The 57,671-nt window shown below is 59.2% G+C and carries 51 protein-coding genes (1 of these 51 running past the window's edge); 34 read left to right on the top strand and 17 right to left on the bottom strand.

Translation table 11 applies throughout. The features are described from left to right. The 3 genes from VCA57_RS22740 to selO all read left to right on the top strand — a co-directional run. On the top strand, nt 1-777 hold the end of the coding sequence (locus VCA57_RS22740; RefSeq protein WP_411187911.1) for a potassium/proton antiporter. It extends 969 nt beyond the left edge of the window; the window shows 777 of its 1,746 coding nt (coding positions 970-1,746); its start codon lies off the left edge, out of view; its stop codon occupies nt 775-777. An 89-nt stretch (nt 778-866) separates the two neighbouring features. Beyond that, nucleotides 867-4,229 (top strand): mechanosensitive channel MscK, encoded by a 3,363-nt coding sequence (mscK, locus tag VCA57_RS22735; RefSeq protein ID WP_411188114.1) that lies wholly within the window; start codon nt 867-869, stop codon nt 4,227-4,229. A 76-nt stretch (nt 4,230-4,305) separates the two neighbouring features. Further along, nucleotides 4,306-5,766 (top strand): protein adenylyltransferase SelO, encoded by a 1,461-nt coding sequence (gene selO, locus VCA57_RS22730; RefSeq protein ID WP_411187909.1) that lies wholly within the window; start codon nt 4,306-4,308, stop codon nt 5,764-5,766. A gap of 68 nt (nt 5,767-5,834) precedes the next feature. On the opposite strand, the gene VCA57_RS22725 is transcribed toward selO, so the two are convergent. Then, the gene (locus VCA57_RS22725; RefSeq protein ID WP_411187907.1) at nt 5,835-6,533 is read right to left on the bottom strand and encodes an aspartate/glutamate racemase family protein; all 699 of its coding nucleotides are present in this window, start codon (nt 6,531-6,533) and stop codon (nt 5,835-5,837) included. 237 nt (nt 6,534-6,770) lie between these two features. On the opposite strand from VCA57_RS22725, the gene VCA57_RS22720 reads away from it, so the two are divergent. The 5 genes from VCA57_RS22720 to VCA57_RS22700 all read left to right on the top strand — a co-directional run bounded on the left by VCA57_RS22720 (nt 6,771) and on the right by VCA57_RS22700 (nt 12,070). Then, a complete protein-coding gene (locus tag VCA57_RS22720; protein WP_411187905.1) occupies nt 6,771-8,567 on the top strand; it encodes an SLC13 family permease in 1,797 nt (598 codons plus the stop codon). Nucleotides 8,568-8,854: 287 nt separating this feature from the next. After that, nucleotides 8,855-10,132, top strand: coding sequence for a bifunctional O-acetylhomoserine aminocarboxypropyltransferase/cysteine synthase (locus VCA57_RS22715; protein WP_411187903.1), 1,278 nt, complete (start codon nt 8,855-8,857; stop codon nt 10,130-10,132). Between the two features lie 60 nt (nt 10,133-10,192). Further along, nucleotides 10,193-10,627 (top strand): thioredoxin TrxC, encoded by a 435-nt coding sequence (trxC, locus tag VCA57_RS22710; RefSeq protein WP_411187901.1) that lies wholly within the window; start codon nt 10,193-10,195, stop codon nt 10,625-10,627. 110 nt (nt 10,628-10,737) lie between these two features. Continuing rightward, nucleotides 10,738-11,181: a PaaI family thioesterase gene (locus tag VCA57_RS22705; protein ID WP_411187899.1), complete on the top strand. Its 444-nt coding sequence runs from the start codon at nt 10,738-10,740 to the stop codon at nt 11,179-11,181. An 88-nt stretch (nt 11,182-11,269) separates the two neighbouring features. Then, nucleotides 11,270-12,070 (top strand): universal stress protein, encoded by an 801-nt coding sequence (locus VCA57_RS22700; RefSeq protein WP_411187897.1) that lies wholly within the window; start codon nt 11,270-11,272, stop codon nt 12,068-12,070. Between the two features lie 106 nt (nt 12,071-12,176). Here the strand turns inward: VCA57_RS22700 and VCA57_RS22695 are convergent, their stop codons facing one another. Next, nucleotides 12,177-12,950 carry a ParA family protein gene (locus tag VCA57_RS22695; RefSeq protein WP_411187895.1) on the bottom strand — a complete coding sequence of 258 codons (774 nt, stop codon included), beginning with the start codon at nt 12,948-12,950 and terminating at the stop codon, nt 12,177-12,179. A 203-nt stretch (nt 12,951-13,153) separates the two neighbouring features. On the opposite strand from VCA57_RS22695, the gene VCA57_RS22690 reads away from it, so the two are divergent. The 22 genes from VCA57_RS22690 (at nt 13,154) to VCA57_RS22585 (ending at nt 31,758) form a co-directional block, all read left to right on the top strand. Next, nucleotides 13,154-13,885, top strand: coding sequence for a beta-ketoacyl synthase chain length factor (locus VCA57_RS22690; RefSeq protein WP_411187893.1), 732 nt, complete (start codon nt 13,154-13,156; stop codon nt 13,883-13,885). Beyond that, entirely contained in the window at nt 13,858-14,673 is an 816-nt protein-coding gene (locus VCA57_RS22685) for a lysophospholipid acyltransferase family protein (RefSeq protein WP_411187891.1), read from the top strand. The genes VCA57_RS22690 and VCA57_RS22685 overlap by 28 nt, the downstream gene beginning before the upstream one ends. Further along, nucleotides 14,648-14,908 carry a phosphopantetheine-binding protein gene (locus tag VCA57_RS22680; protein WP_411187889.1) on the top strand — a complete coding sequence of 87 codons (261 nt, stop codon included), beginning with the start codon at nt 14,648-14,650 and terminating at the stop codon, nt 14,906-14,908. The genes VCA57_RS22685 and VCA57_RS22680 overlap by 26 nt, the downstream gene beginning before the upstream one ends. Nucleotides 14,909-14,919: 11 nt before the next feature. Beyond that, complete coding sequence (locus tag VCA57_RS22675; RefSeq protein ID WP_411187887.1) at nt 14,920-15,180, top strand: acyl carrier protein; 261 nt, start codon at nt 14,920-14,922, stop codon at nt 15,178-15,180. After that, nucleotides 15,180-15,725: a hypothetical protein gene (locus VCA57_RS22670; protein WP_411187885.1), complete on the top strand. Its 546-nt coding sequence runs from the start codon at nt 15,180-15,182 to the stop codon at nt 15,723-15,725. The genes VCA57_RS22675 and VCA57_RS22670 overlap by 1 nt, the downstream gene beginning before the upstream one ends. After that, nucleotides 15,722-17,389: an AMP-binding protein gene (locus VCA57_RS22665; protein ID WP_411187883.1), complete on the top strand. Its 1,668-nt coding sequence runs from the start codon at nt 15,722-15,724 to the stop codon at nt 17,387-17,389. Before VCA57_RS22670 ends, VCA57_RS22665 begins: the two co-directional genes overlap by 4 nt. Then, nucleotides 17,382-18,116 (top strand): glycosyltransferase family 2 protein, encoded by a 735-nt coding sequence (locus VCA57_RS22660; RefSeq protein ID WP_411187881.1) that lies wholly within the window; start codon nt 17,382-17,384, stop codon nt 18,114-18,116. Before VCA57_RS22665 ends, VCA57_RS22660 begins: the two co-directional genes overlap by 8 nt. After that, a complete protein-coding gene (locus tag VCA57_RS22655) occupies nt 18,113-19,048 on the top strand; it encodes a glycosyl transferase (protein ID WP_411187879.1) in 936 nt (311 codons plus the stop codon). Before VCA57_RS22660 ends, VCA57_RS22655 begins: the two co-directional genes overlap by 4 nt. Then, complete coding sequence (hutH, locus tag VCA57_RS22650; RefSeq protein ID WP_411187877.1) at nt 19,029-20,570, top strand: HAL/PAL/TAL family ammonia-lyase; 1,542 nt, start codon at nt 19,029-19,031, stop codon at nt 20,568-20,570. The genes VCA57_RS22655 and hutH overlap by 20 nt, the downstream gene beginning before the upstream one ends. Continuing rightward, nucleotides 20,563-20,988 carry an acyl-CoA thioesterase gene (locus tag VCA57_RS22645; protein ID WP_411187875.1) on the top strand — a complete coding sequence of 142 codons (426 nt, stop codon included), beginning with the start codon at nt 20,563-20,565 and terminating at the stop codon, nt 20,986-20,988. The genes hutH and VCA57_RS22645 overlap by 8 nt, the downstream gene beginning before the upstream one ends. 392 nt (nt 20,989-21,380) lie before the next feature. Beyond that, nucleotides 21,381-22,016, top strand: a complete 636-nt coding sequence (locus VCA57_RS22640; RefSeq protein WP_411187872.1) for an outer membrane lipoprotein carrier protein LolA — start codon at nt 21,381-21,383, stop codon at nt 22,014-22,016. Beyond that, on the top strand, nt 22,006-24,345 hold the full coding sequence (locus tag VCA57_RS22635) for an MMPL family transporter (RefSeq protein WP_411187870.1): 2,340 nt from the start codon (nt 22,006-22,008) through the stop codon (nt 24,343-24,345). Before VCA57_RS22640 ends, VCA57_RS22635 begins: the two co-directional genes overlap by 11 nt. A 47-nt stretch (nt 24,346-24,392) precedes the next feature. Continuing rightward, the gene (locus tag VCA57_RS22630; protein ID WP_411187868.1) at nt 24,393-25,637 is read left to right on the top strand and encodes an NAD(P)/FAD-dependent oxidoreductase; all 1,245 of its coding nucleotides are present in this window, start codon (nt 24,393-24,395) and stop codon (nt 25,635-25,637) included. Nucleotides 25,638-25,648: 11 nt separating this feature from the next. Next, entirely contained in the window at nt 25,649-26,374 is a 726-nt protein-coding gene (locus tag VCA57_RS22625; protein WP_411187866.1) for a class I SAM-dependent methyltransferase, read from the top strand. Then, nucleotides 26,374-26,874 carry a hypothetical protein gene (locus tag VCA57_RS22620; protein WP_411187864.1) on the top strand — a complete coding sequence of 167 codons (501 nt, stop codon included), beginning with the start codon at nt 26,374-26,376 and terminating at the stop codon, nt 26,872-26,874. Before VCA57_RS22625 ends, VCA57_RS22620 begins: the two co-directional genes overlap by 1 nt. After that, complete coding sequence (locus VCA57_RS22615) at nt 26,874-28,124, top strand: beta-ketoacyl-[acyl-carrier-protein] synthase family protein (RefSeq protein ID WP_411187862.1); 1,251 nt, start codon at nt 26,874-26,876, stop codon at nt 28,122-28,124. Before VCA57_RS22620 ends, VCA57_RS22615 begins: the two co-directional genes overlap by 1 nt. Continuing rightward, nucleotides 28,121-28,585, top strand: coding sequence for a hotdog family protein (locus tag VCA57_RS22610; protein ID WP_411187860.1), 465 nt, complete (start codon nt 28,121-28,123; stop codon nt 28,583-28,585). Before VCA57_RS22615 ends, VCA57_RS22610 begins: the two co-directional genes overlap by 4 nt. Beyond that, nucleotides 28,582-29,310 (top strand): 3-oxoacyl-ACP reductase FabG, encoded by a 729-nt coding sequence (gene fabG, locus VCA57_RS22605; protein ID WP_411187858.1) that lies wholly within the window; start codon nt 28,582-28,584, stop codon nt 29,308-29,310. Before VCA57_RS22610 ends, fabG begins: the two co-directional genes overlap by 4 nt. Further along, nucleotides 29,310-30,545: a beta-ketoacyl-ACP synthase gene (locus VCA57_RS22600; protein WP_411187856.1), complete on the top strand. Its 1,236-nt coding sequence runs from the start codon at nt 29,310-29,312 to the stop codon at nt 30,543-30,545. The genes fabG and VCA57_RS22600 overlap by 1 nt, the downstream gene beginning before the upstream one ends. Nucleotides 30,546-30,567: 22 nt before the next feature. Continuing rightward, the gene (locus VCA57_RS22595; protein ID WP_411187854.1) at nt 30,568-30,972 is read left to right on the top strand and encodes a hypothetical protein; all 405 of its coding nucleotides are present in this window, start codon (nt 30,568-30,570) and stop codon (nt 30,970-30,972) included. 23 nt (nt 30,973-30,995) lie between these two features. Further along, the gene (locus VCA57_RS22590) at nt 30,996-31,439 is read left to right on the top strand and encodes an excinuclease (protein ID WP_411187852.1); all 444 of its coding nucleotides are present in this window, start codon (nt 30,996-30,998) and stop codon (nt 31,437-31,439) included. After that, the gene (locus VCA57_RS22585) at nt 31,429-31,758 is read left to right on the top strand and encodes a c-type cytochrome (protein WP_411187850.1); all 330 of its coding nucleotides are present in this window, start codon (nt 31,429-31,431) and stop codon (nt 31,756-31,758) included. Before VCA57_RS22590 ends, VCA57_RS22585 begins: the two co-directional genes overlap by 11 nt. A 216-nt stretch (nt 31,759-31,974) precedes the next feature. Here VCA57_RS22585 and hemE read toward each other — a convergent pair whose 3' ends face one another. Further along, nucleotides 31,975-33,042: a uroporphyrinogen decarboxylase gene (gene hemE / locus VCA57_RS22580; RefSeq protein WP_411187848.1), complete on the bottom strand. Its 1,068-nt coding sequence runs from the start codon at nt 33,040-33,042 to the stop codon at nt 31,975-31,977. A 314-nt stretch (nt 33,043-33,356) separates the two neighbouring features. Between hemE and VCA57_RS22575 the strand changes: the two genes are divergently transcribed. Continuing rightward, entirely contained in the window at nt 33,357-34,118 is a 762-nt protein-coding gene (locus tag VCA57_RS22575) for a hypothetical protein (protein WP_411187846.1), read from the top strand. 69 nt (nt 34,119-34,187) lie between these two features. Here VCA57_RS22575 and VCA57_RS22570 read toward each other — a convergent pair whose 3' ends face one another. From VCA57_RS22570 to VCA57_RS22525, 10 genes are all read right to left on the bottom strand, one after another. Next, on the bottom strand, nt 34,188-35,606 hold the full coding sequence (locus tag VCA57_RS22570) for an FAD-dependent oxidoreductase (protein ID WP_411187844.1): 1,419 nt from the start codon (nt 35,604-35,606) through the stop codon (nt 34,188-34,190). Between the two features lie 34 nt (nt 35,607-35,640). Beyond that, entirely contained in the window at nt 35,641-40,089 is a 4,449-nt protein-coding gene (gltB, locus tag VCA57_RS22565) for a glutamate synthase large subunit (protein WP_411187842.1), read from the bottom strand. A gap of 241 nt (nt 40,090-40,330) precedes the next feature. Continuing rightward, entirely contained in the window at nt 40,331-41,878 is a 1,548-nt protein-coding gene (locus tag VCA57_RS22560) for an SPOR domain-containing protein (RefSeq protein WP_411187840.1), read from the bottom strand. A 10-nt stretch (nt 41,879-41,888) separates the two neighbouring features. Beyond that, nucleotides 41,889-42,992: a 3-dehydroquinate synthase gene (gene aroB / locus VCA57_RS22555; RefSeq protein WP_411187838.1), complete on the bottom strand. Its 1,104-nt coding sequence runs from the start codon at nt 42,990-42,992 to the stop codon at nt 41,889-41,891. Between the two features lie 51 nt (nt 42,993-43,043). Beyond that, nucleotides 43,044-43,562: a shikimate kinase AroK gene (gene aroK, locus VCA57_RS22550; protein ID WP_411187836.1), complete on the bottom strand. Its 519-nt coding sequence runs from the start codon at nt 43,560-43,562 to the stop codon at nt 43,044-43,046. Between the two features lie 4 nt (nt 43,563-43,566). Then, nucleotides 43,567-45,633 (bottom strand): type IV pilus secretin PilQ, encoded by a 2,067-nt coding sequence (gene pilQ, locus VCA57_RS22545; RefSeq protein ID WP_411188112.1) that lies wholly within the window; start codon nt 45,631-45,633, stop codon nt 43,567-43,569. Between the two features lie 54 nt (nt 45,634-45,687). After that, nucleotides 45,688-46,212, bottom strand: a complete 525-nt coding sequence (pilP, locus tag VCA57_RS22540) for a type 4a pilus biogenesis lipoprotein PilP (RefSeq protein ID WP_411187834.1) — start codon at nt 46,210-46,212, stop codon at nt 45,688-45,690. Continuing rightward, nucleotides 46,209-46,832, bottom strand: coding sequence for a type 4a pilus biogenesis protein PilO (gene pilO / locus VCA57_RS22535; RefSeq protein ID WP_411187832.1), 624 nt, complete (start codon nt 46,830-46,832; stop codon nt 46,209-46,211). The genes pilP and pilO overlap by 4 nt, the downstream gene beginning before the upstream one ends. Continuing rightward, nucleotides 46,829-47,401, bottom strand: a complete 573-nt coding sequence (gene pilN / locus VCA57_RS22530; RefSeq protein WP_411187829.1) for a type 4a pilus biogenesis protein PilN — start codon at nt 47,399-47,401, stop codon at nt 46,829-46,831. The genes pilO and pilN overlap by 4 nt, the downstream gene beginning before the upstream one ends. Next, nucleotides 47,401-48,465 (bottom strand): pilus assembly protein PilM, encoded by a 1,065-nt coding sequence (locus VCA57_RS22525; RefSeq protein WP_411187827.1) that lies wholly within the window; start codon nt 48,463-48,465, stop codon nt 47,401-47,403. The genes pilN and VCA57_RS22525 overlap by 1 nt, the downstream gene beginning before the upstream one ends. A 184-nt stretch (nt 48,466-48,649) precedes the next feature. Here VCA57_RS22525 and VCA57_RS22520 point away from each other — a divergent pair, with 184 nt between their 5' ends. Continuing rightward, entirely contained in the window at nt 48,650-51,064 is a 2,415-nt protein-coding gene (locus VCA57_RS22520) for a penicillin-binding protein 1A (protein WP_411188110.1), read from the top strand. Nucleotides 51,065-51,154: 90 nt separating this feature from the next. Here the strand turns inward: VCA57_RS22520 and VCA57_RS22515 are convergent, their stop codons facing one another. From VCA57_RS22515 to rpmE, 4 genes are all read right to left on the bottom strand, one after another. Beyond that, complete coding sequence (locus VCA57_RS22515) at nt 51,155-52,423, bottom strand: malic enzyme-like NAD(P)-binding protein (RefSeq protein ID WP_411187825.1); 1,269 nt, start codon at nt 52,421-52,423, stop codon at nt 51,155-51,157. Nucleotides 52,424-52,524: 101 nt separating this feature from the next. Further along, nucleotides 52,525-53,949, bottom strand: a complete 1,425-nt coding sequence (locus VCA57_RS22510) for a M48 family metalloprotease (RefSeq protein ID WP_411188108.1) — start codon at nt 53,947-53,949, stop codon at nt 52,525-52,527. Between the two features lie 11 nt (nt 53,950-53,960). Further along, entirely contained in the window at nt 53,961-54,761 is an 801-nt protein-coding gene (locus VCA57_RS22505) for a thermonuclease family protein (protein ID WP_411187823.1), read from the bottom strand. A gap of 26 nt (nt 54,762-54,787) precedes the next feature. Then, a complete protein-coding gene (gene rpmE / locus VCA57_RS22500) occupies nt 54,788-55,003 on the bottom strand; it encodes a 50S ribosomal protein L31 (protein WP_411187821.1) in 216 nt (71 codons plus the stop codon). 167 nt (nt 55,004-55,170) lie between these two features. Between rpmE and VCA57_RS22495 the strand changes: the two genes are divergently transcribed. Together VCA57_RS22495 and VCA57_RS22490 are read left to right on the top strand one after the other, a co-directional pair. Next, a complete protein-coding gene (locus VCA57_RS22495) occupies nt 55,171-57,390 on the top strand; it encodes a primosomal protein N' (protein WP_411187819.1) in 2,220 nt (739 codons plus the stop codon). A gap of 86 nt (nt 57,391-57,476) precedes the next feature. Continuing rightward, the coding region (locus VCA57_RS22490; protein WP_411187817.1) for a DEAD/DEAH box helicase at nt 57,477-57,671 on the top strand (195 nt) is incomplete at its 3' end.

Genomic DNA, 57,671 nt, shown 5'->3' with positions numbered 1-57,671 from the left:
CCATTCCGCGCCTTCCATGATCGCGAGCGGGCCTTTATCGCCTGGGTCGGCCTGCGTGGCGCGGTGCCGATTATCCTCGCGGTATTCCCGTTGATGGCTGGCCTGCCAAATGCCCAGCTGTTCTTCAATGTGGCGTTCTTTATTGTGCTGGTTTCCCTGCTGTTGCAGGGCACCAGCCTGCCGTGGGCGGCCAAGCTGCTGCGCGTTACCGTTCCGCCGGAACCATCACCGGTATCGCGCGCCGGCCTAGAGGTGCATCCGACCAGCCAGTGGGAGCTGTTTATCTATCGCCTCGGCGCAGAAAAATGGTGCATCGGCGCAGCCCTGCGTGAACTAAACATGCCCGAAGGCACCCGTATCGCCGCGCTGTTCCGTGGCCGCGAACTGCTGCACCCGTCCGGTAGTACCACTCTGGAGGCGGGCGACTTGCTCTGTGTGGTCGGCCATGAGCACGACCTGACCGCCCTTGGCCGCCTATTCAGCCAGGCACCGAAGCGCGGCCAGGATCTGCGTTTCTTCGGTGATTTCGTCCTCGAAGGTGATGCTGAGCTGGCGGCTGTAGCAGCGCTATACGGCTTACAGCTGGAAGGCGCCGAAGGCCAACTGCACCTAGCTCGCTTTATCGCTCACAAGATTGGCGGTGAGCCGGTGATCGGCGACCAAGTGGAATGGCAAGGCCTGACCTGGACTGTAGCTGCAATGGAAGGGAACAAGATCCGCAAAGTCGGCGTCAGATTTCCCGAAGGTAGCCGGCCGGGCCCAACACTGATGTTCTAGGGAGCATGCTGAAAGACCGGTCAGCGTTTACCTCGCCGCCTGTTAAACTCAGCATCCTCTAGGGCTTTACGATCATCACTATGCCTTCCTTGCCTGCCTTACGCGCCTACCTCGTTGCCGTGCTACTCGGTCTGTGCCTGAACATCCCCACATTGCAGGCCGGTGAGCCGCCGAGCCGTGCCGACGTACAGAGCAGCCTCGATAGCTTGGCTGATCGCAAATTGCCGGAGGCCGAACAACAGGCAGTCAAACAGACGCTGGAAAAGACGCTCTCCCTGCTTAGCGAACAGGCCGACAACCAGCAACACCTGGCCGACCTGGAGAAGCAGTTACAGCAGGCCCCACGCCTGATCACTGAAGCCAAGCGTGACTTCGAGCGACTCAAGGCAAGCCAACCGACCCAAGTCCGCCAGCGTTACGCCAAAAGCACACTGCCTCAACTCGAACAATTGCTGACAGAGCGCAATAACCAACTGGGGGCATGGCAGAAGCAGATCATCGACGCCAACAGCCTGATCATCACTGCGCAAACCCGCCCCGAGCGCTCCCAAGCGGAGATCAGCAGCAACCAAAGCCGCAGCCAGGAAATCAATAGCATCCTGAAAAGCGCTCGCGATGCCGGCAAACCACTGAACAATGACCGCCGCGACCAACTGAACGCCGAACTGGCCATGCTGGATGCGCAAACCCAGCTGCGGCGTAAGGAGCTGGCCGGCAACAGCCTGCTGCAAGACCTCGGCAACAGCCAACGTAACCTGCTGGAAGAGCGCATCAAACGCGTCGAGCAAGAGCTGCTCGACCTGCAAAACCTGATCAACGAGAAGCGCCGCGACCTCTCCGAACAAACCGTCGCCGAGCAATCTCGTGAGGCGGAGAAAGCCGGCACCGACAACCTCCTCGCCCAGGAAAGCGCCCTCAACCTCAAGCTCTCCGACTACCTGCTGCGCGCCACTGACCGCCTCAATGAACTGACGCGTCTGAACCTACAAACCAAGCAGCAGCTCGACAGCCTGAGCCAGAGCGACCAAGCCCTGGAAGAACAGATCAACGTCTTGCAAGGCAGCCTGCTGCTCTCGCGCATCCTCTACAAACAGCAACAAGCATTGCCGAAGCTGAAGATTGACAGCGATTTGCCTGACCACATTGCCGACCTGCGCCTGTACCAGTTCGAGCTCAACCAACAGCGCGAAGACATCAGCAACCCCAGCGCCTATGTGGATAAATTGCTGGCGACTCCCAACAGCAATCGCAATACCGATATCGACACTCTGCGCAGCAGCCTGCTCGACACCATCAGCACGCGCAGCGACCTGATCGACCGCCTGAACCGTGAGCTCAACGCCCTACTCAACGAATCGATCACCCTGCAGCTCAATCAGAAGCAGTTAAAAACTACCGCTGAGACCCTGCGCGCCACTCTCGACGAGCAGATGTTCTGGATTCCCAGCAACAAGCCACTGGACCTGGATTGGTTCAAGTCCGTGCCACAGCTGCTGGAGCGGCAAATTGCCGAGCTGCCTTGGAGCGCCAACCTGCAACAACTGGCGGCAGGCCTGGTAGAGCGGCCACTGCTATTCCTACCCTTGCTGCTGTTGATTGCCATACTGCTGTGGCGACGCGGTTACCTGTACCGCAAGCTCATTGAGTTGCACCAAGACATCGGCCACTTCAAGCGCGACAGCCAACTGCACACGCCTATGGCCATCATGCTCAACGTGCTGCTGGCCTTACCCGGCACGCTGTTCCTGGCGCTATGCGGCTTTGCCCTGCAGATGGACGCCCGTGGGCAAAATGCCAACCTGGGCCAGGCTTTTTTCCATATGGCACAAGCCTGGCTGGTGTTCTACACCGCCTACCGCATCCTGGCCTCTGGCGGCGTGGCTGAGTTGCACTTTCACGGTGAGCAAAAACAGGTGGCTTTCCTGCACCGACAAATTCGCCGCTTAGGTCTAGTTGTCATGGCGCTGGTGGCCGTGGTGACGGTGGCAGAGCACCAGCCGGCCAGTCTCGGCGATGATGTTATTGGCCTCAGCGTAGTGCTCACCTGCTATGCCCTAATGGCCTGGCTGCTGCACAAATTGCTGCTCAGCGGCCCAGCGCGGGAGCATGCGACAGCCTTACGTATGCTGATCAGTATTGCCCTCAGCCTGCTGCCGTTGGCGCTAATCGTGGCGGTGGGGTTCGGCTACTACTACACCGCACTGAAACTAAGTGACCGCCTGATCAATACCCTCTACCTGCTGATGATCTGGCTGATCGTCGAGGCCACCTTCGTCCGTGGCCTGTCGGTAGCAGCTCGTCGCCTGGCTTACCAGCGCGCCATCAGCAAACGCCAAGCGCAAAGCAAAGAGGGTAGCGATGGCGCAGAAACGGTTATTGAAGAGCCGACACTGGACATTGAGCAGGTCAACCAGCAATCACTGCGTCTGATTCGCCTGGCCCTGCTCGGCACCTTTATCGCCGGCCTGTATTGGGTCTGGGTGGATTTGATCTCGGTGTTCTCCTACCTGGACAACATCACTCTCTACCAATACAGCAGCGGCACGGGCGATGCCGCGACCCTGGTACCGATCAGTCTTAGCGATGTACTTGGCGCGCTGATCATTGTCGGCATTACCGTGGCACTTGGCCGCAACCTACCCGGCCTGTTGGAAGTACTGGTGCTGTCACGCTTGAAGCTGGCGCAAGGCAGCGCCTATGCCACCACCACCCTGCTGTCCTACGCGATTGTCGGTATTGGCTTTGTCATCACCCTGTCGACGCTCGGCGTCAGCTGGGACAAGCTGCAATGGCTGGTTGCCGCGCTATCGGTTGGTCTGGGCTTTGGCCTGCAGGAAATCTTCGCCAACTTTATCTCTGGCCTGATCATCCTGTTCGAGCGCCCGGTGCGCATTGGCGACGTGGTGACCATCGGCAACCTGTCCGGCACCGTCAGCAAAATCCGTATTCGCGCCACCACCATTACTGATTTCGACCGCAAAGAAATCATCGTACCGAACAAAACCTTCGTCACCGACCAGCTCATCAACTGGTCGCTTAACGACACCGTCACCCGCGTCATCGTGAAAATCGGCCTAGCCTACGAGTCCAATCTGGAGCTGGCACGTAAGTTAATGATGCAGGCCGCGACCGAGAACCCGCGCGTGTTGCGCGACCCGGAACCTCAGCTGTTCTTCCTGACCATCAGCGCCAGCACCTTCGACTACGAGCTGCGCTTCCATGTCCGCGAACTGGGCGACCGTAACGCCGCCACCGATGAAATCCTTACACGCATCGCCCTGAGCTTCCGCGAGAACAACGTCGAGATGGCCTTCAATCAGGTTGATGTATTGATCAAAAACCAGCAGGGTCAGGAACTCAACCTGGGCAGCGGCGAACTGATTAACGCCGCTGCTGCGGCCACAACCAAGCAAGCACAACTGCCGCCGGGTACCGCCGCAGACCCGACATAACCTGACCATGCGGCCGGTACTTACCGGCCTGCCCTCTTACCGCTGCCGGGCTGCTCTGCCCGGCTGGAGCCTGACCGTGAAGTCGCTCATCGAGCTGCAGTTCGACAACCGCTTCGCCCGCCTTGGCGATGCCTTTTCCAGCAAAGTAATGCCCGAACCAATTGCCGAGCCGCGCCTGGTCGTGGCCAGCACGGCCGCCATGGCGTTGCTTGACCTCGACCCGAACGAGGCCGACAGCGAGGTATTTGCCCAGATATTTACCGGGCACACCCTGTGGAGCACGGCGGAGCCGCGCGCCATGGTCTATTCCGGGCATCAGTTCGGCGGCTACAACCCGCGCCTCGGCGACGGCCGCGGCCTGCTGCTGGGCGAAGTGCGCAACGACGCCGGCGAGTATTGGGACCTGCACCTCAAAGGTGCCGGACAAACACCCTACTCACGCAGCGGCGACGGCCGCGCCGTATTGCGCTCATCTATTCGCGAGTTTCTCGCCAGCGAACACCTGCACGCCCTCGGCATCCCGAGCTCGCGGGCACTCTGCGTAACCGGCTCCAGCACCCCGGTGTGGCGCGAGAAACAGGAGACAGCGGCCATGGTCCTGCGCCTGGCACCCAGCCATGTGCGTTTCGGCCACTTCGAATACTTCTACTACACCCGCCAGCATGAACAACTCAAACAACTGGCCGAGCACGTACTGCAGTGCCATTACCCCGAATGCGCACAGCAGGAGCAGCCGTACCTGGCGATGTTCCGCGAAATCATCGAGCGTAACGCCGCGATGATCGCCCACTGGCAGGCCTATGGCTTCTGCCATGGGGTGATGAACACCGACAACATGTCGATCCTCGGCATCACCTTCGACTACGGCCCTTATGCCTTCCTCGATGACTTCGACGCCAAACACATCTGCAACCATTCGGACGACAGCGGCCGCTACAGCTTCAGCAATCAGGTGCCCATTGCTCAATGGAACCTCGCCGCCCTCGGCCAGGCGCTGGTGCCGCTGATAGAGGTGGACGCCCTGCGCGAAACCCTCGGCCTGTTCCTGCCGCTGTATCAAGCGCACTACCTCGACCTGATGCGCAAACGCCTGGGCCTGTTGAGCGCCGATGAGGCTGACGAAGCCCTGGTACAACACCTGCTGCAACTGATGCAGAGCAGCGCGGTGGATTACACCCAGTTCTTCCGCGAACTCGGCGACAGCCCTGCCGCGCAAGCCGTGGCACGCCTGCGCGATGAGTTTACTGACCTGGCCGGCTTCGACGCCTGGGCCGCCGACTACCTGACGCGCAGCGCTCAGGACGACGCTGGGCAAGCACAGCGCCAGGCGCGCATGCATGCGGTTAACCCCAAGTACATCCTGCGCAACTACCTCGCCCAGCAAGCCATCGAGGCCGCCGAACAGGGCGACTACGCCCCGGTACGCGAACTGCACCAGGTACTGTCACAGCCCTTCGACGAACAACCGGGCTTCGAGCGCTACGCCCAGAGCCCACCGGAATGGGGCAAGCACCTGGAGATCAGCTGCTCGTCATAACGCATTACGCACGTGTGGGAGAGGCTTTAGCCGCGACAATCGCCGCTAAAGCCCCTCCCACAGGCGACCTAAACGCCACCCAACATCCACTCCAGCCCCATGGCTACATGCCGCTCGGTACTGTCGAGTAGCGGTAACGGCGCATCCAGACCATCAAGCAACAGGCCAATTTCGGTACAGCCGAGAATGGCCACTTCAGCGCCTTGCTGCTGCAAGGCACGCAAGCAATCTAAATAGAACTCCCGGGCCGGCGACAAAAACTGGCCTTGGCACAACTCGGCAAAAATCACCCGGTCGATTTCGGCCATCTGCTCAGCACCCGGGATCATCACCTCAATAGCAAAACGCTCAACCAGACGCTGGCGATAGAAGTCCTCCTGCATGGTAAAGCGCGTACCAAGCAATGCTGCACGCTTTACGCCCTGCCGTTGCAGGCTTTGACCGACGGCATCAGCGATATGCAACAACGGGATATCCACGGCAGACTCCAGCGCCGGCGCAACCTTGTGCATGGTGTTGGTAGCCAACAGCAAAGCCGTCGCCCCGGCCTGTTGCAACCCTTGCGCCGCCCTGGCCAATAGTTCGCCAGCGGCATGCCAGTCACCACATCGTTGCAGCTCGGCAACTTCGGCAAAGTCCAGCGACTGCAGCAGTAAGGGTGCCGAATGCAAGCCACCTAGATGCTCACGTACACCCTGATTGAGCAAGCGGTAATAGCTAGCTGTCGACTCCCAACTCATGCCGCCTAAAATCCCCAACTGACGCATAGATCCCCCAGCGTGATAAAGCCTTGAGCCTAATCCGCGAATGCCCGAGCGCACAGGCACAGCGCGCCACAGAGGCAGCGGTACAGGCTTATCTATTAAACCGAAAAGGCATATAAACCTTTCCAAACATTCTTAGACTCTCTAAGCAGCAACCCTTATCTTCTGCGCCTTGCGTGGCGGCTCCGCTTGGTTCCGGCGCGCCGATACCTCATACGAGATTCGCTGCTAAGGATGTTCATGTTCTGGGATTCGCTGCCCCTGCCCCTACTGTTTGTCGGTGCCTTACTGGTCTGGCTGCTGTACGCCTTTGTGCGCGAGAAGTGGAGCCCCGATATCGTCGCGGCCATCGCCGTGGCAGCGCTGCTGATTACCCAACTGCTAAGCCCGGCAGAAGTGCTCAGCGTACTGAGCAACTCAGCGCCCGTGACCATCGCCTGCATGTTTGTGCTCTCCGCGGCACTGGAGCGTACCGGCTGTATCGACGCACTCGGCAATTGGCTGGGTGACTTGGTCGGCACCAGCCCGATTCGTGTGCTCACCGGCCTGACGATTACCGCCCTGGTGATCTCGGCATTTTTGAACAACACCCCAGTGGTGGCCATCCTCACGCCGGTGGCAATCTCCCTGGCGCGCCGTGCCGGCACGCTGCCATCAAAGCTGCTGATTCCACTGTCTTACGCCACCATCCTCGGCGGCACGCTGACCATGATCGGCACCTCGACCAACATCCTGGTCGACGGCGTGGCGCGCAAGGCGGGCTTAGAACCCTTTGGCATGTTTGAAATCACCGCTGCCGGCCTGATCCTGGCGGCCGCCGGTATGACCTACCTGCTGACCATCGGCCGCCACTTGCTGCCCGAGCGCGAGACGCTGTCCAAGCAGCTGCGCCCGGACTTGGCGCGCACCTTTATGACCGAGCTGCTGGTGCCACACGACTCTCCGGTTATTGGCAAAACCCTGCACGAAGCCAATCTCAACGGCGGCAGCGGCCTGCAGGTGCTGAAGATTTTCCGCGACGAGCAAGAACTCACCGCGCCCACTCACGACACTGTGCTGATCGCCGGCGACCAGTTGGTGCTGCATGGTCAGGTCAAGGACGTGGTCGAACTGCGCGAAAGCGGCCACCTGATTTTCAACCGTAGCGATGCCTTTGAAACCATCAGCAGCCATGACGTGATCCTCGCCGAGGCCATCGTCGGGCGTAACTCGCGCTACAGCCACCGGCCCATGCGCGACCTCGACCTGACTGCGCGCTATGGCATCGCTGTGCTGGCCGTGCACCGCCAGGACGACAACATCCAGGGCAACCTCGACGACTTCGAGCTGCAGTTCGGTGACGTGATGCTGGTCGAAGGTACACCGACGCAGATCAAACGCTTTGCCGACAACGGCGAGCTGATCAGCCTCAACGCCGTACAAGAGCGCGCCTTCCGCCGCGACAAAGCGCCCATCGCCATCATCGCCACCCTGGCCGTGATGCTGCTGGCTGCCTTTGGCGTGATGCCCATCGAAGGGCTGGCGATCATCGGCGCGGTGACCGTGCTGGCCACCCGCTGCCTGGATGTGGAAGACGCCTACAAGGCCGTGGACTGGAAGATTCTCAGCCTGATCTTCGGCATGCTGGCCATCAGCATCGCCATGGACAAAGTCGGCCTGGTCAAACTACTGGTGGAGCACGTCATGGGCTGGCTGCCCTGGGCCGGGCCGCTGTTGATGCTGTCGCTGATCTATTTGCTGACCTCGATCCTCACCGAAATGCTCTCGAACAACGCCGTGGCGGTGCTGGTCACGCCCATCGCCATTGGTCTGGCTCAGCACCTGGGCGTCGACCCACGGCCCTTCGTCGTTGCCGTAATGTTTGCCGCCAGCGCCAGCTTCGCCACCCCAATCGGCTATCAAACCAATACCTTCGTGTATAACGCCGGCGGCTATCGCTTCACCGACTTTATGAAAGTCGGTATTCCGCTCAACCTGCTGCTGTGGGTGGTGGCCAGCTTCGTCATTCCCTGGTTCTTCCCGCTGACGCCGGTGTAACGGCATAAGCGGCAGACATATCGATCTAAACTAGGAGCCTGCCGGGCTTGACCGTTCGTAGCGAGGGAAAGCTCGGCTTGAGGCAGTTTTTCTGCTTTTCCGAGGCGAATAGCTGGCTATTTAACGAGGGAAAGCAGAAAAAATGGCCAAGTCCGGCTTTTCCGCAGTAGAACAGTGTTAAGTCCGACAGGCTCCAGGGGCCCGTTTCATTGCGCCAATGCATTGACCGGGCCTTGCTGCTTTCTCCATGCTGCGAACCTTGCAATCTGCCCTGAAGGAACGCACGCATGAAACTGGAAACCCTGGCCATCCACGCCGGCTACAGCCCTGACCCAACCACCAAGGCGGTGGCGGTGCCGATCTACCAGACCAGCTCCTTTGCCTTTGATGACACCCAGCACGGTGCCGACCTGTTCGACCTGAAGGTCGCCGGCAATATCTATTCGCGGATCATGAACCCGACCAACGCCGTGCTCGAAGAGCGCGTGGCAGCGCTGGAAGGCGGCGTCGGCGCACTGGCTGTGGCCTCTGGCATGGCCGCCATTACCTATGCGATTCAGACCGTGGCCGAAGCTGGCGACAATATCGTCTCGGTGGCCAAGCTCTATGGCGGCACCTACAACCTGCTGGCCCATACCTTGCCGCGCTTTGGCATCCAGACCCGCTTCGCTGCGCATGACGACATTGCTGCCCTGGAAGCGCTGATCGACGATAAAACCAAAGCAGTATTCTGCGAATCGATTGGCAACCCCGCCGGCAATATCGTTGACCTGCAGGCGCTGGCCGATGCCGCGCACCGCCATGGCGTCCCACTGATCGTCGACAACACCGTGGCCACCCCGATTCTCTGCCGGCCGTTCGAACACGGTGCCGACATCGTTGTGCACTCGTTGACCAAATACATCGGCGGCCACGGCACCAGCATCGGCGGCATCGTGGTGGACTCTGGCAAATTCCCTTGGGCCGACAACCAGGCGCGCTTCCCGCTGCTCAATACGCCGGACCCGTCATACCACGGCGTGACCTACACCGAAGCCTTTGGCCCCGCCGCCTTTATCGGCCGCTGCCGCGTAGTGCCGCTGCGCAACACCGGCGCGGCGCTGTCGCCGTTCAACGCCTTTTTGATCCTGCAAGGATTGGAAACCCTGGCGCTGCGCATGGAACGCCACTGCGAAAACGCACTGAAGGTCGCGCATTACCTGCAAGAGCATCCGCAGGTGGCCTGGGTCAAATACGCCGGCCTGACCGATCACCCCGAGCATGCCCTGGCGAAGCAGTATTGCGCAGGCAAACCGGCCTCGATTCTGTCGTTCGGCATTGTCGGCGGGCAAGAAGCCGGGGCGCGCTTTATCGATGCGCTGCAGTTAGTGGTTCGTTTGGTCAACATCGGCGACGCCAAATCGCTGGCCTGCCACCCGGCCTCGACCACCCATCGCCAACTGAATGATGAAGAGCTTGAGCGCGCCGGCGTGCCGCGCGACATGGTCCGCCTGTCCATCGGCATCGAGCACAGCGACGACATTCTGGCCGACCTGGCGCAAGCCTTGAACGCCGCCAAACACTGATCGACCTTGATATCTGCGCAAGCGACTCCAGATTAGGGGTAACCGCCTCTGGAGTCGCCCATGTCCAATCCCCTGCTAATCCCTTGCCCACATTGCAACGGGCTTAATCGTATCCCCGCCGAGCGCATGGGCGATGCGCCCCGCTGTGGTCGCTGCAAGTCAGAAGTACTGCCGAGCACACCCTTCGAGCTGACGCAGGCCAGCTTCGCGGCACAGAACAAGGGCGACCTACCGCTATTGATCGATGTATGGGCCAGTTGGTGTGGCCCGTGTCGCAGCTTTGCACCGACTTACGCCCAGGCCGCGAGCCAGTTGCAAGGCCGCTGCCGCCTGAGCAAGCTGGACAGTGAAGCCAACCCGCAACTGTCTGCCGAGATGGGCATCCGCTCGATCCCCAGCCTGATCCTGCTCAAGGGTGGCGTCGAGGTTGCCCGCCAGAGCGGCGCGCTGCCACTGCCGCAACTGCTCGGCTGGTTGCGTGAGCACGGCATCTGACACTGACCCGCGCTGAGCGAATCGGTCAATCCGGCGTCACCGCCCAAGTCATTACCTCGTGCAATAACAAGGTTTAGGCTGGCCTCTCGACCCTACCGCGAGAGCCAGCCATGCCCATGCCCCTTGAACTGGTACGCCAGCTCACAGAAGAACAGATCGCCTTTGTACAACGCAGCGGCCTCAAAGCCGAAGTGCTTGAGCCCGGCTGCGTGCGCCTGTGCATGCCGCTGACGGGCAATCAAAATCATATCGGCAGCATGTACGCTGGCGCGCTGTTCACCTTGGCGGAAATTCCCGGCGGCGCGCTGTTCCTCACCAGCTTCGATGCCCAACGCTTTTACCCCATCGTCAAGGAAATGAACCTGCGCTTTCGTCGCCCGGCAACCGGCGATATCCGCGTGCAAGCCTGCCTGGCGGAGGATGAAATTCAGCGCCTGCAAAAGCAGGCAACAGAAGAAGGCAAAGCCGAGTACGTTTTAGAGTTGCAGCTAACCGATGACAGTGGTGAAGTGGTCGCCCTGAGTCGCGGCTTGTACCAATTGCGCACGCGCTGACGCCTGACCTTGCCCTAGGTCAAAAGTCCAGCTATGACTCGAGGTCAGAATAAATGTGCCGACATGCATCGGCAGGAGAGCGCCGACCATGCCCAGTCATATCCTTATTGCCCACGACCTGCGCGACACCGCCGACATGGCCTTGTGCCGTGCGGCCCAGTTGGCCAAGCAGTTCAACGCCAAACTGACCATCCTGCATGTGCTCGACCCGAGCAAAAGCAGCCAGGAACATGAAGCGGCCAAGCAGGCCCTGGACCGCAGCCTGACCCAGCACGCCCCGCCCGGCAGCAAACTGCTGATCTGCAGCGGCATCAAACCCTCGGAAGTGGTCCTGCAGCAACTCAGCGCGCTGGGCTGCGACTTGCTAGTTCTCGGCGGCCATCATCAACGTCATGACTTTTTCTCCGGCACCAGCCTTGATCGCATTGCGCGTAACTGCCCCGTGCCATTACTGCTGGTAGCCCGCAACGATTTCCGCCCCTATGAGCGCGCCCTGGCCGCCATCGACTTCTCACTCTGCGCCTGCAGCGCCCTTGGCCAAGCCTATCGGCTGCTGCCAGAAACCGCAGACCTGCATGCCCTGCATGTGTTCGAGCCAAACAAAGGCACCGCCAAGCAGGTTGAGGCGCAGCTAGACACGCAAAAAGCCCTGATCAGCCAATTGCTAGAAGATGAGGCGCAAAACCTGCCAGAAAAAGGCCCGAGCCTCAGCCACTCAGTACAGCAGGGCGGCATCCTACGCTGCCTCCAGGCCCACCTGAAAGACCATGACAGCGAACTGCTGGTACTCGGCAGCCACGGCCGTAGCGCGCTGTCGCAAGCGTTACTCGGCAGCTTAGCGCAGCACTTTTTGCACAAGGCGCCCTGCGATATCTACGTCGTCCGCTAGAGCATGCTCACGATCTGCTGCGCGTCGGCCCTGCTGCGTTCAAAACAGGCTCTGAACTAGCCAACAAAAAAGCTGCCTAGGCAGCTTTTTTGTTTTCCCGCTTGGCTCAATCGGCGCTATTGAGCAGATCATGCAGCTCGACAAACTGCTGAGTCAGTTTGTGGTTACGATCCAGGTAGATCAGCGGCGTACAGGCTTGGTGCGACTCGCGCATTTTTACCGAACTCATCAAGTTGACCGGTAACACCGGCAAGCCCTCGGCAAGCAACTCATCAAGCAACTGCTGCGGTAGGCTGGCGCGCGGCTGGAACTGGTTGACCACAATACCTTCAACTTCCAACTTCTCGTTGTGATCCTCTTTGAGTTCTTCAATCTCCCGCAACAGGCCATACAGCGCTTGGCGCGAGAAACTGTCGCAATCGAAAGGGATCAGCACGCGGTCGGCAGCGATCAGTGCTGAAACCGTATAGAAATTCAATGCTGGCGGGGTGTCGAGGTAAATTCGCTCGTAGTCTTCGCTGAGCTCATCAAGCAATTTGCGCAGTTTATTGATCTTGTGCTTCTGCTCCAGCTTGGGCTGCAAGTCAGCCAACTCGGCCGTAGCGGTGACCACATGGAGGTTATCGAATGGCGTTTCGTAGATATCCACCTTGCCTTTTTTGCCGAACGGCGTGGATGACAGGGTGTTTTTGAAGAACTCGGCAATGCCCATCGGGATGTCCTCGCCGGTCAACCCGGTGAGGTAATGGGTTGAGTTAGCCTGGGCATCCAGGTCGATCAACAGCGTGCGATAGCCTTGCGACGCACTGACCGCTGCCAGGTTGCAGGCAATACTGGACTTCCCCACTCCGCCCTTCTGATTGAAGATCACACGCCGCATGAAACACCCCCTGTGCACCTAAATGTGCGTTGGATTCTATGCAAACTACGTGACAAGAGTGCGATTTTCGGTCATTGCCCCGGCAATAAGCGCAAGAACCTTGTGTTACAAGATTTGCCTAGGCCGCCCGCGGTCTGGATAATGCCATCACCACGCCATGCCTTCGCCATGCTTTCTGCTGGTGGTGCCTGGCTGTAGCAGACATGGACGCCCACCGCGTGACACATTTCAGGATCGAACAATGGCGTGCCTGGGCCCCTGGCCTGGACAGCACGGCTGACTGGTGCGCCTGGCATCAGGCACCCTCGCGCCTGGTAGATGCTGGCGAACAACCCGATGTCAGCGCCCTTCCCGCGATGCAACGGCGCCGCCTCAGTCGCTTGGCACGCATGGCCTTCCACGTGGCCTGGCCACTGGCCGAAGCGCACCCTCAGCTGCCTATGGTGTTTGCCAGCCGGCATGGGGAAACCCCGCGAACCCTGGCCATTCTGACCGACCTGGCACACAACGAGCCGCTATCACCAACCCAATTCAGCCTCTCGGTGCACAACGCGATTATCGGTTTGTGGTCGATCCAGCGCGGCGACCATAGCGAAATGACCGCCCTGGCAGGCGCTGGCGACGGCCTGGAAAACGCCGTACTGGAAGCCTGCGGCATGCTCAATGACGGCGCGCCTGAGGTGTTACTGGTAATCGCCGAAGAAACCCCACCGCAACTCTACGCGCCGTTTATCGACGACGTGCCCTTTGCTTATGCCGTCGCCCTGCTGCTAACCCCAGGTGACGACTGGCAACTAAGCCTGCGTCAGGCAGACGGCCCCGGCAGCGAATGGCCGCATGCGCTCAACTTGGTACGCACTCTGTGCAGCGGCCAGTCCACCCTACAGCACCACTGGAAGAGCCGAGAATGGACCTGGTCACGAAACAAGGCCTGAGCCGTTATAGCGCGCCTTACTGCTGGCGATTGATTGCCACTGCCCTGAGTTTCAGCCTATTCGGTATCGGCGGTGTGCTGCTGCGGGTGCTGATATTCCCGCTGCTCGCCCTACTTCCTGGCAACACGCTGACCCGGCGCACCCGTGCCCGCGCCGTGGTCAGCAAAACCTTTTACCTGTTCGTGCGTTTTATGTACCGCAGCGGCGTGCTCACCTATGAAGTCGAAGGCATCGAGCGCCTGGGGCAGCCAGGACAGATGGTCATCGCCAACCACCCCTCGCTGATCGACGTGGTGGTACTGATTGGCTTTATTCGCGACGCCAACTGCGTGGTCAAACAAAGCCTCTGGGACAATCCGAGCATGCGTGGGCCGATTCGCGCCGCCGGTTTTATCAGCAACAGCGGCAGCATGGACATGCTTGACGAGGCCGCCAGCGCCTTGCAAAGCGGCCAGACGCTAGTGATTTTCCCTGAAGGCACACGCACTACGCCGGGGCATAACCCGGAATTCCACCGTGGCGCGGCCGCCATTGCCCTGCGTGGCGCACGCATTGTCACGCCGGTGGTCATCAGCGTCAGTCCCACCACCCTAACCAAGGCCGAGCCCTGGTACAGCATTCCGTCGCGTCGTTTTCACTTTCGCCTGCGGGTAGGCGAGGATATCGACCCTCAACAGTTCAATGCCATGGGGCCACCGCCGGTAGCCTCACGCAAACTTAACGCGTTTCTACACCAACACTTTATTAAGGAGCTCGCCAAAGATGAGCACTCTACAGCTGGAAATTAAGAACCTGATTATCGATGCGCTGGGCCTTGAAGACATGGCTGCCGAAGACATTGCCGCCGACCTGACCCTATTTGGCGAAGGTCTGGGCCTGGACTCGGTGGATGCCTTGGAGCTCGGCCTGGCGATCCAGAAACGCTTTGGCATCAAGATTGATGCCGAAGCCAAAGACACCCGCAAGCACTTTGCCAACGTAGCCAGCCTGGCGGCATTCGTGTCATCGCAACAAACCGCCTGAGGAAGCTGCCGATGCAAACCCGTGAAGAGATTTTCGACACCCTGCGTGACGCCCTGGTTGAGCTGTTTGAGTTAGAAGCCGAACGCATTACGCCTGACGCCAACCTTTACCAGGATCTGGAAATTGACAGCATCGATGCGGTTGACCTGATCGACCACATCAAGCGCCAAACCGGCAAAAAGCTCGCGGCTGAAGAGTTCAAGGCCGTGCGTACCGTCAGTGACGTGGTCGAGGCGGTGCTACAACTGGTCAACGCTCCAGCCGCCAATTAATGAGTCGCGTATTAGGCCTGCTCCTGCTGCTGGCCGGACTGCTCTATCCATTTGCCGTGTACTACGGCATTGAGCACCTCTCGCCGCGCCTATTCGCCGCTGTGCTCGGTGGCCTCTGGTTATTGCGCGCCCTGAGCCAGTGGGGTAAGCCCGGCAACCGCTGGATGACGGCACTCGCGCTGAGCTTCTGCCTGCTACTCGGCCTAGCCGGCGAGCCCGCGCTGCTGCGCTGGTACCCAGTGTTGCTTAACGGCCTGCTGCTGGCGCTGTTTGGCCTCAGCTTGAAGTTCGGTCCGCCATTGATCGAGCGCCTCGCGCGTCTTCGCGAACCCTATCTGCCAGAGGTGGCGATACGCTACACGCGCCGGGTCACGGCGGTCTGGGCCGGTTTCTTCCTGTTCAACGCGTTGGTGGTGGTGGCGCTGAATTTCTGGGCACCGCTAAGCTGGTGGACCCTATATACCGGCGTGATCGCCTACGGCCTGATGGGCCTACTGTTTGCCGGTGAGTGGCTGGTACGCCAGCGTGTAAGGAGGCATGAATGAATTGGCTGCCCCTCGAGCACCTGCTCGAAGAAGCCCACAGCGGTCGTCCGGCAACCCCAGACATGGACCAGCCGACCCTGCGCCAGCAGGCCCTGCAATTGGCCGCTGAGCTACAAGCGCGTGGCGTAAAACGTCTGGCCCTGTACCTCGACGATGCTGGCGAGCTGGCCATTGCCCTGCTGGCAGCCTGGCGTGCCGGAGTAGCCGTACTGCTGCCTGCCGATGCCCAGCCGCAAACCCGCCAACGCCTGGAAGCCCAGTGCGATCTGTGGCTGGAGTCTCTCGACGGCCTGCTCAACCACAGCAACACGCTGGCCCCAGCAGCGCTCGATCTCGACCTGTGCCAACTGACCCTGTGCACCTCTGGCTCCAGCGGTGAAGCCAAGCTAATCAACAAAACTCTGCGCCAACTGGCCAATGAAGTCAGCGCACTGGAACAGCTCTGGGGCGCGCAACTGGGCAGCGCAACCATCCTCGGCAGCGTTGCCACCCAGCACATCTACGGCCTGCTGTTTCGCGTGCTCTGGCCACTGTGCGCTGGCCGCGTGTTTCTCCGTCGCGCCCAGCCCTTCCCCGAAGATTTGCAGCGCGAAAGCCTGGCCACCGGCACTGATTTCGCTTGGGTGGCCAGCCCAGCGTTGTTAAAACGCATGGGCGACAACCTCGACTGGAGTGCCCTGCGCCAGGTGCGTCAGGTGTTCTCCTCTGGCGGCGCACTGCCGGCAGACGCCGCCGCAGAACTGCATGACCTGCTCGGCCAGTGGCCAACAGAAATTTACGGCAGCTCGGAAACCGGCGGCATTGCCTGGCGTCAAGGCGGCGAGCTGTGGACGCCCTTCGCTGATGTAAAACTCGGGCAGAACAGCGAAGGCGCACTGCACCTGACCTCACCCTATCTGCCGCCCAATCACTGCGAACAGACGGCCGACGCCGTAGAGATACAGGCCGACGGGCGCTTTGCGCTGCGCGGCCGCCTGGACCGGATCGTCAAACTGGAAGAGAAACGTATTTCTCTGCCCATGCTTGAACAGGCGCTGAGCAGCCACGAATGGCTCAGCGATGCACGCTTAGGCGTAGTTCAAGAAGGTCGCGCCTACCTTGGCGCGCTAGTGGCGCTGAGCCCCGCCGGCCTGCATGCGCTGCGCAATCAAGGCCGCAAGACCCTTACCGAGACGCTGCGTCGCCACCTGGCCGGGCATTGTGAAGCGATTGCCCTGCCACGCCGCTGGCGCTTGCTGACACAGCTGCCCTACAACAATCAGGGCAAATTGGCCCAGGCCACAGTAGAGGCGCTGCTCGCCGGCCCACGCCCCACCCAGGTGGAGCCGTTGTCGACCGAGGAGCAGGACGGCGAATGGCTGCTGACGCTAAGCGTCCCAGTGGACCTGGCGCACTTCACCGGGCACTTCCCGCAAACCCCGGTGCTGCCCGGCGTTGTGCAAATTGACTGGGCGCAGCAGTTGGCCCGCCGCCTGATCAAGGACCTGCCGCCGCGTTTCATGGGTATGGAAGTGCTGAAGTTCCAGCAACTGGTGCGTCCTGGCGACCTGTTACAACTGACGCTGCGCTTCGATGCAACGCGCAGCAAACTGTATTTCACCTTCCACAATGGCGAAGCGCCCTGCTCATCCGGCCGCCTATTGCTGGGAGCAGCCAGTGCATAAGCCCTGCGCGGTTATCCCGGTGTACAACCACGAGCACGCGTTGCCGCTGGTGGTCGCCGCTCTACACCGTGAGGGCCTGCCCTGCGTGCTCGTGGATGATGCGTCCAGCGCGGCCTGTGCGGCGGTGATGGATCAGCTGGCCGAGCAACCCGACACGTACCTGGTACGCCTGACGGAGAACCAGGGCAAGGGTGGCGCAGTCATGGCCGGCCTGCGTGAGGCCGCGCGCCTGGGTTTTAGCCATGCGCTTCAAGTGGACGCCGACGGTCAACACGACCTGAACGACCTTGCCAGTTTTCTCGCTGAGTCACAAAAGCATCCGCGCGCACTGATCTGTGGTTACCCGGTGTATGACGACAGCGTGCCGAAAAGCCGCTTGTACGCCCGCTACCTGACTCACATATGGGTGTGGATCAACAGCTTGTCGCTGAGCATTCGCGACGGCATGTGCGGTTTTCGCGTCTACCCGCTGGACGCCAGCGTGGCGCTGATCAACAGCGCCAATCTGGGCAAACGCATGGACTTCGACCCGGAGTTTCTCGTGCGCATGGCCTGGCGCAACCAGCCGATGCGCTGGCTGCCAACCGAGGTGCACTACCCGCTGGACGGCCTCTCGCACTTTCGCTTGTGGCACGACAATGCGCTGATCTCGAAGATGCACGCCAAGCTGTTCTTCGGCATGTTGCTACGCCTGCCCGCGATTCTCTGGCGCAGGTGGCGTGGATGAGCCAGCCGCACTGGGCCGGGCAGCGCGAGCGCGGCAGTTTTATGCTGATGAAATTCACCGCTTGGTTGGCGCGCCGGCTCGGCCGCCGGCTGATCAGCCCGCTGCTGTACCTGATCGTGCTGTATTTCTATCTGTTCGCCAGCAAGGCGCGGCGCAGCATTCACCAGTACCAGCGCAACCTGGCCAACTGGAGTGGGCGTGCCGAACTGCAGCCCAGCCGCGGCTCGGTTTTCCGCCACTTTATGAGCTTCGCCGACACCCTGCTCGACAAGCTTGATGTATGGAACGGCAAGCTTGGCCTGGAACACGTCCGCCTGATTGACCCAAGCAACGCCTGCACCCAGCTGCGTCAGCAGGGCCGTGGGCAGATGCTGGTGGCCGCGCACCTGGGCAACCTGGAAGTCTGCCGAGCGCTGGCCGAACTCGGCGAACGGGTGACCATGAACGTGCTGGTGCACACCAAGCATGCGGAGCAATTCAATCGTTTGCTCGGCGAGGCCGGTGCCACCCACCTGCGGCTGATCCAAGTCAGCGAGCTGGACCCAGCGATCATGCTGCAATTGTCCGAACGCCTGGAGCGCGGCGAATGGCTAGCCATTGCTGGCGACCGCGTACCGCTCAAAGGCAGTCGCAAAGTTACGGTGAACTTCCTCGGCAAGCCGGCTGCCTTCCCGCAAGGCCCGTGGTTGTTAGCTGGTTTACTGCAATGCCCGGTCAATCTGATTCACTGCCTGAAAATCGATAACCGCTATCAGGTGATCGTCGACGCCTTCGCCGAGCGCCTGCAATGGAAGCGCAGCGAACGTGACGAGGTGATCCGCCATTGGGCTCAGCGTTATGCCGACCAGCTCGCGCAGCGCTGCCTGGACGCCCCCCTACAATGGTTCAATTTCTACCCGTTTTGGAATGAAGATGACGACACATCAGCCTGATCCCATCGTGTTTGGCGAACAGCCCCTCCGCATCGAGCAGGTTGTCGCGCTAGCGCAGCACAATGCGCCAGCACAGCTGCAAAGCGATGCCGCCTACCGCGAAAAAATCGCCAAAGGCGCGCGTTTTCTCGACAGCCTGCTGGACAAAGAGGGCGTGATCTACGGCGTCACCACCGGCTACGGCGACTCCTGCGTAGTCACCGTGCCGCTGCATCAGGTCGAAGCGCTGCCGCGCCATCTGTACACCTTCCACGGCTGCGGCCTGGGCAAACTGCTGGATGAGCAAGCCACCCGTGCGGTACTGGCCGCACGCTTGCAGTCGCTGTGCCAGGGCGTGTCAGGGGTGCGCGTAGAGCTGCTGGAGCGCCTGCAAGCCTTCCTCGAGTACGACGTACTGCCGTTGATTCCGGAAGAAGGCTCGGTGGGTGCCAGCGGCGATCTCACGCCACTGTCCTATGTCGCTGCCACCCTCAGCGGTGAGCGCGAGGTTATGTACAAGGGCGAGCGCCGCAGCGCCGCCGATGTGCATGCCGAGCTGGGCTGGACGCCGCTGACCTTGCGCCCCAAAGAAGCCTTGGCGCTGATGAACGGCACCGCTGTGATGACCGCCCTGGCCTGCCAGGCGTTCTCCCGCGCCGAATACCTGCTCAAGCTGGCCACGCGCATCACCGCGCTCAACGTAGTGGCGCTGGAAGGCAACCCGGAACACTTCGACGAGCGCCTGTTCGCCGCCAAGCCACACCCGGGGCAAATGCAAGTCGCTGCCTGGCTGCGCCAGGACCTGGCCATCGACGCGCCCACCGCGCCACTGCATCGCCTGCAAGACCGCTACTCGCTGCGCTGCGCGCCGCACGTACTCGGTGTGCTGGCCGACAGCCTGGGACTGCTGCGGCAGTTCATCGAGACCGAACTAAACAGCGCCAACGACAACCCGTTGATCGACGCCGAAGCTGAACGCGTGCTGCACGGCGGGCACTTCTACGGCGGGCATATCGCCTTTGCCATGGACAGCCTGAAAAACCTGGTGGGCAACGTAGCCGACCTGCTCGATCGCCAGCTCGCACTGCTGGTCGACACCCGCTACAACCACGGCCTGCCGAGCAATCTGTCCGGTGCACCGAGCGCCAGCGCGATGATCAATCACGGCTTCAAGGCTGTGCAGATCGGCACCAGCGCCTGGACCGCCGAAGCCCTGAAAAACACCATGCCGGCCAGCGTGTTCTCACGCTCCACCGAGTGCCACAACCAGGACAAAGTGAGCATGGGCACCATCGCCGCCCGCGATGCCCTGCGCAGCCTGGAGCTGACCGAGCAAGTGGCCGCCGCCACGCTGCTGGCCGCCAACCAAGGTGTATGGCTGCGCCAGCGCGCTGGCAAAAGTGACATCCCCGCGCCGGTCGCGGTAATGCGCGAACAGCTTAAAACGGATTTTGCGCCAGTGATTGAAGACCGCGCCTTAGAAGCAGAGCTACGCCTCTGCCTGACCCGCATCCGTGACCAGCACTGGAGCCTCTATGCGTAGCAAAGGTGTACTGCAGGCCGAGGTCGAGGTGTTGGTGCCATTCTTCGACGTCGACATGATGGAAGTGGTCTGGCACGGCCACTACGTCAAATACTTCGAAGAGGCGCGCTGCGCCCTGCTCGACAAACTCGGCCACAACTACATGCAGATGCGCGACGCGGGCTACGCCTGGCCGGTGATCGACCTGCAATTGCGCTATATCCGTGGCGCGCAGTTTGGCCAACGCATCACCGTGCGCGCCGATCTGGTCGAGTGGGAAAACCGCCTGAAGATCAACTACCTGATCGTCGACACCACCACCGGCGAACGCATGACCCGTGGCAGCAGCGTGCAAGTGGCGGTGGAAATCGCCACACGGGAGATGCAATTCGTATCACCCCGCGCACTGACTGATGCCGTCGAGAAGGTGTTGGCGTGAAGAGGCTTTGGACCGGCTTAAACCGCGCGCTCAACTCCGTAGGTTGGGTTGAGCTTTGCGATACCCAACGCGGTGCTGTGAGAACTGCGTTTACTAACCGGTTTCGCTCTGTCGAGCGAGTTACTTTCTCTTTGCGCGCGCAAAGAGAAAGTAACCAAAGAGAAAGCGCGCCCCACATCCGGGTCTCGCTGCGCTCGACTTCCCTCGCTCCATCCCTGTTCCTGGGGCACGCTGCGAAGGGCCATCCCTGGCCCATCGCAGCTCTCGCGGCATCCATGCCGCTCACCCCCTTACACAGGGATTCCACTCGGCCTCCTGAGGGGACCCCAAGTCCTGGCCCGATTGGTTTCGTTCGAGCATTAGTTACGCGCTGGCACAACTTCGTAGCCCGGATGAAATCCGGGAAGTATTCTCCGAACTTACACCGCTCCCGGATTGCATCCGGGCTACTGCTGGCGTTTCTGCTGCTTCTGGCATCCGATGCTTATGCCTTCGACCTAGACCAACTCAGCGCCCAGCTGGCTAAACCGGCGGTTGTGCGCGGCACGCTGATTCAGGAAAAGCACCTGCGTGCGCTGCCAAAACCGCTGACCAGTCGTGGCCAGTTTGTTCTCAGCCGCGACCTCGGCCTGCTCTGGCAACTGCACAGCCCACTGCAACAGGACTACCGCATCGACAGCCAAGGCATCGCCAAACGCACGCCCAGCGGCTGGCAACAGCAGCCGGGCCAGGATGTCGCCGCCCAGCAGAGTCGCCTATTCCTGGCCGTGCTCAAGGGTGACCACTCGGGCCTGGCGCGCGATTTTGCGCTAGAGCTGAGCGGCACAGCCGAGGCATGGCAACTGCGCCTGATACCGAACTCGCTGCTACTTAAACAGATTTTCAGCAGCATCCAGATCGACGGCGGCGCCCAGGTACAGCGCATCGAACTGCAGGAAACCCAGGGCGACCGCACCGTGCTGCGCCTGCCCGACAGCCAGGCTGGCGCGGCCTTGAGCGAACAGGAGCAACGCGACTTTGCGCAGTGAACGCTGGCTGCCGCGCGGTTTTCTGCTGCTATTCGCCGCGCTGCTGATCCTCGCCGCCTGGCAGTGGCGTAACGGCCCGCCCGTTGCCGCTGACATGCTCGCCCTGCTGCCTGCCGGTAGCGGCGATGCCCTGACGCAGCAAGCTGAACAGCGCATGCAGGAGCCGCTCAATCGCGATTTGCTGCTGTTGATTGGCCACCCCCAGCGCGACCGTGCAATCGCCCTGGTGCAGCAGGTTGGCGAACAATGGCGCAGCAGCGGTCACTTTGCGCAGGTGCAGTGGAATATCGACAGCGACCTCGGCGCACTGCGCGATTACCTGCAACGCAACCGCTTGGCTCTGCTGCCGGCGGCTGATCGCCAGTTGTTGCTTGAACAACCGCAGCAACTGATCGAGCAACGCGCGGCGCAATTGTTTGACCCCTTCGCCAGCTTCAGCCTGCTGCCTATCGAGCAGGACTGGCTGGGCCTCGGTGCCCGCGCGCAACAGGCGCTCAACCCCGGCAGCCGAGTGCAGGCCGACCTGAGCAGCGGCGCACTGCTCGTCGAGCAGGACGGCATGACCTGGGCGTTGCTGCGCGCCAGCGCTCAGGGCAACGCCTTCGATATGCAAGAGCCGCCACTGATTGCCGCGCAGGTTGCCGACACTCGCCAGCAGGTTGCAGCGGCCGGCGGCCAATTGCTCGCCGCTGGCGGTGTGCTGTATGCCGCCGCCGGGCAAGCCAAGGCCAGCCGCGAGATCAGCCTGATTGGCGGCGGCGCGACCCTGGGCACCCTGCTCTTGCTGTTGCTGGCCTTCCGCCGCGTTCGGGTGCTCCTCAGCCTGCTGCCGGTGGGCATGGCGCTGCTCGCTGGCTGCACGGCCTGCGTGCTGGTATTCGGCCAGATCAACGCGTTAACCCTGGTGCTCGGTGCCAGCCTGATTGGCGTCGCGGCCGATTACCCACAGCACTATTTGAGTAAGAGTTGGAGCAACAGCGCAGGCGCAAACGACTGGAGCAGTTGGGCCGCCCTGCGCTCCACCTTGCCGGGTCTCAGCCTGAGCCTGGGCACTAACCTGCTGGGCTACCTGGCGCTGGCCTTTACGCCGTTTCCGGCACTCACCCAGGTCGCCCTGTTCTCCGCTGCTGGCCTGATTGCCGCCTACCTGTGCTCGGTCTGCCTGCTGCCAGCCTGGCTGCGCGACCTGCGCTTGCGTCCTTTACCCGGCCTGCTCAGCCTCAGCAAACGCCTGCTCGCGGGCCGCACACGCCTGCTGAGCAAAGTGGGTAACGCACCACTGCTGGTGCTGTTGCTGTTGTTCTGCGCCGGCGGCCTGTGGCAACTGCATACCCAGAATGACTTGCGCCAATGGCTGGGCAAAGAGCCCGAGCTACTTCAGCAAGCCCAGCGCATTGCCGAACTGACCGGGCAACAGCCCACCAGCCAATTCTTCCTGGTGCGCGCAGCAAACCCGCAACAACTGCTGGAGCGCCAAGCAGCGCTGAGCCAGCATCTGGACCAGCTCATAGAGAGCGGCCAGTTACGCGGCTATCGCGCCCTCAGCCAATTGGTCGCACCGGACACTCAGCTGCAGACCCTGCGCACCGCGCTGGGCAAATTGCCGCAGCACTGGCAAGCCCTGGTCGACCTCGGCATTCCCCCGGCTGCACTAAATAGCGAGCTAGATGCACTCCAGCAAAACACCCCCGCCAGCCTGGAACAAGCGCTGGCCAGCCCCTTAGGTGAGGCGTGGCGCCCCCTTTGGCTAGGTAGCAATGAGCAGGGCGTGGCGGGCCTGGTCAGTCTGCAGGGCCTGAACAACAGCGCCGCGCTGACAACACTGGCAAGCGCAGTGCCGGGCGTACAACTGGTTGATCGGATCAGTGAACTCAACGCACTGTTCAACGCCACGCAAATCAGCGCCGCCGAACTCAAGTTACTGTCCTGCGCAGCAATCCTGTTGCTGCTGTGCCTGCCCTTTGGCCTAAAAGGCGCGCTGCAAGTGGTCTGCCTGCCATTACTGGCAGCTCTGACGGCACTTGCTTGCCTGGGCTGGTTGGGCCAGCCACTGACTCTGTTCAGCCTGTTCGGCCTGCTGCTGATCACCGCTATCGGCGTCGATTACGCCATCCTGATGCGGGAAAACATCGGTGGCCCGGCAGTGAGCTTGCTCGGCACCTTGCTATCCGCACTCACAAGCTGGCTGTCGTTCGGCCTGCTGCTGCTCAGTGACACCCCGGCAATTGCCAACTTCGGCCTGGCGATTAGCCTCGGCCTGCTGTTTTGCTTCCTCCTCGCGCCGTGGGCGGGCACTCGCTCAGCGCCAGGCGCAGGGCACGGCACATGAATCCACGCACGCAACATTCCCGTCCAACAATGAGGCAAGAAGCCGCCATGAAGTCTCTCGAAGTCGAACAACGCCAGGTCGTAGTCATCGGTGCAGGCCCGTCCGGGGCGATTGCCGGCGCGCTGCTCAAGCGTAATGGCCATGACGTACTGGTGTTGGAGCGTCAGCGCTTCCCACGCTTCTCGATTGGCGAAAGCCTGCTGTCGCACTGCCTGGACTTCGTTGAGGAAGCCGGCATGCTCGACGCCGTACGCGCGGCGGGGTTTCAGACCAAGCATGGCGCAGCCTTTGCCTGGGGCGAGCGTTACACCGAGTTCGACTTCCGCGACACCTTCACCGCCGGCCAAGGCTCGACCTACCAGGTACAGCGGGCCGACTTCGACAAACTGCTGGCCGATCAGGCTGAGCTGCAAGGCGTGGAAATTCGCTACGAAGAAGAAATCTTCGCCGTCGATTTCGCCGGCGACTGCCCGCGCCTGAGCGTGCGACGCCTGGCCGATGGCCATGAGTATCAGGTGGCATGCGCCTTCGTGCTCGACGGCAGCGGTTACGGCCGCGTGCTGCCACGCCTGCTGGATCTCGATACACCGTCAAGCTTTCCGGTACGTCAGGCGGTGTTCACCCACGTTGAAGACCGCAGCGAAGGCAGCGGTTTCGACCGCGAGAAAATCCTCATTACCACCCACCCAGAAATGCGCGACGTGTGGTTCTGGACCATTCCCTTCAGCAACGGCCGCTGCTCGGTCGGCGTGGTCGCTGATGCCACCCGCTTTCAGGGCCGCCCAGACGATCTGGATGCCTGCCTGAAGCAGCTCATCGAGGAAGCGCCAAGCCTGCACAAGGTGCTGAAGAACGCCGTATGGGACACCCCTGCACGCACCATCGGCGGCTACTCGGCCAACGTCAAAACCCTGCACGGCCCTGGCTTTGCCCTGCTCGGTAACGCGGCCGAATTCCTCGACCCGGTGTTCAGCTCCGGGGTGACCATCGCCATGCGTTCGGCGAGCATGGCTGCTGGCCTGCTACACCGCCAACTGAGCGGCGAAACCGTGAACTGGGAAGATGACTTTGCCGTTCCGCTCAAACGCGGCGTGGATACCTTCCGCATCTACGTCGAGGGCTGGTATGACGGCAGTTTCCAAGACGTCATCTATTTTGAGAAAGCCCAGCCGGAGATTCGCCGGATGATCAGCTCGATCCTCGCCGGCTACGCCTGGGACCAAAAGAACCCCTATGTCGCAGAGCCCAAAAGGCGCCTGCGGGTGCTCGCCGAACTCTGTTCCAGCAACTAGTCAGGATATCTATGAGCAACCCGGCCGCTAACTACGTCGAGGAAACCCGCTTCGGTTTTTGGTTCCTACAGAGCCATGTTTGGCAGCACCATGTGCTGCGCGTGGCCATCAATGACCTACTCGGCCTGTTCGACGGCCCGCTGCCGTCAGCCCCCGTACTGCTGGATGCCGGCTGCGGTCAGGGCAAGTCCTTCAGCCTGCTCGCCGAAGCGTTTAAACCGGCGCAACTGATCGGCCTCGACGCCGACCCGCACAGCCTCTACTGCTCACGAAATGAAGCCACGCGCCTGGGCCTTGATGTGCAACTGATCGCCAGCGACTGCGCCGCCATCGACCTCGCCGATGCCAGCGTCGACCTGCTGTTCTGCCACCAGACCTTCCATCATCTGGTCGAGCAGGAACGGGCCCTGGCCGAGTTCTACCGGGTACTCAAGCCAGGCGGTTACCTGCTGTTTGCTGAGTCGACGCGTTACTACATCGACACCTGGGTCATCCGCTGGCTGTTCCGCCACCCGATGCACGTACAAAAAAGCGCCGATGGTTACTTGGCTATGTTGCGCGAGCAGGGCTTGCAGTTCGGCGAGCAAAACATTTCCTACCCCTATCTGTGGTGGAGTCGCTCCAAGGACTTTGGCCTGCTCGAACGCTGGGGTATCTATAAGCCGAAACCGGCTGGCCAACGTAATGAAACCCTGGTCAACGTAGTGGCACGCAAACCACTGGAGCCTGCCTGCTGATGCGCGCCGCCTTGCTGCTGAGCCTGCTCCTGCTGCTTGTGGCCTGTGCCGCGCATACGCCGCTGCCCAGCCAACCAACGCCGCTGGCGGCACCGCTGCCGCTGGCCTTGCAGGTGCAACGTAGCCAAGCCGATAGCCAGCAAACCTGGTGGCTGGTGCTGCAAGATGAGCAAGGCGTATTGCGCGCGTCCCTGTTCGACCCGCTTGGCGTGCCCCTGGCGCGGCAACTGCTGCGCGCCGGCCAGTGGCAGAATGACGGCCTGTTGCCGCCAAACAGCGAGGCCCGCGAACTGTTCGCCGCCCTGCTGTTTGCCCTCACCCCCGCGACACAGTTGGCGCAGCACTACCGCGCTGACAGTTGGCGCATGACCGAGAACGGCGAACGCAGGCTTAACCCACAGTGGCGAATCAGTTACCGTGCGCCGCTGGATTTCACCCTGCAGCGCTCGCCTGGCCTGGTTTACCAAGTCAGCGAACTCCCTGACGATAAGGCTCCCTGATGGCCAGTTACCTGAATGCCCTGGGCCTGAATTGCGCCCTTGGCCAAGGCAAGCAAGCGGTCGCCAAAGCACTGTTTGCTGGCGATACCAGCGGTATGCGCGCGCAACACGGCTGGGTTGCCGAGCGCGCACTCACCGTAGGTGCCGTACCCGGCGAGCTGCCACCGCTGCCGGCACTGCCGGACCATCCACCAAGTCGCAATAACCAGCTACTGCTGGCAGCGGCGCTGGAGATCGAGACAGAACTACGCGCAGCCATTGCCCGCTTTGGCGCAGAGCGTATCGCTGTGGTGCTCGGCACCAGCACCTCGGGTATCGAAGAAGCCAGTCAAAGCATCGCCAGCTACCTCAAACAGGGCGAACTGCCCGCGCACTATGATTATGCCCAGCAGGAACTGGCTGCCCCGGCGAGCTTCCTCAGTGACTGGCTGGGGCTAAGCGGACCGTGCTTCAGCATTTCCACCGCCTGTACCTCGGGTGCTAGGGCGCTGCTGAGCGCTCAGCGCCTGCTTAAACTGGGCGTGTGTGATGCGGTGATCTGTGGCGGCGTGGACAGCCTGTGCCGCCTGACCCTGAACGGCTTTTCCGCCCTGGAAGCGGTCAGTGCCGAACGCTGCAAGCCGTTTTCCGTTAATCGCAGCGGCATCAATATCGGCGAAGGCGCGGCCCTGTTCTTAATGACTCGGGAAGCCCTGCCAGGCAGCACCGCCGTTGCCCTGCTCGGCGGCGGTGCCAGCTCTGACGCGCACCATATTTCCGCACCACAGCCCGACGGACTTGGCGCTCAGGCCGCCATGCGCAAGGCCTTGGCGGCGGCAGACATCAATGCCGAGCAGATCGACTACCTGAACCTGCACGGCACCGCGACGCAGCACAACGACGCCATGGAAAGCCGTGCGGTAGAGGCAATATTCCCGGCAGGCGTGCCCTGCTCTTCCAGCAAATCGATGATCGGCCACACCTTGGGCGCGGCCGGTGCGTTGGAAGCGGCCTTCTGCTGGCTGATCCTGAGCGAATACAACCCTGAGCAGTTGCTGCCCCCGCACCAGTGGGATGGCCAGGCGGACCCGACTTTGCCGGCGCTCAACCTGGTCGCACCAGAGACGCGCCTGGGCAACAAACGCCCTCGCCGACTGATGAGCAACTCCTTCGCCTTTGGCGGCAACAATATCAGCCTGATCTTGGCTGACCTGCTTTTGGCTGAAGAGATGGCTGAAAAACTCGCTGAAGAACCAGGAGAACACGCATGAGCCAATGGCCTATCGCGGAACTGATTCCCCACGCAGGCAACATGATCCTGATTGATCAGGTGCTGCGCTTTGGCGATGACGACATCGAAACCCAGCTCACCGTACGCAACACAGGGCTGTTTAACCTGGCCGACGGCAGCCTGCCCGCCTGGGTCGGCATCGAGCTGATGGCGCAAAGCGTCGCCGCCTACGCTGGCTGCCAGGCGCGCCTACTCGGAGAGCCTGTGGAACTCGGTTTTCTGCTGGGCACCCGCAACTTTCAGTGCAATGTCGAGCATTTCCCCGCCGGCAGCCTGCTGCACATTCACGCCAGCCGCTCGTTACAGGACGACAACGGCATGGGCGTGTTCGAGTGCCAGCTGCGCGGCCCCGGTATCGAGGCATTTGCCCGCCTCAATGTATTCCGCCCACCGCAGGTGGCCAGCTATCTTCAAGAAGACTTTCAGGAATCACAGCCATGAGCGAAACCATTCTGGTCACCGGTTCCAGCCGAGGCATCGGCCGCGCCATTGCCCTGCGCCTGGCGCGCGGCGGTTATGACATCGTGCTGCACTGCCGGGCCCGCCGCGACGAAGCCGAAGCCGTACAGGCACAGATCGTTGAGTTGGGTCAGCAGGCGCGCATCCTGCAGTTCGATGTATCCGACCGCGCCGCCTGTCGCACGGCGCTGGAAGCCGATGTCGAGCAACACGGTGCTTACTACGGCGTAGTCTGCAACGCCGGTTTGACCCGTGACGGCGCGTTTCCGGCGCTGTCCGAAGAGGACTGGGACATTGTCATGCGCACCAACCTCGACGGTTTCTACAATGTGCTGCACCCGCTGACCATGCCCATGGTGCGCCGCCGCAAAGCCGGGCGCATCGTCTGCATCACCTCGGTATCCGGGCTGATCGGCAACCGTGGCCAAGTCAACTACAGCGCCTCCAAGGCCGGCATTATCGGCGCAGCCAAGGCCTTGGCGATCGAACTGGGCAAGCGCAAAATCACCGTCAACTGCGTGGCTCCTGGGCTGATCGATACCGAGATCCTCGACGCCGATGTTCCGGTCGAGGAAATCCTCAAGATGGTCCCGGCACAACGCATGGGCACCCCGGAAGAAGTGGCCGGTGCAGTGAATTTTCTGATGTCTGAGGAGGCGGCGTACATTACCCGCCAGGTCCTCGCCGTAAACGGTGGATTGTGCTGATGAACGGTTGCAAACGGGTTGTAGTCACCGGCATGGCCGGCGTGACCTCGCTGGGCAGCGACTGGCCGACCATCGAGGCGGCGTTCAAGGCGGGCCGCAGCGGTATCCGCTATATGCACGAGTGGGACCGCTTCAGCGAGCTGAACACCCGCCTCGGTGGCCCGGTCGACGATTTCGAAGCGCCCAAACACTGGACGCGTAAACAAACGCGCAGCATGGGCCGAGTTTCCAAACTCGCCGTATACGCTGCCGAACGCGCGCTGGAACATGCCGGGTTACTCGGTGATCCGTGCATCCAGGACGGCCGCATGGGCGTGGCCTGCGGCTCGTCCACGGGCAGCACCGAAGAAGTCAAAGCCTTCGGCAATATGCTGCTCAACTCGGTTGCCGATGGCCTGAATGCCAACTCCTATATCCGCATGATGCCGCACACCACGGCGGCCAATATCAGCATTTTCTTCGGCCTCAAGGGCCGTCTGATCCCCACGTCCAGCGCGTGCACCAGCGGCAGCCAGGGCATCGGCTATGCCTATGAAGCGATCAAATTCGGTCGCCTGCAGATGATGGTTGCCGGCGGTGCAGAAGAACTCTGCCCGACCGAGGCGATGGTCTTTGACGCGCTGTACGCCACCAGTTTGAAAAACGATGCACCGCACACCTCACCGCGCCCCTACGACAGTGGCCGCGATGGCCTGGTTATTGGCGAAGGGGCCGGCATTCTGGTGCTCGAAGAGCTGGAACACGCCCTGGCACGCGGCGCGACGATTTATGCCGAGATCGTCGGCTTTGGCTGCAACGCCGACGGCCAGCACGCCACCAAACCGGTGCAGGCAACCATGCGCGGGGCCATGCAGTTAGCCCTGCAGGACGCCGGCTTAGAGCCATCGGCCATCGGCTACGTGAACGGCCATGGCACCGCCACAGAACAGGGCGACGTGGCAGAAACTCTGGCCACCGAGGAACTGTTTGGCAGCCAGATGCCTCTTAGCTCACAGAAAAGCTATTTCGGCCACACGCTAGGGGCCTGCGGCGCACTGGAGTCCTGGTTCAGCATCGAAATGATGAATTCGGACAGCTATGTACCAACGCTGAACCTAGACAATATTGACCCTGCCTGCGGCGAGCTGGATTACCTGCGCGGTGAATTCCGGCAGATGCACCACGAGTACGTGATGAATAACAACTTTGCCTTTGGCGGAGTCAATACCTCGCTGATATTCAAGCGCTGGACGTAAATCACTGGACAAGGAGTCCGCTATGTACCGTTTGAGTAAGCTGCTGTTAGTCAGCCTCGCCGTTGTTTCTTTGCTGGCCTGCAGTCGGGTTCAGCCAATCCGCGAAATTCATCAGCCCGTGCCCATCGCCAACTACAACGGCGACTTTCATCAAATCCTGCTAAAAGCGCTGGCGCACGGTAACTGGGTGGTAGAGCAGGATAAACCGCAGCAAATCCTGGCTCGCATCGACTTCCGCGGGCACAGCGCCTCCATTACCCTAAACTACAGCGCTACTCGCTATGACATTCTGTACCGCGACAGCGAAAAGCTACGCTATGCGGACGGCAAGATTCACAAACGCTATAACGCCTTGGTGAAACGCTTGCACGGTTTGACCCAGCACTATATGAACCTGTCGATAAATCCTGAGCCAAGCAGCTCATAACGATAATACCCAGGGAGATAACCATGAAACTGCGCCACCTACTTGTCGCTGTTACTTGCCTCGCGGCGCTGCCGAGCCTAAGCCAGGCCCGCGATACCACCCACTACCTGCCGTTCGATGCCGCCGTGCAAGAAGCGCTGAACGCCGGTCGCCTTGACGGCAGCGTGAAGTTCTATCTGGCGGGCAATAAGCCAGCCGGCAAGACCAGCGTGGTCAAGTCCGGGGTCACCACCAGCCAGAAGACCAACGCCTTTAACAAAAGTGACGAAGCAGCCTGCAGCTGGGCGATGCAATCCGCGCTGATCCGCTTCCAGAAAGCCGCCAAGGCGGCAGGTGCCAACGCGGTGGTCGACCTGGCCAGCAACTACAAAGGCGTGGAGTACAAAGACCGCGCGAAGTACGAATGTCACGCCGGCGCGGTGATGGCAGGCGTTGCGCTTAAAGGAAACCTGGCCAATGTCAAATAGGCTGGCGCTGCTCAGCCTATTTGGCGCGCTGATGCTACTTGGTAGTTTGCCTGCGATGGCCGATACCGATGGCCAGCAGCTATACCGCCAGCATTGTGTCAAATGCCATGCCGCAGACGGCCGCGCCAACACCATGCGCGGCTGGCTCTACTTCGCGCAGAACCTGAGCAAAGCAAAATGGCAGGACAACACCAGCGACAACGACATCCTTGAAGCCATTCAGGATGGCCCAGGTGCCATGCCCGGCTACGCCGATAAACTCAGCGAAGCCGAACAACTGGCGCTGGTAAGGGTCGTGCGCGATTTGCGTAAGCCCTGAGCAACACGCAGATAAAACAAAGGCCGCTAATGCGGCCTTTGTTTTGTGCAGGTTTTATCTGAGCACCTGTTTCGGATCTCGCGAGCTAGAGCGAGACAAGGCGCTACATTAGTAACAGCCTCCGGCTGGTCAAGCCGGCGAGGAAGCGGACTGGGCTCGCATCCGAGCCTGTTTTTAACGCAGTATCGCCGACGCGCAGCAGATCCGAGACCGGTTCTAGTTGTGGTACTGCGCGGACAATTCATGCACCGCCTCAAAGAACGCGCCAGCATGGGCTGGGTCAACTTCCGGGGTAATCCCGTGGCCGAGGTTGAATACCTGGCCGTTACCATGACCATAAGCAGCCAAGATACGCCCCACCTCGGCACGAATTGCCGCCGGGTTGGCGTAGAGCACGCTCGGGTCCATATTGCCCTGCAGCGCCACCTTGTCGCCAACACGGGCACGGGCGCTGCCGATATCGCAGGTCCAATCCAGACCCAGCGCCTCGGCACCGGTATCAGCCATCGACTCCAGCCACAGGCCGCCGCCTTTAGTAAACAGGATCACCGGTACGCGGCGACCGTCGTGCTCGCGAATCAGCCCGTCGATGATTTTCTGCATATAGGCCAGGGAGAACTCCTGGTACGCCGCCGCTGACAACGAGCCACCCCAGGAGTCGAAGATCTGCACGGCTTGCGCACCGGCTTTGATCTGCCCGTTAAGATAGGCAGTGACCGACTGTGCCAGTTTGTCGAGCAGGGCATGCATGGCCTGTGGGTTGTCGTAGAGCATGGCCTTGGACTTGCGGAAGTCCTTCGACGAGCCGCCCTCAACCATGTAAGTAGCCAGCGTCCAGGGGCTGCCGGTGAAGCCGATCAACGGCACGCGGCCATTCAACTCGCGGCGAATGGTACGCACGGCATCCATCACATAGCCCAGGTCCTGCTCGGGATCAGGAATAGGCAACGCCTCGATATCGGCCATTGAGCTGATGACCTTCTTGAAGCGCGGGCCTTCACCCGTCTCGAAATACAGACCTTGGCCCATGGCATCGGGGATGGTCAGGATGTCCGAGAAAAGAATCGCCGCATCCAATTGTGGGTAGCGGTCCAGCGGCTGGATGGTCACTTCACAAGCCAGTTCGGGGTTCTTCATCAAGTTGACGAAGTTACCGGCCTGGGCACGGGTGGCGCGGTATTCAGGCAGGTAACGACCGGCCTGGCGCATCATCCACACTGGGGTGACGTCGACAGGTTGCTTAAGCAAAGCACGGAGAAAGCGGTCGTTCTTCAAGGCGGTCATGGCAGTTCCCGGACAGAGTAATCGGCAAAAAATGCCTAGAGTAATTGTTCACGTCGCGCAGCAACGGCTCGAAGGGTAGCTGCCATAGATGGCAGGCCACAAAAAGTGCGGGCATTTTCGCAGAGCACCACACAAAAGGCACGGCGAGGCTCATGCCTTTTATCCATTGCGACGATTTGCCTCGCTTCGCGGCCCAGCTCACCCAGCAAAAAGAAGCGTCAAATCACGAATCGCTGATGAGTTTTTGACAGGTTTTTCACAGCCGCGCCCCTAATTTAGCAACCGTCTCCTCCTCCCCCTGACGGACATCCGCGATGAACAAACTGCCCGCCATCACCCTGACGTTCTGGGTGATGAAAATTTGCGCCACCACCCTTGGCGAAACCGCCGGGGATCTGCTGTCCATGACCCTAGATGTCGGCTACGCAGCCAGCTCGCTGATACTTATCAGCCTGTTCCTGCTCACCCTGATTGGTCAATTGCGCGCCAACCGCTACAACCCTGCGCTGTACTGGACGGTAATTCTGGCCACCAGCACCGCCGGCACCACCATCTCCGACTTTATGGACCGCACCCTGGGCCTGGGCTACGCCACCGGTTCAGCCTTATTGGTAGCCTTGCTGATCGCGATTTTTGCGGTTTGGTACATGAGCGAGAAATCCCTGTCGGTCGACCACATCGAAAGCCGTCGCGGTGAACTGTTCTACTGGATGGCGATTCTGTTCTCCAACACCCTCGGCACCGCACTGGGCGATTACCTGGCTGACGACTCCGGCCTGGGCTTTGCCGGTGGCGCACTGTTGATCGGCAGCCTGATTGCCATTGTGGCCGCTGCCAGATACTTCACCCGCATCTCGCCGGTCATCCTGTTCTGGCTAGCATTTGTGCTGACCCGCCCATTTGGTGCCACCCTCGGCGACTTCCTCAGCAAGCCGCTGGATCATGGCGGCATGGGCTTCGGTACCGTTGGCTCATCCGCAGCACTGGCAATCACCCTGGTGGTGCTGGTAGCCGGCGCGGTATGGAGCACCCGCCGCGAACGCGCTGTGGGTTTCGCTGCCTCGCCAAATAGCTAAGCTCGGCGCAGAAACAACAAAGCCAGCCCTAGGGCTGGCTTTGTGCATAACGGTCTCGCCGCTCGGTCGTTACACGCCGAGGTAGTCGAGGATACCTTCAGCTGCATTACGGCCTTCGAAGATCGCCGTCACCACCAAATCAGAACCACGAACCATGTCGCCACCGGCGAAGATTTTCGGGTTGCTGGTCTGATGCTTGAACTGGCTCTGCTCCGGCGCCACTACACGGCCCTGGCTGTCGGTGTCGATCTTGAAGTCCGTGAACCACGCTGCTGGGCTTGGACGGAAACCGAAGGCGATCAACACAGCTTCGGCCGGGATGATTTCCTCGGAACCCGGAATCGGCTCAGGGCTGCGACGACCACGGGCATCCGGCTCGCCTAGACGAGTCTCGACGACCTTGACGCCTTCAACCTTGTCTTCACCAACAATGGCGATAGGCTGGCGATTGAAGAGGAACTTCACACCCTCTTCCTTGGCGTTCTTCACTTCCTTGCGCGAACCCGGCATGTTTTCTTCGTCACGGCGATAGGCGCAGGTGACGCTCTTGGCGTTCTGCCGGATCGAGGTGCGGTTGCAATCCATCGCGGTGTCACCACCGCCGAGCACGACAATGCGCTTGCCCTTCATGTCGATAAAGTCTTCTGGCGACTTCTCGAAACCGAGGTTGCGGTTGACGTTGGCGATGAGGAAATCCAACGCGTCATGCACACCCGGCAAGTCTTCACCAGGAAAACCGCCCTTCATGTAGGTGTAAGTGCCCATGCCCATAAATACGGCATCGTACTCATCCAGCAACTGCTGCATGCTGATGTCTTTGCCGATCTCGGTGTTCAGGCGAAACTCGACGCCCATGCCGGTGAAGACTTCACGGCGATGGCTCAGCACGGTCTTTTCCAGCTTGAACTCGGGAATACCGAAGGTCAGCAGACCACCGATTTCCGGGTTCTTGTCGAACACCACTGGGGTTACACCGGCGCGCACCAGCACGTCAGCACAGCCCAAGCCCGCAGGGCCGGAACCGATTACCGCAACGCGCTTACCTGTCGGTACCACGCCGGACATGTCCGGACGCCAGCCCATGGCAAACGCCGTGTCGGTGATGTACTTCTCCACCGAGCCAATGGTCACCGCGCCGAAGCCGTCGTTAAGGGTGCAAGCACCTTCACACAGACGATCCTGCGGACACACCCGGCCGCAGACTTCCGGCAGGGTGTTGGTTTGGTGGCTCAGCTCCGCAGCGGCGAGGATGTTGCCCTCAGACACCAGCTTCAACCAGTTGGGAATGAAGTTGTGCACCGGGCACTTCCACTCGCAATACGGGTTGCCGCAACCCAGGCAACGATGCGCCTGGTCGGCCGCTTGCGCAGGTTTGAAGTTGTCGTAAATCTCGACAAACTCTTTCTTACGCTGACGCAACAGTTTCTTCTTCGGGTCTTTGCGCCCGACCTCGATGAACTGGAAGTCGTTATTCAGACGTTCAGTCATTGCAATACCTCATCAAACCACTTCAGGCGCATTCTTATTGCGGGTTGGCACGGGTGCTGGAGAGCAACGATTTCAGGCTTGCCGCCTTCGGTTTGACCAGCCAGAACTTGCGCAGGTAGTCGTCCAGGTTTTCCAGCAGGTACGCGCCCCACTCACTCGATGTTTCCTGGACGTACTCGACGAGTACGCGCTCCAGGTGGCTACGGTAGGCCTCCATCGACTCATTGTTGATCCGCTGAATTTCCACCAACTCATGGTTTACGCGGTCGTAGAAGCTGTTATCCAGATCCAGCACGTAGGCGAAACCGCCGGTCATGCCGGAACCGAAGTTGTAGCCGGTCTTGCCCAGCACACAGACAAAACCACCGGTCATGTACTCGCAGCAATGATCGCCAGTACCTTCCACTACGGTGTGAGCACCGGAGTTACGCACAGCAAAGCGCTCACCTGCAGTGCCGGCGGCGAACAACTTGCCGCCAGTTGCACCGTACAGACAGGTGTTACCAATAATGGCACTGTCCTGAGTCTTGAACGGACTGCCTTTGGGCGGGGTGATCACCAGCTTGCCGCCGGTCATACCCTTGCCGACGTAGTCGTTGGCGTCGCCTTGCAGGTACAGGTTCAGGCCACCAGCGTTCCACACGCCGAAGCTCTGACCCGCAGTGCCCTTGAAGCGGAAGGTAATCGGCGCCTTGGCCATGCCCTGGTTGCCATGCACACGGGCGATTTCGCCGGAGACACGGGCACCAATCGAGCGGTCACAGTTGCAGATATCCAGCTCGAACTCAGCACCGCTAGCGGCATCGATTGCCGGTTTGGCCAACTCAACCATCTTCTCGGCCAACAGGCCTTCGTCGAACGGCGGGTTGCGGTCAACCAGGCAGAACTGCGGCTTGTCGGCGGGGATGTGGTCGCTGCCGAGCAGCGGCGTCAGATCCAGATGGCCTTGCTTGTCGGTTTCACCCGGCAGCATGTCCAACAGATCGGTACGCCCAATCAGCTCTTCCAAGCTACGTACGCCCAGCTTGGCCAGCCACTCACGGGTTTCTTCGGCCACAAAAGTGAAGAAGTTCATCACCATTTCGACGGTGCCGATGAAGTGATCCTTGCGCAGCTTGTCGTTCTGCGTTGCCACGCCGGTGGCGCAGTTGTTCAGGTGACAGATACGCAGGTACTTACAACCCAAGGCAATCATCGGTGCAGTACCAAAGCCGAAGCTTTCGGCACCGAGGATGGCGGCTTTAATCACGTCGAGGCCGGTTTTCAGGCCGCCGTCGGTCTGCACGCGCACCTTGCCGCGCAGGTCATTGCCGCGCAGGGTCTGGTGGGTTTCGGCCAGGCCGAGTTCCCACGGCGCGCCGGCGTACTTGATCGAGGTCAGCGGTGATGCGCCGGTTCCGCCGTCGTAGCCGGAGATGGTGATCAGGTCGGCATAAGCCTTGGCCACACCGGCGGCAATGGTGCCGACACCGGCCTCTGCTACCAGCTTGACCGACACCAGAGCAGCCGGGTTGACCTGTTTGAGGTCATAGATCAGCTGCGCCAAGTCTTCGATGGAGTAGATGTCATGGTGCGGCGGCGGCGAAATCAGGGTCACACCCGGCACGGCATAACGCAGTTTGGCGATCAGACCGTTGACCTTACCGCCAGGCAGCTGCCCGCCTTCACCAGGCTTAGCGCCTTGGGCAACCTTGATCTGCAGTACTTCGGCGTTAACCAGGTACTCCGGCGTTACGCCGAAACGGCCAGTGGCCACCTGCTTGATTTTCGAGCTGCGCACAGTGCCGTAACGGGCAGGGTCTTCACCGCCCTCACCGGAGTTGGAGCGTGCGCCCAGGCGGTTCATCGCCTCGGCGATGGCCTCGTGGGCTTCCGGCGACAGTGCGCCCAGGGAGATACCGGCGGAGTCGAAGCGCTTGAGGATCGCCTCCATCGGTTCAACCTGATCCATCGCCAAGGGCTGATCGGCCAGTTTAAGTTGCAGCAAGTCGCGCAGCATCGACACCGGACGGGTATCCACCAGCGTGGTGTATTCCTTGAATTTCTCGTAGCTGCCTTGCTGTACAGCTGCCTGCAGGGTGTTGACCACATCCGGGTTGTAGGCGTGGTACTCGCCGCCGTGAACAAACTTAAGCAAGCCACCTTGCTGGATCGGCTTACGAACGTTCCAGGCTTCAGCAGCCAGCAACTTCTGCTCGGCTTCGATATCGACGAAGCGCGCACCTTTGATGCGGCTGGCCACACCACGGAAGCACATCTCGGTAACGTCATCAGCCAGGCCGACCGCTTCAAACAGCTGCGCACCACGGTAAGAGGCAACCGTGGAGATACCCATCTTCGAGAGGATCTTCAGCAGGCCCTTGGAGATGCCTTTGCGGTAATGCTTGAACACTTCATACAAATCGCCCAGCACTTCGCCGGTACGAATCAGATCACCCAGCACTTCATAGGCGAGGAACGGATAAACCGCCGACGCGCCAAAGCCGAGCAGCACCGCATAGTGATGCGGATCGCGGGCAGTAGCGGTCTCGACCAGGATGTTGCAGTCGCAACGCAGGCCTTTTTCGGTCAAACGGTGATGAATCGCACCGGTGACCAGTGAGGCATGAGCAGGCAGCTTGCCTGGGGCAATGTGACGGTCAGACAGGACCAACAGCACCTTGCCAGCACGCACGGCCTCTTCAGCCTGATCAGCCATATTACGCACAGCCGCTTCCAGTCCGAGCGACTCGTCGTAGTTCATGTCGATCATCTGACGCTCGAAGCCTGGGCGATCCAGGTTCATCAAGGCGCGCCACTTGGCCGGCGAAATCACCGGGCTGCTCAGGATTACTCGTGCGGCATGCTCTGGCGACTCTTCGAAGATATTGCGCTCGGCACCGAGGCAGATCTCCAGCGACATGACGATGGCTTCACGCAGCGGGTCGATCGGCGGGTTGGTGACCTGGGCAAACTGCTGACGGAAATAGTCGTAGGTTGAACGTACGCGCTGACTCAACACCGCCATTGGCGTGTCGTCGCCCATCGAACCCACAGCTTCCTGGCCCTGCTCGCCGAGCGGACGCAGCACCTGATCACGCTCCTCGAAGGTGACCTGGTACATCTTCATGTACTGCTTGAGCTGGCTCTGGTCGTAGAAGGCCGAACCATGGTCGTTGTCTTCCATGGTCGCCTGAATGCGCGTGGCACTCTTGCGCATCCACTGCTTGTAGGGATGACGCGACTTCAGGCGATTATCAATATCGTCGCTGCCGAGGATTTGTCCGGTTTCAGTATCGACCGCAAGAATCTGCCCAGGGCCAACACGACCCTTGGCAATAACGTCTTCAGGCTGATAGTTCCACACGCCAATTTCCGAGGCGAGGGTGATGTAGCCGTTAGTGGTAGTAACCCAGCGCGCCGGACGCAGACCGTTACGATCAAGCAGGCACACAGCATGGCGGCCATCGGTGAGTACCACACCGGCCGGACCATCCCAGGGCTCCATATGCATGGAGTTGTACTCATAGAACGCACGCAGATCGGCGTCCATGGTTTCGACGTTCTGCCAGGCTGGCGGAATGATCATGCGCACGCCACGGAACAGGTCAATGCCACCGGTGACCATCAGCTCAAGCATGTTGTCCATGCTCGAAGAGTCGGAACCCACGCGGTTGACCAGCGGGCCGAGGTCTTCCAGATCAAAGATCTGATCGTTGGCAAACTTCAGACGACGCGCCTGCGCCCAGTTGCGGTTACCGGTGATGGTGTTGATTTCACCGTTGTGCGCCAGGAAGCGGAACGGCTGAGCCAGCGGCCACTTCGGCAAGGTGTTGGTAGAGAAACGCTGGTGGAATACACAAATGGCAGTCTGCAAGCGCTCGTCACCCAGGTCCGGGTAGAACTGCTGCAGGTCGGCCGGCATCATCAGACCTTTGTAGATGATGGTCTTGTGCGAAAAGCTGCAAATGTAGTGATCGCTGTCAGCGGCATTCGCCACCGAGGAGCGACGACGGGCACTGAACAGCTTGATCGCGAACTCCTGATCGGACAGGCCTTCACCACCAATAAACACCTGCTCGATCTGCGGCAGACGCTCAAGCGCCAGACGACCAAGCACGCTGGTGTCGATTGGCACTTTACGCCAGCCGACCAGGCTCAGGCCGGCAGCAAGAATCTCGCGATTCATGTTTTCGCGAGCGGCCTCTGCTTTAACGGGATCCTGGTTGAGGAACACCATGCCCACGGCGTACTGCTTAGGCAGTTCGACAGCAAAGTGTTGCTGGGCCATGGCCCGCAGGAAAGCATCAGGCTTCTGGATCAGCAGACCGCAACCGTCACCGGTCTTACCGTCGGCGTTGATCCCGCCACGGTGGGTCATGCATGTCAGGGCTTCAATCGCGGTCTGCAGCAGGTGATGGCTAGCCTCACCCTGCATATGGGCAATAAGGCCGAAGCCGCAGTTATCCTTGAACTCATCAGGACGGTACAAACCTGCTTTCATAGGGACTCTCACCAGACGGCCTATCACAAGGCAATTACTTTCTAATTCAACCGCTTACCGTGCGCGCAGGGCAAAGCCCCAGCTTTGCGCAGGCGAAAGGGCAGTCATTGTACATATCCACCCAAGCCGTCACAAATCCAAGTGACGAAAATTCGAAAACTTATGTCGCGAAAACGAACGACAAGACTAACCGGTCGTGATCACGACTGGCTAGTCAGCGGAAAGCTCGGCAGTGTATCAGTTAGCGCGCCTGAACAATCTCTTGTTGAATGCCGGCGAAATTACGCGGCCATGGCTTGCCAGCCTGCACTTTGGCAGGCAAAGCACGCAAGGCCGCCTGCGCAGCATCACGCGTCGCAAAACTGCCATAGGTCACCACATACAGCGGCTTACCCTGATGCTGCTTCTTGAAGTAGCGATAATCAGCGCCATGGGCTTTGACGAAGGCTTGCGCACCACTTTCCAAGCGGACACCCAGTATTTGCAGGGTAAAGCGCGAGCCCGCTTGAGCAGCATACCAATCCGCAGCCACAGGCTTGGCAATCGCAACGGCAGATTGCGGCTTAGCCGGTGCCGCCGCAGGCGCCACTGCAGGCGCAGGCTTAACCTCTGGCACCACCGCAGGCGCTACCTTGACCGGCTCAGGGACAGGCGGGGCAACGGGAGCAATTACTGGCCGCACAGGCGTGATATCAGCAACCGGCTCAGGAGCAACAGAAGCACTCGCGGTTTCGGACTCCTCCGCACCACTCAAACCGGCAGCCTGAGCTAAAGGCTCGCGAATAACCGGCTGCGCCTCACCAACCAAAGGTAGCGGCAGTGGCTGATTTGCCCCCTCAAACTGAATGGCAGGGGCACTCGGATCAGCAACCACCGCTGGCGGAGCAGGCTCACCAAGCGGCAGCTGCGCAACTACAGGCGTATCAACAGTTTCAGCGACACGCCCCCGCATAAACCACGCAGCCAAAACAGCGATAGCCACAACGCCAAGAGCCAATAGGTGCTTGCGTGGCAGGCTAAATGAAAAGCCGCCACGACCCGCCGCACTACGGTGCACCAACATGGCCTCTATCAACACCTCACGCGCAACCTGGTTGATTGCACCAGGCCAGCCCGCAGATTGCTCATGAATATCCGCAACCTGGTCATCACTCAATACATCGATGCCCTGCCCCGCCCCCTCAAGACGCTGAGCCAAGTACTCCCGCGTCTCTTCCTCAGCATAAGGTTCTAGTTCTATGACATGAAAACACTCATCGCCTGCCGCCACTTGCTCAAGACGCGACAGCAGCTGCGATTCAGCAAAAAGAAACACATGCGGCCGCCCCTCCGCATCGCCGAGCGCCAGGCTTAACAAGCTGGTTAACGCCGCATCGCTAAGATCCTCAGCGTCATCAACCAGCACATAGACTTCCTGCCCAAGCAAGGCTAACTGTCCGACCTGCGCAAGAATGGCAGGCAACTCAGGCCGAGAGACCTGCAACCTCAACGCCACCTGACGCAAAATACTGGCAGGATCAGAAGCCCCCTTGGCCGACACAACCACACTCTGCACTGATTCTTTATTGGTGCTCGCAACCAAGGCCTGGCGCAGTAAAGTTTTACCACTACCATCCGGACCACTGACCACCAGCAGCAATTGGCTGTAGCGCGCTAGGTGATGCAGTTGACCAAGCACAGGCTTGCGCTGCGCCGGGAAAAACTTGAATCCCGGCACCCGCGAAGCAAAGGGGTCGTGAGTAAAGTGGTAATGATCGAGAAACGCCTCATCAGCATGCAGACTTGTCATGGGACACTCGTTAATTTTTAAGCTGAGCCAGCTGCGCCGCATAATCTGCGCTCAGCGTGGCATTCAAAATTTCTCGGGGGAAATCACCGGTCACAACTGCTTCACCCAAGCCGCGCAGCAAAACCAGGCGCAACTTCCCATCGATAACTTTCTTATCGACCGCCATATGCTCCACAAAATCCGCAGCGGTCATACTCTGAGGCGGCACAACCGGCAAGCCGGCAGCAACAAACAAGCGCACAGCACGCTCACGCTCAGCCGCAGTAATCCAGCCTAGGCGCTCAGACATATCAAGAGCCATGACCGTGCCCGTGGCCACCGCCTCACCATGCAGCCAATTACCGTAACCCTGATGAGTCTCAATCGCGTGGCCAAACGTATGACCAAGGTTCAGGGTAGCTCTCACCCCAGACTCACGCTCATCCGCTGCAACCACACGCGCCTTGGCGGCGCAGGAGCGGGAAATAGCGGCAGTCAAAGCTGACTGATCCAGCTCACGCAATGCTGGCATATGCTCTTCCAGCCAAGCTAAAAATGGCTCATCACAGATCAAACCGTACTTTATGACCTCCGCCAGCCCTGCCGAAAGCTCGCGAGCTGGCAACGTTCCCAGCGTGGCGGTATCAATCAAAACGGCCTGCGGCTGGTAGAAAGCGCCAACCATATTCTTACCTAGCGGATGATTGATGCCCGTCTTACCACCAACAGATGAATCTACCTGCGACAGCAAAGTGGTCGGCACCTGAATAAAGTTAACGCCGCGCTGATAACAAGACGCCGCAAAACCCGCCATATCACCAATCACCCCACCACCCAAGGCAATCACTGTTGTGCGGCGATCATGCCGCCCCCCCAATAACCCATCAAAAATCAGCTGTAGGGTTTCCCAGGTTTTATAACGCTCACCATCAGGCAGAACCACGGTCGTGACGGCATAACTGGAAAGCGCACGCTTAAGTACCTCGAGATATAGAGGAGCAACAGTCTCATTGGTAACGATTGCGACCTGCCGACCCACTATATGGGCCGATAAAAAGTCTCCGCGAGCTAACAACTCAGCGCCGATATAGATCGGGTAGCTACGGTCACCTAGGTCGACATGAAGAGTCTGCATAAAGCCCCCTATTTGCAAAGGAGCCTAGGATAGCGCAGTTCAGCCTGCGCTTTAACGGGGGGAGAGCGCTTCAATACGCTCAAGAATTTCTTGCACAACCAACCGTGGAGGGCGCTCATCGGTTTCCACGATAATATCGGCTATCTCACGATAAAGCGGATCTCGAACTGCCAACAGCTCAGCCAAAACCTGGCTAGGGTCTGCAGCGCGCAACAGCGGGCGATTTCGATCACGAGACGTGCGATCCACTTGCTGCTCAACAGAAGCATGCAAATAGACCACACGACCACCACGCCTCAAGGCCGCACGATTTTCAGCGCGCATAACAGCACCACCACCCGTAGCCATGACAATGCCATCAACACTGCAAAGATCTGCGATCACTACCTGCTCGCGCTCACGAAAACCCTGCTCACCCTCCACATCAAAAATCCAAGGAATATCTGCACCGGTACGCTGCTCAATCTCTTTATCGGAGTCCTTGAACGGTAAGTGCAACTCTTTAGCAAGCAAACGGCCGATGGTGCTTTTACCAGCCCCCATCGGCCCTACGAGAATAAAATTACGCACTTAGTCAACGACTCACCGCGATGGCCTGGTTGTTCATGATGCGCGGAGTGAGGAAAATTAGCAGCTCAGACTTACTATCTTTGACAAGTTCACGCCGGAACAAACTACCAATGTAAGGAATATCGCCAAGCAACGGCACTTTATCCACCGACTTGCTCTGGGTATTAGTAAATACGCCACCGATGACAATCGTATCACCATCGGCGACCAAAACTTTCGCATTCACTTCGTTTTTAGATATTGCCGGCACACCACCACTAGAAGCAGCATTTGTAAAGTCAGGCGCATCCTTAGTTACTTTTACCTCCATAATAATCCGGTTGTCAGGCGTGATCTGTGGCGTAACCTCCAAAGCAAGAGCCGCTTCTTTAAACGAAGTAGATGTTGCACCACTGGAGCTTGCTTCTTGGTAGGGAACCTCAGAGCCCTTGAGGATTTTTGCTGTTTCTTTGTCAGACGTTACCACCTTTGGCTGCGAAATAACCTCACCATTGCCTGTCTTCTCCATTGCCGACAACTCAAGATCTAGCAAGGCATTATTAGTAATAAACCCAAGATTCAACCCAACGTTTCCACCAGACGCACCCAAATCAACAAACGTACCTGCCTGAGTTTCAAGCGGATCACTATTTTTAACTAGGCTATTAGTACCACCAACTATAAATTTATCGTCACCCAAACTAACGCCTCGCCACTCAACACCAAGTGACTTGTCGAAATCGACACTTGCCTCGACTATTCGGGCTTCGACCATAACCTGACGCACCGGTATATCCAACTGCGAAACGATACGACGAAGCTCATCAAGCCGCTCTTGAGTCTGGTACGCAATAATACTATTAGTTCTATCATCCACCGTCACAGAGCCACGATCATCGCCTGCACCCTCGGCGCTAGTAACTGACTGAAAAAGCTTAGCCATATCAGAGGCTTTGGCATAGTTGACCTGAATCAGCTCTCTACGAAGCGGCGCTAGCTCGGCAATCTGCTTCTGCGACTCGAGCTCCTGACGCTCACGGGCGGCAATTTCGTCCGCCGGAGCAACCAACAGCACATTACCAACTTTACGCTTATCTAACCCCTTGGTTTTAAGAACCAAGTCCAGCGCCTGATCCCAAGGAACATTCTGTAAACGTAGCGTGATATTTCCATTGACAGTATCACTTGCGACCAAGTTTAGATCAGTGAAGTCAGCAATTAGCTGAAGTACCGAACGAACATCAATATCCTGAAAATTCAACGAAAGCTTTTCACCCGCGTAAGCAAAACTTTCACTTTTACGCTTATCAACTTGATCCTGAGTCAAAGTCTTGATGCTTATTGTTAATTTATTATCTGCCTGATATGCAAGATAATCATAACTACCTGCCGGCTCGATAATAATACTAGCTTGCCCACCAGAGCCAGACGCACTTACAAACTGTACGGGCGTTGCAAAATCTTTAACATCCAGACGAACTCGCAATGCCTCTGGTAGTTGTGTCTTAGCAAAATTCAACCGAATTTTACCACCTTGGTCCTGAATATCAGGACTGACAGAAGCATCAGAAAATGTAACAACAACATTCCCCTCACCTTGCTCACCACGCTGAAAATCTATATTACTAATGACTCTTTCTTGCGGCGCATAATTTTTTGAAGGTGCCTCGACAGGAGCAGCCGCTTGCACTGGCGCAGTTGCCGAGACCTTGGCACTATCACCCACAACTACAAAAAGCACATTACCCTCAGTTCGAGTGCTATAAGGCGAGAGATTTGTCAGATTAATAATTAACCGGGTGCGATCCTTTGCTTCAACCACAGTCACGCTTCGGGCATTGCCCACACCCAGCTCTTTATTCTTCAGACCTAGCTTGTTCGCCACACCAGGTAAATCAAGGGCAATTCGTGCAGGCTGCTCGATTGTATAACCCCGAGGAGCAAGCACTGGTTCGTCAAACGTCAGTTTCAGCTCCACTCTATCGCCAGGCAAAGCAGCTACATCAAGTGCCTGCAAATCAGCAGCTAAAAGAAAAGGAGAAAAAAGCACCGCAGAAAGAGAAAGGCCAAGACGCAAAAAAGAGCTATTCATTAGGAGGTTCCGTTGGGCAGACAGATTGTTTTTCTTCATAGCTAATTCACTCACTTAAGAGCGCTCCTTAAGAGAGAGGCTGCGCGGACGCTCCAACCAACCGCCCTCACCATCCGGGACAATCTCAACAACATCAATTTTTGCGTCGTCAATAGCCAAAATACGCCCGTGATTACGGCCTAGGTAGTCCCCGACACGTACTCGGTGAACACCACTCGAACCGCTAATCAAAGCAAAGGTCCCGCTATCATTAGCCAGCGTCCCAACCATCTGGAGCGTTTCTATATTAAAGTCTTCGAGAAACTGCTTGACCCTTGACTCATCCGGCTTGATATCAGCAGAGCCTTTCTGGCGACTAGCCAAGTCAATTTTTACTGGCGGCTGGAATGGACTACGCAGGGAAGCCGCGCCATAAGTAAAGCTTTCATATGGTTGGAATTTTGGTAACGGCTCAATTGACCCTTTAGGACGAGCACGCACCTCATCCAGAAACGACTGCAGATCCGAGAAATCTCGACTAACGCCACACCCGCTAAGCAGCAGAACAGAGCAGAACAGAAAAGGTAGATACACTTTCATTTCGCTACCCCTTTTTCGTTATAGCGATAAGTTTTCGCTAAGATGCTCATTCTTAGAGTTGCGACACCATCACTCTCAACAGGAACAAGATCAAAGTCGTGCAAGGTTACAATCCTAGGCAAACTTGCAACACCACTAACAAATGTCGCAAGGTCATGATATGTCCCTACTACCTTGATCTGAATCGGCAACTCTATGTAAAACTGCTGTGCAGCTTCGGGCAAAAGCTTTATTTCCTCAAACTCCAGACCACTCCCCAGCCCCGTACGAGTAATATCCTCCAACAATCCGGGAACCTCAGTATCACTCGGCAACTGCTTTAACAGAGCGCCGAACGACACTTCCATTTCCTGCATCTGCTCCTTGTATGCATCCAGATTAGCTGCCTTATAAGCCTTACTGGAAAATTGCTCTTTTAGGGAAAGTTCCTGAGCCTGCTGTACTTCCAACTGGCTCTGCAAATCCTTCAAGTGAAAGTTGTACCCTAGCCCCACAACAGCCACAAACAATATAATCCCGGCAATAAATTTTACCGCCGCAGGCCAAGAGCCGACATTGTTAAAGTCAAGTTCACTTAAATCAACTTTCCGCAACCCTTCCAGCGATTCACTAAGGCTCATTGCTTAGCCTCCTCTGTCGCCAGCCCAGGCAGAGTTTGCTGCACGCTAAGCTTAAATACATTTGCCTGATCAACTGCACCAGCAGTTACCGATTTAACCTCTGTCAAATTTGGAGCGGTTAGCCATTCAGAGGCATCTAGATTACGCATCAAGTTAGAGACGCGATTGTTGGATTCAGCTGCGCCCACGATTGCAATATTTTTTGCAGTCATTTTTACACCAGTAAAATACACACCATCTGGCAAGGTTCTAACCAACTGGTCAAAGACGCGCCCAATAATCGGTCGATTACCTTGCAAGTCCTGAATAATCTTCATGCGCTCAAGAAGCTGCTCGCGTCGCGTCTTCAACTCGCTGATTTCTTTAATTCGCGCATCGAGAACAGATATTTCCTTGCGCACAAAGTCATTACGTGCATTCTGCTGCTCGATCGCACCACTCAAGTATTGATCCCCAAGGAAGACAGCACCTGCAGCAACAACAAACACACCCGCGAGCGTTACCAAAAAGCGCTGCTTGCGCTCTTCGCGTAACTGCTCGCGCCAGGGTAGAAGGTTAATCCGCGCCATTAGTCGAAACTCCTCATCGCCAGACCACAGGCAATCATCAAGGCTGGCGCATCACTGGCGAGCACGCCGGCATTGACCCTGCCACTCAGAGCCATTTCAGCGAATGGGTTGGCGACCAATGCCTGGGTGCCTATTTTTTGCTGAATCAAACGATCAAGATCTGGAATCGACGCAGTACCGCCCGCCAACAGGATGTAGTCAACATCATTGAACTGACCGGCCGCGAAGAAGAACTGCAACGAACGTGCAACCTGCTGAACCACCGCCTCCTTAAACGGCTGCAGAACTTCGCTGTCATAGTCATCTGGTAAGCCACCTTGCTTCTTGGCAAGACCAGCTTCTTCAACGGACAAACCATAGCGACGCTGGATTTCTTCGGTGAGTTGTTTACCGCCAAACAGCTGCTCACGGGTATAAATAGTGCGACCGTTGTGCAGGACGCTGAGTGTGGTCATGGTTGCGCCAATATCGACAACAGCGACAGTAAGCTCATCCCGACCACCGCCAAGTTGCTCAATCAACAGCCCATAAGCACGTTCAAGCGCATAAGCTTCGACATCAACGACCTTGGCTGTCAGTCCCGCGAGGGCCAAGGCTGCTTCGCGCACTTCGACATTCTCTTTACGGCATGCAGCGAGCAGTACTTCGACACGATCGGCATTACGCGGCGACGCCCCCTGCACTTCGAAATCGATTGCGACTTCTTCGAGTGGATAAGGGATGTACTGGTCGGCCTCGATCTTTAGCTGACTCTCAAGTTCATCATCGGAAAGCCCGGCTTCCATTTCGATGGTTTTGGTAATCACCGCCGAGCCTGCCACCGCCACCGCCACTGTTTTCACACCGCTCTTAGCTTTGGCAAGCACGCGCGTAAGGGCCTGCCCCACCCCTTCTAGATCTGCGATGTTCTTTTCAACCACAGCATTGGGTGGGAGCGGCTCGACAGCGTAAGCCTCTACTTTGTAGCGGCTTCCGGAGCGACTCAATTCGAGGAGCTTGACGGAGGTCGAACTGATATCGATCCCGAGTAGCGTATTCGCTTTCTTATTGAAGAGCCCTAGCACGACCGATTTCCTATTGGCATCCGCGACTTACGGACTATTTATGTTTTTTCACATTAAATAACAGTCTTGACAGAAGCGCAAATGGCTACCCGGCAAAAAAAACGCTTATAATGTGATCAGTTTTTCTCTTTTAAGCTTGTACTTGACTTAACTCATTCTTTTATCTGGAAATCCAAAAATCTTGATGCGTCTTTTGCGTTTTTTCTGCTGGTCTTGCCTCGCCATTTTTTGTGGCTTGGTGCTCAGTTTTAGCGGGGCCTTCCTCTATCTTAGCCCTAGCCTTCCATCCGTCGAATCACTGCGCAGTATCCAGCTGCAGATTCCCTTACGCATCTACAGCAGCGACGCCAAACTGATTGCCGAGTTCGGCGAGATGCGCCGTTCACCAATCGCCTTCGCCGACATCCCCCAGGACTTCATCAACGCCCTCCTGGCCGCAGAAGACGATAATTTTGCTAACCATTATGGCGTCGACCTTAGCAGCCTGATGCGCGCTGCAACGCAAATTTTGAAGAGCGGCCAGATTCAGTCTGGTGGCAGCACCATCACCATGCAGGTAGCAAAGAACTTCTTCCTTACCAATGAAAGAAGTTTTTCGCGCAAGATCAACGAGATACTCCTAGCACTGCAAATTGAACGAGAGCTCAGTAAGAACGAAATTCTTGAACTTTATGTGAACAAGATTTATCTCGGTAACCGCGCTTACGGCATCGAGGCGGCAGCACAGGTTTATTACGGCAAGTCCATTCGCGACACCAGCCTGGCCCAGATGGCCATGATTGCCGGCCTGCCCAAAGCGCCATCACGCTACAACCCGCTAGCTAACCCAGCTCGCTCACTTGAACGACGTGACTGGATTCTCGGCCGCATGTACGGCCTTGGCCGTATTGATAAGCAGCGTTACGAAGAGGCACTGGCGGAGCCCATAAACGTCAGCTATCACGTTTCTACGCCAGAACTAGCCGCCCCCTACATTGCAGAAATGGCCAGAGCAGAGATGGTCGGACGCTATGGCAGCGAAGCCTATACCGAAGGCTTCAACGTTACGACCACCGTTCCTAGCGACCTGCAGACTTCTGCCAATAACGCAGTACGCGAAGGCTTAATCGCTTACGACCAACGACACGGCTATCGCGGCCCCGAAAGCCGCCTGCCGGGCATGACCAAAGAAAACTGGATCATCGAACTAAACAAGCAGACCACCCTGGGCGGCCTGGAGCCAGCCATTGTCACCAGCGTGGAGAAAAGCGGCATTCTGGTGCTGCTGCGTAACGGTGAAGAGCAGGCAGTGTCCTGGGACAGCATGAAATGGGCGCGCCCGTTCCTCAACACCAATAGCCTCGGGCCACGACCGCAACAACCGGCGGATGTTAGCCAGATTGGCGACCTGATACGCGTGCAGCAGCAGGAGGACGGCAGCCTGAGTTTTGTCCAACTGCCGGCAGCGCAGAGCGCACTGGTGTCGCTTGACCCAAACAATGGCGCTATTCGCGCTCTGGTCGGCGGTTTTTCCTTTGAGCAGAGCAACTACAACCGCGCGGCTCAGGCCAAACGCCAGCCGGGATCGAGCTTCAAACCGTTCATCTATAGCGCCGCCCTGGATAAAGGCTATACCGCCGCAACCCTAGTGAATGATGCACCGATAGTTTTTGCTGACGATGCGCTATCGCAGGTCTGGCGACCGAAGAATGATAACAACACCTTCCTCGGCCCAATTCGCCTACGCGAGGCTTTGTACCGATCACGCAACCTGGTTTCGATACGCCTGCTGCAAGACCTCGGCATCGACAGCACCCTCAGCTACATTGAGCGCTTCGGCTTTGAACGCAAGGATCTGCCGCCCAACCTCTCGCTAGCACTCGGTACTGCAAGTCTTACCCCGATGGAAATCGCCGAAGGCTGGAGCACGTTTGCCAATGGCGGCTACAAGATTGAACCCTACCTCATTGAGCACATTGCAGACCGCAATGGTAAGCAGCTGTTCAGCGCCAACCCCGCGCAGACCCCTGCAGGCATTGAACAACACGCGCAGCAGAGCAGCAGCCTGCCGCTTACTGAAGGTGATCAGCCACAGCCAGCCGAACCGGTACTCGCCGAACAGATCATCGACGGCCGTACGGCCTATATCATGACCAGCATGCTGCAGGATGTAATCAAACGCGGCACCGGACGTCGCGCCATGGCCATGGGTCGTGATGACTTGTCAGGCAAGACCGGCACTACCAACGAGTCGAAAGACAGCTGGTTCTCCGGCTACAACGCCGACTACATCACAACCGTCTGGAGCGGCTTCGACCAACCGGAAAGCCTTGGCCGCAATGAATATGGCGGCACCGTGGCACTGCCAATCTGGATGAGCTACATGAGCGCAGCGCTGAAGGACAAGCCCAGCCACACCCTACCTGAGCCAGAGGGAATACTAACGCTGCGAGTTGACCCACTGAGCGGCCGGGCTGCGACACCAGACACACCCAATGCCTATTTCGAGCTATTCAAAAGCGAAGACTCACCACCACCCATGGGTGAGTTTGAACCTGGCATGAATATTCCAGGCAGCCCGTTACCGGCAGATGAGTCCGCGCCAATCGATCTATTCTGAAGGCAGCAGACAAAGGTCTGACTGAGCAGGCAGCCGCCGGATCACAAGCAATAAAAAACCCGCCGTAGCGGGTTTTTTATTGCTTATCGCTTAGCCGTTAAACACGTCATTAACCGACTGTAGCGGGTAATGCGCCGGATACGGCAGAGTAGCCACGCCGCTCTCGATAGCAGCTTTGGCAACTGCATCGCACACCACAGTGATCAGACGTGGGTCCATCGGCTTCGGAATGATGTACTCGCGACCGAACGACAGGGCAATACCGCCATAGGCATCGCATACTTCTTGCGGTACCGGCAGCTTGGCCAGGTCACGCAGCGCCAGGGCTGCAGCGATCTTCATATCTTCGTTGATGCGTGTCGCGCGAACGTCCAGTGCACCACGGAAGATGAACGGGAAGCCCAGTACGTTATTGACCTGATTCGGGTAATCAGAGCGACCAGTAGCCATGATTACGTCATCACGCACGGCATGAGCCAGTTCCGGTTTGATTTCCGGGTCCGGGTTGGAGCAAGCAAATACGATCGGGCTTGGCGCCATGCGCTTGAGATCATCAGCAGCCAGCAGGTTGGCACCCGACAGGCCGACAAACACGTCAGCACCATCCAGCGCGTCAGACAGGGTGCGCTTACTGGTTTCGCTGGCAAATACTGCTTTGTATTGGTTGAGGTCATCACGGCCCGCATGGATCACGCCCTTGCGGTCGACCATGAAGATGTTCTCGACCTTAGCGCCCATGCTCACCAGCAACTTCATGCAGGAGATAGCGGCTGCGCCAGCGCCCAGGCAGACGATCTTGGCTTCCGGCAGGGTCTTGCCGGCGATTTCCAGGGCATTGAGCATGCCGGCCGCAGTCACGATTGCGGTGCCGTGCTGGTCATCGTGGAACACTGGAATGTCGCACTGTTCGATCAGCGTGCGTTCAATTTCAAAGCACTCTGGTGCTTTGATGTCTTCCAGGTTGATGCCACCGAAGGTGATCGCGATACGACGTACAGTATCGATAAAGGCTTGCGGGCTCTCGGACTCAACTTCGATGTCGAATACGTCGATCCCGGCAAAGCGCTTGAACAGCACGCCTTTACCTTCCATTACCGGCTTGGATGCCAACGGACCGAGGTCGCCGAGACCCAGAATAGCGGTACCGTCAGAGATGACTGCGACCAGGTTGCCTTTACCGGTGTAGCGGTATGCCAACTCCGGGTCACGCGCAATTTCGCGTACAGGTTCAGCGACACCCGGGCTGTAAGCCAGAGACAGGTCGCGTGCGGTTGCAGTGGGCTTGGTTAACTCGACACTCAGCTTACCCGGACGAGGATTAGCGTGATAATCGAGAGCGGCAGTTTTCAAATCAGACATGGTGGCATTTCCGCTTTGGGCTGTTGAACAGGCAGGCGGCGAGGATACGCAAGTTGTATACAGCTACACAAGACTGGTAAGTCTGGATGCGCACGCAACCCTTAGCGCACGACCTTAAGCCAGTCGCCAGGACGCGGCTGACCGCTGGGATAGAGACTGTTCAGCAAGCGCAGAGTCTTCAGAGCGTCACCCGGCAGCTTGCTGCCCTTGGCCAACGCCTCGATGGTTTGCCCCGCTTTGACCTTGACCATATGCAGGCGTAGCGGTTGCGCTTCTTGGTGCTCGGCCCGGGTCATCGGCCGGAAGCTTTTGATCACACTTAAAAACTGCTCGTCCTGGCTTTCCAGCGAGGCTCGCCCTCGCACGGCAGCGACAAACAAGTACACCTGCTGACCATGCTGAATAACCGCCACACGCTTGGCAGCGCTGCCTGGAATAATCGCGCTATAACCCGTTAGCCCGGCCTGCTTCAGCTCACTGCCCGCAACCAGTCGCTGCCCACCGACGCGTTCGCGCAGCAGTTCAAGCGGCGTCAGTTTCTGCGGGTTATCCTCCAGCGTCATGGCAATAAACGCCTGTTGATCGGCGGTATGGCCAATCAACGCATCTGGGCGATTAAGCAGCGTCCAACCTTGGGGAAATACCAGAGTGAAGTTCAAATCCGCATGATAAAAGCGCTGACCGCGTCGCACGCCGGTTTCAGCGGAGTCACCAAAAGGCAGTCCTTCCAGACGCTTGAAAAAGGCCTCGCGCTTGACCTCCTGCTGACCAGCTGCCAAGGCCCGTGCCGGCCCCAGCACCTGCTGCAAACGCCGGTCGTTATCCGGATGGGTATCGAACAACCCGTGGTAACCACCGGCAGGCGGCGCCTCACCGCGCTCGGCGGCCTGGTCGCGAGCAAAGTCTTCCTGATTCTTCAGTACCTTGACCACCTCAATCATCGCCTGCGGGTCATAGCCGCTACGGGCCAAATATTGCGCGCCCAGGCCATCGGCCTCTAGTTCCATGTCGCGGCCATAACCGCGAACAAAAGCATTGCCCACTACGCCGGTGACATCCGCGGCCGCACCCACGCCAGTGCCCATCGCCACAGCCTGACCAAGAAGCCCCCAGGCGGTCGACTGACTCTGCTGTTGCACGCTGTGGCGCGCAGTAACGTGGCCCACTTCGTGCCCCAGCACGGCTGCCAGCTCAGCCTCCGAGCTGAGATAAGCCAATAGCCCACGGTGGATATAAATGTAACCACCAGGCAAGGCAAAAGCGTTGATATCCGGGCTATCGACCACGGTGAATTGGTAGGCCAGCTGACTGCGGTGACTGCTCTTTGCCACTCGCTCGCCAACCTGCTGCACGTAGGCCTGTAACTTCTCGTCAGCGTAACGCGGGTTTTCCTTGAGTATCTGCTGGTTGTAACGGCGACCGAGATCAAGCTCCTGCTGCTCGCTCATCATCACGAAGTTGGTGCGTCCAGTAGCAGGATTGACTGCGCAACCTGCCAGCTGCAGTAACAGGGCGAGCAGCGTCATTACGCGCAGGATCACAGCAACGCCTCCAACATGGCTTTATCGGTCAACGGTAGCATCCAGCGCGCCTGTCCCGCGCGAGCGCCACCACGCGCCGAACGGTCGATCACCCAACCACGGGCTTCGACCTTGCGCCCCTCGAGCCTTTGCACCGCTCGCAGATCAAAATTGCCGAGCACTCGCGGAGCAATATGCAGCACCAGCGAATCGTCCATCTCCAGCCATAGCCCGCCAGCATTACGCTCGATGCGCCGGACGTGCCCCTGGAGCAAGGCAAAACCGCCGCGCTTCAACTGTTTCGGCGCTTGCACTGGGGCGCGTTGCCAAAGCCCACTACGCGCTTGCCGGGCACTGCGCTCGGCAGCTTGTTGGCATTGCACCAGCGCCAGATTAGGCGCGACCGCCACTAAATAGCCCAAGCCTTCGCTGAGCAATTGCGCCTCAAGGTTGCGCCCACGCTGGTCATAAGCATGCGCCAGGGTGCGCCCGTAATGATCCCTGGCCTGCTGGCCGAGCTGCAACGCAACGCGTCCATCACTGGCGGCGACCAAAGCCTGCAAGCGTTTACGAGCGGCCTCGGCGAAGGGTTCAGCGGAACGCCCTTTACGACCCAACTCCGGCGTATTCAGACCAATCAAACGCACACTGCGCCCGTCAGTCAGGCGCAAAGTATCGCCGTCCACGACGCGCTGCACCTTGACACTCGGCAGCTTGCCCGGCGCTGGGCAGAACGCCAGCGCGGCATCGAAGTAAAAGCCGAAAACGAAAAAGGCGCCCACAAGGGACGCCTTTTTCAGTAGCTCGGGGTAACCCATGCGGGTCTCCGTCGCTGCGCGCAAGCTTACTGCTTGGCGCCGAACATGCCGAAACGCTGCTTGAAGCGATCAACACGGCCGCCGGTATCCAGCATTTTTTGCTTGCCGGTGTAGAACGGGTGGCACTCGTTGCACACGTCCAGGCTCAGCGGCTTGGTCAGAGTGGAGCGAGTTTCGATCACGTTGCCACAGCTGCAAGTAGCGGTGAGGGCTTCGTAAGTAGGATGGATATCGGCTTTCATGGTCATTCCTCGGGCTATCGTGCCGCCACCAGACACTATTGTCAGGCACCGCACGGAATTAGGCCGGCGATAATACCAGAGCACCGCAGCGACGCAAGGCCGGCCGTCGATTGGCTGCATGCTAAGATCGCGCCTCGCCGACCGCTGCTGATCACAGGAGCCACTGTTTGTCCGACGTCATTTTGCGCCTTGCCCTGCCCTCACCGCTACGCCGCCTGTTCGACTACCGCGCCCCCGCCGGTGTGCCGCGTAGCGCGTTGCAGCCGGGTGCACGGTTGCGCGTGCCGTTTGGCCGACGGGAAATGATCGGCATCCTGATTGAAGTGACCGATCACAGCGAAGTACCGGCAGAAAAACTCAAGCCAGCCCTACAACTGCTGGACGCGCAATCGCCGCTACCACCTGCATTTTTTAAGCTGTGCCTGTGGACAGCACAGTATTACCAGCACAGCCTTGGCGACACCCTGAGCTGGGCGCTACCGGTGCTGCTGCGCCAGGGCGAGCCGGCAGAAGCGCGCCAGGAACGCTTCTGGTCGGTCAGCGAGGGCGCGCAACTGGACGACCCACGCCTGAGCCGCGCCCCACGTCAGCGCGACGCCTTAAAAACCCTCGCCCAGCACCCGCATGGCGTCGCCCATCAATTGCTGAGCAAGCTGCAACTGAACAAAGACAGCCTCGACCTGTTGCTGGAAAAAGGCTTGGTTCAGGTAGAGGTGCGTCGTCACGCCCCGAGCAAGCGCCACGCTAACTGGCTGGCGCAACCAGAACTGCCACTGAATGCCGAGCAACGCGCGGCCTCCGAAGCCATCCGCTCAGGCTTTGACAGCTTCAACGCCTTTCTCTTGGCGGGCGTTACCGGCAGCGGCAAGACCGAAGTTTATCTACAGCTGATCCGCGAAACCCTGGAAGCCGGCAAGCAGGCGCTGGTGCTGATCCCAGAGATCAACCTCGGCCCGCAGACCTTGGCGCGCTTCGAGCAGCGCTTCAACGCACGCATCGCCCTACTGCACTCGGCAGTGAACGACCGCGAGCGCCTGGACGCCTGGCTGGCCGCCCGTGATGGCGAGGCCGACATCATCATCGGCACCCGCTCGGCATTGTTTACGCCAATGCAGCGACCGGGGCTGATCATCATCGATGAAGAGCACGACGCCTCCTATAAACAGCAGGAAGGCCTGCGCTACCACGCCCGAGACCTGGCCGTAGTACGCGCGCACCAAGAGAACATCCCAATCGTCCTCGGCTCGGCCACACCCTCGCTGGAGAGCCTGCACAACGCCCACAGCGGCCGCTACGCCATGCTGCACCTGCGCGAGCGCGCCGGCGGTGCCAAGCAACCGCGCTTCCTGCGCCTAGATGTAAAAAGCCGGCCGCTGGACTCTGGGATTTCCGGGCCGATGCAACAAGCCATCGCGCAGACTTTGCAGGCGGGCCAGCAGGTACTGGTATTCCTTAACCGGCGCGGCTTCGCCCCCACCCTGCTCTGCCATGACTGCGGCTGGCTGTCTGAATGCCCGCGCTGTGACGCACGCATGACAGTGCACCAGCGCTCGCGCGAGTTGCGCTGCCACCACTGCGGCCATGCTGAGCGCCAGCCGAGCAACTGCCCGAAATGCAACAACGTCGACCTGCGCCCGGTGGGTGCTGGCACCGAGCGCGCCGAAGAGCGCCTGGAGATTCTCTTCCCGGACGTACCGGTGTTGCGCGTAGACCGCGACAGCACCTCGCGCAAGGAAGCCATGAGCACCTTGTTCAATACCGTGCAACGCGGCGAGCCGTGCATTCTGGTCGGCACCCAAATGCTCGCCAAGGGCCATCACTTCCCGCGCGTCACCTTGGTGGCGATTCTCGATGCCGACGGTGGCCTGTTTTCGGCGGACTTCCGCGCCAGCGAACGCATGGCCCAGTTGATCGTGCAGGTGGCTGGGCGTGCTGGTCGCGCTGAAGAGCCCGGCAAGGTAATTATCCAAAGCCACCTGGCCGACCACCCGCTGCTGGTGCAATTGACTGAGCAGGGCTACTTCGCCTTCGCCGAGCAAGCACTCAGCGAACGTCGAAGCGCCGGCCTGCCGCCGTTCTGCCACCTCGCCCTGCTACGCGCCGAAGCACACAAACCAGGCCAGGCAGAAGGCTTCCTCGACGAGGCCTGCAGTGAAGCCGAGCTGCTGCTGGACGAGCTGAAACTCAGCGGCATCGAACTGCTCGGCCCCGTGCCGGCACCGATGGAGCGCCGCGCCGGCCGCTATCGTGCTCAGCTGCTGGTACAGGCCAACGCCCGCGCGCCCCTGCACCGACTGCTCAACACATGGATGCACGCGTTGGAACAGATGCCCAGCGGCCGCGCGGTGCGTTGGTCGCTGGATGTCGACCCCATCGACCTGTTCTAGCCCCAAAAGACCGGCCGCCTGATAGCACCTAGCCACGCAGCGCAGCCTGTTACACTGCACGCCATTTCGTTTAGCAGGCCTGTACCGTGACCAACACCGCTTTCTCTTCTCTGCCGCTTTCCGCCGCCATGCTGGCGAACCTCGAGTCCCTCGGTTACAGCGAGATGACCCCGATTCAGGCGCAGAGCCTGCCGGTAATGCTCAAGGGCATGGACCTGATTGCTCAGGCCAAGACCGGCAGCGGCAAGACTGCCGCCTTCGGCATCGGCCTGCTCAACCCG

This window comes from Pseudomonas sp. (genome assembly GCF_046581935.1).
GTDB lineage: Bacteria > Pseudomonadota > Gammaproteobacteria > Pseudomonadales > Pseudomonadaceae > Aquipseudomonas.
The sequence above is the reverse complement of the archived record's forward strand: the minus strand, read 5'-3'. Positions and strand labels throughout refer to the sequence as shown.

What these genes read in the sequence shown, in the direction of transcription:
- VCA57_RS22725 (WP_411187907.1), bottom strand. Translation starts at nt 6,533, where the DNA reads ATGCGTCAGTTGGGGATTTTAGGCGGCATGAGTTGGGAGTCGACAGCT.
- VCA57_RS22720 (WP_411187905.1), top strand. Translation starts at nt 6,771, where the DNA reads ATGTTCTGGGATTCGCTGCCCCTGCCCCTACTGTTTGTCGGTGCCTTA.
- VCA57_RS22715 (WP_411187903.1), top strand. Translation starts at nt 8,855, where the DNA reads ATGAAACTGGAAACCCTGGCCATCCACGCCGGCTACAGCCCTGACCCA.
- trxC (WP_411187901.1), top strand. Translation starts at nt 10,193, where the DNA reads ATGTCCAATCCCCTGCTAATCCCTTGCCCACATTGCAACGGGCTTAAT.
- VCA57_RS22705 (WP_411187899.1), top strand. Translation starts at nt 10,738, where the DNA reads ATGCCCATGCCCCTTGAACTGGTACGCCAGCTCACAGAAGAACAGATC.
- VCA57_RS22700 (WP_411187897.1), top strand. Translation starts at nt 11,270, where the DNA reads ATGCCCAGTCATATCCTTATTGCCCACGACCTGCGCGACACCGCCGAC.
- VCA57_RS22695 (WP_411187895.1), bottom strand. Translation starts at nt 12,950, where the DNA reads ATGCGGCGTGTGATCTTCAATCAGAAGGGCGGAGTGGGGAAGTCCAGT.
- VCA57_RS22690 (WP_411187893.1), top strand. Translation starts at nt 13,154, where the DNA reads ATGGACGCCCACCGCGTGACACATTTCAGGATCGAACAATGGCGTGCC.
- VCA57_RS22685 (WP_411187891.1), top strand. Translation starts at nt 13,858, where the DNA reads ATGGACCTGGTCACGAAACAAGGCCTGAGCCGTTATAGCGCGCCTTAC.
- VCA57_RS22680 (WP_411187889.1), top strand. Translation starts at nt 14,648, where the DNA reads ATGAGCACTCTACAGCTGGAAATTAAGAACCTGATTATCGATGCGCTG.
- VCA57_RS22675 (WP_411187887.1), top strand. Translation starts at nt 14,920, where the DNA reads ATGCAAACCCGTGAAGAGATTTTCGACACCCTGCGTGACGCCCTGGTT.
- VCA57_RS22670 (WP_411187885.1), top strand. Translation starts at nt 15,180, where the DNA reads ATGAGTCGCGTATTAGGCCTGCTCCTGCTGCTGGCCGGACTGCTCTAT.
- VCA57_RS22665 (WP_411187883.1), top strand. Translation starts at nt 15,722, where the DNA reads ATGAATTGGCTGCCCCTCGAGCACCTGCTCGAAGAAGCCCACAGCGGT.
- VCA57_RS22655 (WP_411187879.1), top strand. Translation starts at nt 18,113, where the DNA reads ATGAGCCAGCCGCACTGGGCCGGGCAGCGCGAGCGCGGCAGTTTTATG.
- hutH (WP_411187877.1), top strand. Translation starts at nt 19,029, where the DNA reads ATGACGACACATCAGCCTGATCCCATCGTGTTTGGCGAACAGCCCCTC.
- VCA57_RS22645 (WP_411187875.1), top strand. Translation starts at nt 20,563, where the DNA reads ATGCGTAGCAAAGGTGTACTGCAGGCCGAGGTCGAGGTGTTGGTGCCA.
- VCA57_RS22640 (WP_411187872.1), top strand. Translation starts at nt 21,381, where the DNA reads ATGAAATCCGGGAAGTATTCTCCGAACTTACACCGCTCCCGGATTGCA.
- VCA57_RS22630 (WP_411187868.1), top strand. Translation starts at nt 24,393, where the DNA reads ATGAAGTCTCTCGAAGTCGAACAACGCCAGGTCGTAGTCATCGGTGCA.
- VCA57_RS22625 (WP_411187866.1), top strand. Translation starts at nt 25,649, where the DNA reads ATGAGCAACCCGGCCGCTAACTACGTCGAGGAAACCCGCTTCGGTTTT.
- VCA57_RS22620 (WP_411187864.1), top strand. Translation starts at nt 26,374, where the DNA reads ATGCGCGCCGCCTTGCTGCTGAGCCTGCTCCTGCTGCTTGTGGCCTGT.
- VCA57_RS22615 (WP_411187862.1), top strand. Translation starts at nt 26,874, where the DNA reads ATGGCCAGTTACCTGAATGCCCTGGGCCTGAATTGCGCCCTTGGCCAA.
- VCA57_RS22610 (WP_411187860.1), top strand. Translation starts at nt 28,121, where the DNA reads ATGAGCCAATGGCCTATCGCGGAACTGATTCCCCACGCAGGCAACATG.
- fabG (WP_411187858.1), top strand. Translation starts at nt 28,582, where the DNA reads ATGAGCGAAACCATTCTGGTCACCGGTTCCAGCCGAGGCATCGGCCGC.
- VCA57_RS22600 (WP_411187856.1), top strand. Translation starts at nt 29,310, where the DNA reads ATGAACGGTTGCAAACGGGTTGTAGTCACCGGCATGGCCGGCGTGACC.
- VCA57_RS22595 (WP_411187854.1), top strand. Translation starts at nt 30,568, where the DNA reads ATGTACCGTTTGAGTAAGCTGCTGTTAGTCAGCCTCGCCGTTGTTTCT.
- VCA57_RS22590 (WP_411187852.1), top strand. Translation starts at nt 30,996, where the DNA reads ATGAAACTGCGCCACCTACTTGTCGCTGTTACTTGCCTCGCGGCGCTG.
- VCA57_RS22585 (WP_411187850.1), top strand. Translation starts at nt 31,429, where the DNA reads ATGTCAAATAGGCTGGCGCTGCTCAGCCTATTTGGCGCGCTGATGCTA.
- hemE (WP_411187848.1), bottom strand. Translation starts at nt 33,042, where the DNA reads ATGACCGCCTTGAAGAACGACCGCTTTCTCCGTGCTTTGCTTAAGCAA.
- VCA57_RS22575 (WP_411187846.1), top strand. Translation starts at nt 33,357, where the DNA reads ATGAACAAACTGCCCGCCATCACCCTGACGTTCTGGGTGATGAAAATT.
- VCA57_RS22570 (WP_411187844.1), bottom strand. Translation starts at nt 35,606, where the DNA reads ATGACTGAACGTCTGAATAACGACTTCCAGTTCATCGAGGTCGGGCGC.
- gltB (WP_411187842.1), bottom strand. Translation starts at nt 40,089, where the DNA reads ATGAAAGCAGGTTTGTACCGTCCTGATGAGTTCAAGGATAACTGCGGC.
- VCA57_RS22560 (WP_411187840.1), bottom strand. Translation starts at nt 41,878, where the DNA reads ATGACAAGTCTGCATGCTGATGAGGCGTTTCTCGATCATTACCACTTT.
- aroB (WP_411187838.1), bottom strand. Translation starts at nt 42,992, where the DNA reads ATGCAGACTCTTCATGTCGACCTAGGTGACCGTAGCTACCCGATCTAT.
- pilQ (WP_411188112.1), bottom strand. Translation starts at nt 45,633, where the DNA reads ATGAATAGCTCTTTTTTGCGTCTTGGCCTTTCTCTTTCTGCGGTGCTT.
- pilP (WP_411187834.1), bottom strand. Translation starts at nt 46,212, where the DNA reads ATGAAAGTGTATCTACCTTTTCTGTTCTGCTCTGTTCTGCTGCTTAGC.
- pilO (WP_411187832.1), bottom strand. Translation starts at nt 46,832, where the DNA reads ATGAGCCTTAGTGAATCGCTGGAAGGGTTGCGGAAAGTTGATTTAAGT.
- pilN (WP_411187829.1), bottom strand. Translation starts at nt 47,401, where the DNA reads ATGGCGCGGATTAACCTTCTACCCTGGCGCGAGCAGTTACGCGAAGAG.
- VCA57_RS22520 (WP_411188110.1), top strand. Translation starts at nt 48,650, where the DNA reads ATGCGTCTTTTGCGTTTTTTCTGCTGGTCTTGCCTCGCCATTTTTTGT.
- VCA57_RS22515 (WP_411187825.1), bottom strand. Translation starts at nt 52,423, where the DNA reads ATGTCTGATTTGAAAACTGCCGCTCTCGATTATCACGCTAATCCTCGT.
- VCA57_RS22510 (WP_411188108.1), bottom strand. Translation starts at nt 53,949, where the DNA reads ATGACGCTGCTCGCCCTGTTACTGCAGCTGGCAGGTTGCGCAGTCAAT.
- VCA57_RS22505 (WP_411187823.1), bottom strand. Translation starts at nt 54,761, where the DNA reads ATGGGTTACCCCGAGCTACTGAAAAAGGCGTCCCTTGTGGGCGCCTTT.
- rpmE (WP_411187821.1), bottom strand. Translation starts at nt 55,003, where the DNA reads ATGAAAGCCGATATCCATCCTACTTACGAAGCCCTCACCGCTACTTGC.